This is a genomic window from Lutispora thermophila DSM 19022 (assembly GCF_900142105.1).
GTDB classification, from domain to species: Bacteria; Bacillota; Clostridia; order Lutisporales; family Lutisporaceae; genus Lutispora; species Lutispora thermophila.
In genome coordinates this window covers 57,672-115,342 of record NZ_FQZS01000006.1, presented here as the reverse complement: position 1 = coordinate 115,342, position 57,671 = coordinate 57,672, and the positions used below count along the sequence as shown (strand labels likewise).

Sequence of the window (57,671 nt, the reverse complement as noted above, 5' to 3'; positions counted from 1 at the left end):
CTTATCAATACTCATCATGCTTTCTTATGCAAAAGTCATGAAAAACTTTGGCATTATCCCACCCTTTATAATAATGAGATAATGCCAGACCATAAGCAATCCCTAATTCAGCACAATGGCATGAACCGCTTCAATCAAGTCAACCACATTGGAACGCTTGATAAGAGACACAGGCTTTCCATCAATCACTGCAAGACAATAGGTTCCATCATATCGATACAATTGGATCTGGATTTCAGGATAGTTTTTATTATCCAAATAGACCTTTAATCCGATTTCTTTTTTTTGCGTCGGCTGCTCATCAGTAAATTTGTCTGCTTTAAGATTTTCCAAAGCTTTCTTTAAATCAGTAGTTTCCAATTCTTCTCCCTGATAATAATAGGCGCGCTTATTGAGTCTTTTATCCGAGGTTATGGTATAATCAGCATCTTCCAATGAAATATCAATCTTATAAATATCTTCAAAATCTGCAGGAACGGCCTCTAGATACCTGAAACAATCATATGACGCTGCTGTAAGATTTTTATAATCATAAGATGTTATCTTATAAAGTATCTTAGACTCGCCAACCCTTGCATACGCCTTAATCTCTTCTTCATCGGAACTATCGCTTTCTTTATTATCAACTTTCTTGGCTGCTTTCCTTTCCTTGGGATCACGGCTGATATTCAGTACAAAGTTATTTGAAACTTCTTTTCCTTTATCATTCTTAGAAATATAGTTCACAGTTACTGTCAACTCAGGTTCATTCAAACCATATTTCTGCAGTTCTTCATCTGACGCCTTATATGTCATATAATCGTTTAGATTCAAATTGCTGATGTTTTTCAAATACTTTTTTACCCTAGTAGTATCAAGAGGCAAATCCCTTCCATCCTTCTTTGCTATAAAGACATCATCTTCACTATAGGAGATGGAGCTATCTTCCTCATATGCAATACTGTAAGCTTCAGCACCTTTAAACTGAATCTCTTTCACATCATCAAGCTTTGGGATTTCATCATGGTCGATCATATCGCTGAGGACTGCATCAAAATAGTCCAGTGGATCATTCTTTACCAGATAGACATTTCCATCTCCAATGGAGACATATCTTTGAGAATCCATTTCACTATAGTTTCCCAACTGAATTTCATAAGATTTTTCCTTAGTTGACAGATTAATGGTACAAGTGGGGTTATCAAGACCATATTGACCATAATCTTCTACATCTTCAATGATAAAGGATACTCCAAATTTCTCAAATTGCTTCAGCATATCATTGATTTTTTCTTCATCTACTGGGAATGCTTCATCTTCATCGTAAAGCCATTTTTCATCCTTATGGAATCCAAGGGCCTTTGATTTATATTTCCAAGATAAGGACTGCACAGAATCAGGAGATATCTCAAGAATGATTTTATCACTGTTTTTAATCTTTTCTTTATGATCTTCCAGTTTTATTACGCTGAATGTAGCAATACAACATACAGCCAAAATACCTAATAGCATATAAATTTTTTTAGATCGTTTCATTCTGCATCCTCCTTCTTCTGAGAATTACGAAAATGCCTACAGCTAGATACAGGAGAGGAAATACCACTATCATAACCACTTTTAACATAGAGGAAACTGAATCGCTGATGGTCAGATAGTTATAGTCCAGGGACTTGCTGCGTATTGCCATAGCCTCGCTTTCTCCTATCAGTAAAGACACTGCATTCATTCCCAAATCCACATTGGCACCGGACGAATAAGCATTATACATATCTTCCAGGAAGCTTGAGGATGCGAACCAGACAATCCTGCCATCATTGCTGCTTTCTATTGAAACTGCCACAGCAAAGGGGCCCTCTATGTCTCCTTCTTCCTTCTCATAGGTAGAAATATTATAACCTGCTATTTTGCTGTAAGCAGAATCGGAAGTGTTAAGGAGTGCAGTTACTTTTCCATAGCTGGATGTACCCTCTACAATTATGCCCTGAGAAATTGGCATGATTGGATAATATTTCTCTTGTATAAGAGAATCTGTAATTTCATTGCTTTCCATGTCCGGTAGCAGCACATAAGGTGCCTGGAAAGCGTAATGCTCTCTGTCTGCCTCCACCACAATACCTTCTACAGGTTCTACACCATAGTCTGACAGCAGACCATACAGATTTTCCAGAATACCATCCTCCGTAGGTCCTGACATCACCAATAGCTTTCCGCCATCCTTCACATAATCAGCCAGCATATCCCTTTCCATTTCAGAAATGTCGCTGGTTGGTGCATATATCATGATGACATCTGCATCATCAGGGATGTAATCCACCTTTAATAGTGATAATGTATTAAGCTCTATATTATCTTTTTCCAGTTGCTCCCTGAATGTGGACGGAAGCTGGGACTCCCCATGACCCTCCAGAAGATACAGCTGAGGCAGCTTTTCGCTGGTGACATAGTCTATGGCAGAGGTGATAGCACCTTCTCCATCAAAGGATTTCTTGGTGGAGTAGGAATACATATCAGCCTCCTGAAGATAAATGTCATCGTAGCTTATGTAGCGATTACGGTTACCGCTTTCCACAACCAGGCTGTTGTTCTTTACTGTTTCATTGGTATACTGCTTTGCAAATGTGGGGAAAACGTCAGGATTCTTTTTTACGATTTTAATATGGTCAGATAGGCTATCATATTTGCTCAGCAGATTTTCTATAACTTCGTCTTCCTTTCCGGACTGTACAATCCAATATATGGTCACATCCTCATCCAGTCTGTTTACCACCACTTTAGTATTGCTGGTAATGGAATAAAGCTTTGTGGCACTAATATCATATTTGGTCATTGTAGAAGGAAGAGCTGACACGAAAATATTCACCACAATCAAAATAGCTAATACAATGGCCGTCATGATCAAAGAATAGGATCCTCCACGAAAAGCAATTAGATTTGATTCTTTACGCAATGAATCTCTAAGGAGTCCTAATTTATTCATTAGTTATACCTCCTTTTTTCCAATGACTGCACAGATAGAAATAAGAAGAATACAATTATAGTGAGATAATATACGATGGCAGTCATATCGAAAACTCCGTTTACAATGACATTAAATCGTTCAAACAAGGACAATTTAGTCATGATCTTAGGAAGCAAACCTTCAAACTTAGTCATATCAATATAGTAGGTTATCATAGTGGCTGCAATGAGTATAAAACATATTCCATAAGCCAGATTGGAACTCTTTATCAAATGGTTAATGACAAATCCAAGTGCAATAATAATGATGCATATGGCTATAAGAGATCCATAAGCTGTAGAGGATACATACTCTGATAGTCTGACGCTATAATAATTAAGCAAAATTACAGCAATACCAATACCTGCTGCAAATCCCTGGTTTTCAGTAAGAGACGAAATGAATATTCCTATAGCAATCAAGGCTGCACCCATAATAAAGAAACCCAAAATGGAACCATAGGATGTCAGCAAATAAACATCACCAAACCTTGAAAAAATCAACGGATATATACAAATAATGCATAATGGAATTAAATAGGCAATCAGCAATGATAGATACTTTCCGATAATTACCTCAGTTGTGGTTATTGGAAGAGAATAAAGAAGCTGATCCGTCCTTTGCTTCTTTTCTTCTGCGATAACTCGCATGGTCAGAATGGGCACTATGACTACAAATGCAAAACTGCCAAAGCTCAGAACATATTCAAAATTGCTTACAGCTGCTTCCAAGTTATACAGCATGGATCCAATTCCTACGAAAGCTAACAAAAATGCACCAAACACATATGTCGTTATTGAATGAAAGTAAGTCCTCAATTCATGCTTTAACACCGCAATCATACATCAGACACCTCACTTTTTGTTGTTTCCATGACGGTCCCATTTTCTAAAATTTCGGTATCATCACTTTTTTCTGTAAGTTCAATGAAGATATCCTCCAAATTTGCCTTCTTCAAAGACATCTCCAACAGCGCCTTCCCTTTTGCTGCGAAGGCGAAGAAAATAGCACGGGAAATCTCATAGATATTGTCATGGTCTGTTCTTATATGAACTTCAATAATTTTAGTATCTTTTTCCTCCATGTTGGTATCAATAATATGGTCAATGCCAGCTAAAATTTCCTTAGTTTCCTCAGCAGTTGCATCGCTAGTAATGATAATCTCATTTGGTGCCAACAACCTTTTTTCCAGGTTCTCCGGTTTATCAAAGGCTATCAACTTTCCTTTTGCGATTATCAATACCTGATCACAGATTGCCTGTACTTCAGAAAGAATGTGAGAGCTAAAGATAACCGTGTGTGTCTGTCCCAGTTCCTTAACTAGATCACGAATTTCAATAATCTGGATAGGGTCCAGACCAACAGTTGGTTCATCGAGAATGATGACCTTCGGATTCCCGAGAAGGGCCTGCGCAATCCCGACTCTCTGCCTATAGCCCTTAGATAAAGATGAAATACGGCGATTTTTTACATCTTCAATCCTTGTCTGATGTATCACCTGCTCAATCTGTTTTTTTAGCTCTGCTCCACGCAATCCTTTGGCCTCGCCTACAAATCTCAAATATTCTAATGGCGTTTCATTCAAATACAATGGAGGCTGTTCCGGAAGATAACCGATGAGCTTCTTGGCTTTGTTAGGCTCTTCAAAAATATCATAGCCATCAATTCTAACATGTCCTTCTGTAGCTGACAGACAACCTGTCATGATGTTCATGGTTGTGGATTTTCCTGCACCGTTTGGTCCTAAGAAACCATAGACATGACCTTCATTGATTTCAAAAGTAAGATCATCCACAGCCGTAAAATCACCATAACGCTTTGTTAAATGTTCAACCGATATCATAATTAACCTCCTATCCTTGCTGTTTCTATACTAGCCATATTGATTATAATAATGAACACTGAAATGACGCTGAAAACATTTTCAAGAATATATCTGCAAGATATGGATTCCATATATAAGAAAGGCTTTTAACATAAAGTTTAATTTAAGGAAATTTATACTTTCATAAGCATTATAAAAGATGGATGAAGCCCATGTTTGTAGGTTCTTCATCCATCTTTAAACATCATTTATGAACATGGAAGTTCAACATGGAAATAGTTTATTCCGGTTCTGCTTTCTACCCAGATTTTGCCTCGATGCTGTGTCACTACAGTTTCAGCTATGGAAAGTCCTAATCCAAAGCTACATGTCCTGCTTCTTGCTTTATCAATGCGATAAAACCGCTTGAATATGTTTTTTGTTTCTTCAGGCGGGATACTGTCACCCTCATTTGCTACTACTAATAGACAACGGCCTCTTCCAAGTCTTTTTAATGTTACCCAGGTAGTTCCTGCCTCTTTGGAATATTTTTGAGCGTTATCCAACAGAACATCCAACACCTGACAAAGTTGATCCTTTGAGCCTTTTACTTTTATATTCTCATCTATCTTAGTTGTCAAATTCAGACCTCTCTCGAAAAATACCGGCTCAAATGGAAGAATAGCATCTGAAACCAGCTTGCTAAAATCTACTACTTCTGTATTCCTTATAAAATCATAATTGTCTGCCCTTGCAAGCTCCAACATTTGCTCAATCAAACCTCGCATTTGTCTAGACATAGTCAATATGCTGCCTAAGAATTTTTGCTTACTCTCTTCATCATATTCTGGACACTGGGCAAGCTCTGCATTAGTAATAATAACAGTCAGTGGTGTCTTCAACTCATGGGAGGCATCTGCCACAAACTGTCGCTGCTGTTTCCATGCCAACTCCACCGGTTTTACGGCCCATTTGGACAACTCAATGCTAATACCGAGAAATACTAGGAAACTGAGTGCTCCAATGATAAGACAAGACCTCATCATGTTATTCAGTGTTGCTCGTTCACTGGATATATCTGAAAATACAAGGAAATGGTTCAATGGCGTATCAACTCGATAATACCTCAAATTATATTCTTCTATTACTGCAAATGTTCTGGGAGATGTTATGGTTGCGTTTATGAGATAATCTAAGAATTCCCTGTCGGAAAGATCATAATATCCACCGCCGGTTTCCATCACTTCTCCGCGAGGCCCAAGTTGTATGGTAAAAAAAGGCAAACGTACATCTTCACCAAGCTCATTTGGAACTCCCAGTTGAAACGGTCGATTAGCAATGTTTTGCATCATATTGATGCTCTCTGCTTCAAGACTAACCCTTGTAAAATAAAAAACCAAACCTAAAATGACGCAGAGCATAATAGTCACAATGCTCATATTGATGATGACAAACTTAATTCGCAACTTTTTGATCATGTTCATTTACCTCCAAGTGGTATCCCAATCTTCGTATTGCCTCGATACGAATGTTGGAACCGATGCTTGCAAGTTTTTTTCTTAAAAAACCAATGTACACTTCCACGTGATTTTCTACTGCATCGGAATCATAGCCCCATACCTTTGCCAAAATCATCTCTTTTGAAATAATTCTTTCCCCAGATTGAAAAAGAAATCGCATGATATCGAATTCCTTGGCTGAAAGACGAACACGTTTTTCTCCACAAATCAGCATGGCAGAGGAAAGATCTAAGGATGTGTTTCCAAACGCAAGCTCATTTACCTGTCCACCTTGCCTGCGCAGTAATGCATTTATACAAGCTAAGAGTTCTCTTGTATCGAAAGGCTTCGTCAGGTAATAGTCTGCACCGGAATTCAAGCCAGCGATACGATCCTCCAATTCTGACTTTGCAGTCAACATCAAAATAGGCGTTCCTAAGCGCTTTGCACGTATCCTTCTGGCTACTTCATATCCATCTATTTTCGGTATCATTATGTCAAGAATCACTAAATCATAAATTCCCAACTGTGCATATTCTTCTCCGGATTCTCCGTCGTAGGCAATGTCAACCTCGAAACCTTTTTTCGTCAACAACGATTTAATAGAATCAGCAAGCAAGGCTTCGTCCTCGATGATCAGTACCTTCAAGAGATTCACCTCCAAAACTTCTATTCTATCATAATATTACATTACACTGAAATAAAGCTGAAAATCTTTTATACACAGTTGCCACAATAGTTATAACACTTATAACTATCAGACGCAACCTATGCATAAAATTAGGATATAGAAAAAACAAAGCAAGCACACCCAATTAAGTATACTTGCTTTGTTCGCTATTTCATCATTATTTAATCCATTATAACAATTCTATTTTCGATTTTTGACTTTTTAACATCAATGATCCTCTGGTTTTCTGAGCCTCGGAATTTCAAAAGTAAATTTCTTTTATCCTTTTCATACCTGCCATCCACCAGTATGTCGGTTTCATCAAGCAATTCATCCCAACCCTTATGTTTTGACGAATTCTCCAGAATATATTCATAGGTGTAACCGGTATAAGTCATTATATCAAGATTAAGCTTTTTTGCTTTCTGAGCGAGAATTGCAAAGGCCTCCGCCTGCTCAAAGGGTTCACCTCCGCTGAATGTGATACCGTCCAACAACGGATTTGCTTTTGCTTGTTCAAGTACTGAATCAACTGTTACCAATGTACCTCCATCAAAAGAGTGGGTTTCAGGGTTGTGACAACCAGGACATTTATGTTTACACCCCTGTGCAAAAACCACCATTCGTATTCCCGGTCCATCTACAATTGACTCTTTTATTATTCCTGCAATTCTTATATAAGTTTCCATAAAATCACCAATTTATATATAAAAATGCTTATTACAATACACATATATCATTAGTCTACCTACAGAAGGACATATGTCTGACTCTGTCATGTTCTTCAGCTCTCTTTGCATCATTAAATCTTTCTATTGTACCTACAAGGTATCCGGTAATACGTCTTATCCTTTCAAACTTTACATCTCCTTCTTCACGGCCGCAGAAGGGACATGTATTGCCGATAATTCCGGTAAATCCGCACATAGGATCTCTATCAACCGGATGATTTATAGATCCATATCCTATACCTGCTTCTTTCATAGCTCTGATAATTTTTTCAAAAGCTTTTAGATTTTGTGTCGGATCCCCATCCACTTCAACATATGTAATATGCCCAGCATTGGTCAACTCGTGATAGGGAGCTTCAATCCTTATCTTATCAAAAGCGCTTATTTCATAGTACACCGGAACATGAAAACTATTGGTGTAATATTTTCTGTCAGTAATACCTTCAATAGAACCAAACATTTCTCTGTCTATCTTGACAAATCTGCCTGAAAGACCTTCAGCGGGAGTTGCAATGAGAGTAAAGTTCATGTTGTATTTTTTACTGGCTTCATCCATACGTTTCCGCATGTGACCTATTATCTTCAAGCCTAGCTTCTGGGCTTCTTCAGATTCGCCATGATGTTTGCCAATTAAAGACTTTAGACATTCAGCTAGTCCGATAAAACCTGTTGTGAGGGTTCCATGCCTAAGAACTTCTCTTACCTCATCCTCCCAGCCAAGCTTATCAGAGTCTATCCATACTCCCTGACCCATAAGGAAAGGATAGTTCTTTACTTTCTTTCGAGCTTGTATCTCAAACCTCTCCAAAAGCTGATCGATTACCAAATCTATTTTTTTATCCAGTTCATCAAAGAACATGTTTATGTCTCCATTGCTTTTTAAAGCAAGCCTCGGCAAATTTATGGTTGTAAAGCTCAAATTTCCTCTTCCATTTACTATTTCTCTGGAAGGATCGTAAACATTGCCTATTACTCTTGTTCTGCATCCCATGTATGCTATTTCCGTTTCAGGCCGTCCCGGCTTATAGTATTTAAGGTTAAAAGGTGCATCCAAAAATGAAAAGTTAGGAAACAGTCTTTTAGCGCTTACTCTGCAGGCAAGCTTGAACATGTCATAGTTCGGATCCTCAGGATTATAATTTATCCCTTCTTTAACTTTAAAAATGTGTACAGGGAATATAGGTGTTTCTCCATTTCCTAGACCTGCTTCGGTAGCAAGAAGGAGATTTTTAATAACCATCCTGCCCTCCGGGGAGGTATCCGTGCCATAATTGATGGAGCTAAAAGGCACCTGAGCTCCTGCTCTGCTGTGCATTGTATTCAAATTGTGAATAAAAGCTTCCATAGCCTGGTATGTATTCCTGTCTGTTTCAGCCAGTGCCTTTTCAGCTGCAAAGTTCTGTGCCTTTTGGATAATAGAAGCATCGGATACAAATTCCATAAGGTGTCTTTTCTCTAGCTCAACATATGTTTCATTTGGAACTAACATTGGATAAACATTGTCTCCGTCTGCTATTCTTTTTGAAACAGTTTCAACCAGTGTGATGGCATTTTCATAGCCAGCTAATAATTCCAAAGCCTTCGCTAGATTCTGCTTATAAAGCCTTGCGTATGTTTTTGCCACACCTAAAGCCATTCCATAATCGAAATTGGGTATGCTTTGCCCTCCATGTTGATCATTTTGATTGGACTGTATAGCTATGCATGCCAAGGCAGAATAGCTGTGAATATCGTTTGGCTCTCTCAAATGCCCGTGTCCTGTGCTGAAACCGCCTTTGAAAAGTTTCACTACATCTATTTGGCAACAGGTGGTGGTGAGAGTAAGAAAATCCAAATCGTGTATGTGAATATCGCCATCTTTATGAGCTTTTGCATGTTCGGGCCTTAAAATAAACATTTCATAAAACTGTTTTGCACCTTCGGAACCATATTTTAGCATAGTTCCCATAGCCGTATCACCATCAATATTTGCATTTTCCCGTTTCAAATCATTATCCTTGGATTCTTTGAAGGTTAATTCTTCATATATCTTCATTAACCTAGTATTCATCTCTCTGATGCGTGTCCGTTCAGCTCTGTATAGTATGTATTCCTTGGCGGTTTTGGCATGTCCCTCTTCAATCAGAACTCTTTCAACAATATCCTGAATTTCTTCAACTCCTGGAACTTTTTTATCCGGATCTTTATGTAACTGTTCCACCACTTTTTCCGCCAAAGCCATAGCTGTTGCATAATCTTCCTCTCCAGCAGCTCTGGTGGCTTTGAATATGGCATTTGTTATTTTCTCAATATTGAAAGGTACTTCCCTTCCGTCTCTCTTCCTGATTTTTGTAATCATTTAACTTTGCACCTTCTTCTTAACTGAGTTTTATATGTTTTATAATAGATAAAACCTCCCGACAAAGGTCAAGAGGCCGTTGCATATAGAATACTTATGCTGATCCATCTACTCATATAAGCATCCCACACCCCCTCTATCGCTCGTAGAGTCTATGGTGTAACATTACAGGCAGGTCTTCTGACTCTGGTTCATCGACACCTCATTCCTTCCCGGAACTCATCCAGTGGATTTACCATGAGATGTCTCACCATCACAGCGGCGGGACCGTTCAGGAATTTCACCTGATTCCCTTTTAAACTGTTCTCAACAGTCACCTGCAATAACAATATTTAGTTATCTTGATACTACCATATACAACATATTGTGTCAACACTATATGTCCTTGCTATTCTCCGACCAATTACATCAAATCACTTTATATATTTGGCAAGTCTCCAACAAAGCCTGTTAATCCTTCAATATCTTCTCCAAAATAAATAAGGAACAAAGCTATATTATATCAAGCAATAAAACAGTAATCAAGCTTTGCTCCTTCCAAATCAAAGGTGATATTGCCAATCCTGATAAAGCTTATTAATAATATATCTTAGCATGTTCATCAGGATCTATTTAAAATTTTGTAAATCCTATCCATGTCCAGATTCTCTCTAAGTAAGCTGGCAAGTTTATTATACTGCTCCTCCTTGAACTCTTTAAAACTCTCAATAGGACCATCCACTTTTTCCAAGCCTTTTCTTTTCCTTAAATTGTTTATCAGTCCCATAGTAAAGTCCATATTGTCAAATATACCATGTATATATGTGCCTAGCACATCTCCGTTTCTTACTCCATCCACCTTTATATGGTTGTGACCAAATACAGAACAGATAGTTAGATATGGTGTACAATTTTCTAAAAACTCAGTAGTACCCATATGTATTTCATAACCTTCCACCATTATTCCATTAAGGCCTTCCAGAATTCCATCATTAGCATTTATTAAAGCCTTTATCTGTGTGGTTACTTTTTCCGGTTGAAAAACAGTTTTCATTTTTAAAAGACCTATACCTTTTATCTTTTCCAGACTGGATTCAGTATGGTAAGGATCTGCTATCTCCACTCCAAGCATCTGATATCCTCCGCAGATGCCATATATAACGGTACCGGAATCATGAAGCCTGTATATTTCCTTTTCTATACCAGATTTCCTTAAAAACAAAAGATCCTCAATAGTATTTTTCGAACCCGGAAGAATTAGCATATCAGGATTCCCAATATTAGCCACCCGATCAACATACCTGACCTTGGCTCCTTTTATGTTCTCCAAAGCATTGAAATCAGTAAAATTTGATATATGAGGTAGCTTTATGACAACTATATCTATTTCTTCACAATTTGTGACCTCTTTTTGGCTGAATCTTTCAGCAACACTGTCTTCATCTTCTATGTTCAATCTTGTATATGGGATGACTCCCAATACAGGAACTTTGATGATATCTTCCAGCATTTTTATGCCTGGCTCAAGTATTTTCACATCCCCTCTGAACTTGTTTATAATAACACCTTTTACTCTAGCTTTTTCACTCTCTGTCAAAAGCAGCATGGTTCCAGCCAGCGATGCAAAAACCCCTCCTCTGTCAATGTCACCTACAAGGATTACAGACGCATCAGCTATTTCTGCCATTCCCATATTTACTATATCCTTGTCTCTCAAATTTATTTCAGCGGGGCTTCCTGCCCCTTCAATGACTATGATATCATTTTTTTCAGCAAGTCTGTTATATACATCACGGACCATCTCTGCGAGCTGCGGTTTGAACTCATGATACTGGACAGCTGACATATTTCCATATACTTTTCCGCTGATGATTACCTGTGTCGTTTTATCTGTAGTAGGCTTCAGAAGTATGGGATTCATATCCACCGAAGGTTCAATACCAGCCGCTTCCGCCTGCACTACCTGAGCTCGTCCCATTTCCTTGCCTTCCTTCGTGATATATGAATTCAACGCCATATTCTGAGATTTGAATGGTACCACCTTATATCCATCCTGATGGAATATTCTGCACAAGCCGGCCACAATAAGACTTTTACCCACAGATGATGCCGTTCCTTGTACCATAATACATTTTGCTTTCATATTAAAATCAACCCCTTATCTCTTTTCTCCAAACCCCAGACAGCTTTTCACAAATCTTTCAGCAAAGCTTGGATTACTCCAGAAATGTAGATGGGGATAGCCTGCCAGCAGGTTATGCAATTTAAATCCACATTTCCAGATCCTTGTTTCACTGTTCCTTTTACTTTTTTTGATACTATAGCAGGTAGGGATATCCTCATTTACTTCAGTGATGGAATAATGAAATTCATGTCCTCTTATTTTCTCACCCTTTACTGCAAGAACATTATCTTCAACAATATCGATTTCAATATATCCGAATCTTTGTAATGACTTAGTCATCCTGCTTATGCCAGGGATTACTCCTGCCATGCTATATATTTCTCCGTTGCTGTTTATTATACCTTCTGATAGGTACATAAGTCCGCCACATTCGGCATAGGTAGGCAAGCCACTCATAATCCGGCTTCTGATGCTCTTCCTCATGCTTGTATTTTCCTCAAGCCGGGCTGCAAAAACTTCAGGGTAACCACCACCTAAATAGAGCCCGCTGATTCCATCAGGAAGCTGAATGTCATTTAGGGGGCTGAAATATACCAGTTCCGCTCCCAGCATTTCCAGCAAATCCAGGTTATCTCTGTAGTAAAAATTGAAGGCATTATCCCTGGCTACCGCAATTCTGACTACCGAAGAAAGAGGTTTTACAGAAAACCGCACATCATGCTCCAGTACTTCAGTTTTTTCTTTATCAAACATCACACCCTCAACAGCGATTTTTTGCAAGAGCTCCAAATCAACAGTCTTTTTCAATTCCTCAGAAAGCAGAGTGACCTTCTGCTTCAAATCTCCTATTTCATCTTCTGGAACCAGTCCAAGATGCCTGCTTGCTAAGCTTATCTCCGGCATATTTTTCAAATAACCGATTACAGTAATATCCAGATGATCTTCGATAGTATCCTTCAGTAACCTGAAGTGTGCTTCACTTTTTATGTTATTTATTATTACACCCCTTATCTTTACCCCTTCATCAAAATCCATGAACCCTTTAATGAGGGGAACTATGCTTAAGGACATACCTTCTCCATTTACCACAAGAATTACCGGTGCATCAATTATCTTGGCTACATGAGCAGTGCTTCCCACTCCATCATATCCGCCATAGCCGTCATACATCCCCATGACACCTTCTATAACAGCAATATCCGCATTGCTTATATTTCTTAAAAAAATGTGTGAGACAGTACTCTCATCCATCATCCAACTGTCAAGGTTTCTTGAGGCATTACCCGTGACAAAGGTATGAAACATGGGATCAATGTAGTCAGGTCCCACTTTAAAAGGTTGTACTGTTAATCCTTCAGCTGACAATGCACCCATTATTCCAATGGACACTGTTGTCTTGCCACAACCGCTGTTTGATCCAGCAATTACAATTTTAGGTATACTCATACTTATTATCTACTCCCATTGCTAATTCAAAATCTTATTCTATATACTATATTGTCCTCTGTTTTGTCACCACCTCCTCGATAACAGTCCATCCTGCTTCCATATGGGGATGCTTCCGCTTGATTTTATTAATTTCAGTTTCTTTTCTTTCAATTTCATGTACGAGATATAAAACTTTATTCATCTTTTAATCCTTTCACCACTGTCCTAGCATGTCAAATATGCTTTTCAACATATTCTATAGTCCCATCTATGGTGCTAACTATATAGCCGTATTGAATGTACGGCCTTTTTATCAAAATAACGTCAATACCTGCTTTTCTTGCGGCCTTAAGTTTATCCTCCACTCCACCGGCATTTCCGCTGTCTTTTGTCACCAATACACGGGCATCACAATATCTAATCATTTCATAATTCATTTCTTCAGAAAATGGGCCTTTCATGGCTATAATGTTTGATGCATTTAGACCTGCTGCCTCGCATTTTGCAAGTACTCCGCTTTCAGGTAAAACTCGAACAAAGAGCCTTCTCTTGTAATCCGGGATGTTTGCAGTGAAGACTTCCACATTGTTGCTGCCAATAGTCAGTAGAATGTTTCCTTCCATCAATGCCGCCTTCCGTGCTGCCTGCAAAAAATCATCAACATGGACTACTTTCTCTTTTTCCGAAGCAGCAATTCCATTACGTTCAAATCTCAAATAAGGTATCTTTGCCGCAATACAGGCTTTCATAGAGTTAACGGAAATCTCCTTTGCAAAGGGATGGGATGCATCGATAAGACATTTGACTTTTGATTTCACCAGCAAGTTGGCAATTTTCGCTTCCGACAATCTTCCCTCATGAACTTGAAGCTTAGGATGCCTCTCAAGAAGCTGGCTTCCATAACCTGTTGCTACAGTTGCAATCACACTTATATCCTTTTTTAAAAGCTTATTTATAATCTGCTTTGCATCGGATGTCCCTGCTATCACCATAGCATCCGCCATCTTATCCCTCTTTTCCTTTTGTTGTTACAATCTATACCCTCTAGGGGTTATCATCTTTCCTTTTTCAATATAAGTTTGTGAGTTTCCTATCAACACAACTGTAAACATATCAATTTCATTATTCAGCATATTCTCCAATGTGGCTATAACACTGGTCTGTCCAGTTCTTCCTACATTTTTCACAATGCCTACAGGAGTATTCGCATCTCTGTATTTCATGACGATATCCCTTGCTATGTTAATATAGCCACTGCGATTTTTGCTCTTTGGATTATACAGACAAATGACAAAGTCTCCTTGTGCAGCATATTCAATTCTTTTGCTTATCAACTCCCATGGAGTCATAAGATCGCTTAAACTTATTACAGCAAAGTCATGCATAATAGGTGCACCAAGAACAGCCGCTGCTGCTGACGCTGCGGTAATTCCCGGTATCACTTCCACATCTATATTGCTGCCTGATTTATTGACAACCTCCAGCATGATTCCTGCCATTCCATAAATTCCGCTGTCTCCACTGCTAACGAGCGCAACATTGTGTCCCTCCAAAGCCTTTTCCAGCACCAGCTTGCAGCGTTCAACTTCCCGTGTCATTCCCGACTTTATAAACTGCTTCCCCAAAAAATGTTCCTGTAACAGATCCAGATATGCGCTGTAGCCTACAACCAAATCAGCTACTTCTATTGCTTTTCTAGCCCTAGGGCTCATATCCTTCAGCCCCCCAGGACCCATTCCTATTACAAAAATCTTGCCCATAGTATCACCTCAAAGTTATTCATTCTTACATAATATTTCTTTAACATTTTAGATAAACTTCCAGCTCCTCCTCCGCCAACGCAAGAGTTATACCGTCATAAACAGTCTTTGGGTAAATCAATTTTGCATCAGTACCTGCAAGTACGGCACAAGCTTCGGCTACATTTCCGACACCGGTAGTTTTTCTTACAAAATCCGAACAAAAAAACTGATACTCTATTCTTTTTATCTCATCAACGGAAAAGGTCTTAAAGGGTATTCTCATTTCTTTAGAAAATTCATTAATACCTTTTTCCTCTGATTTCAAATTGATGGATGCAATACATCGGACTGACAGCAGGCTTTTACCGCTCTTTGTCATAAAATCCATTACTGCATTTTTTATTTCCTGCCGTGTTTTTCCTCTTTTACAGCCTATACCAATAATTAGATTTTTAGGCCTTAAATAAAGAATTTTTTCAGCAATGACAGGCGTTTCACGCTGGTTTGACAAAATAACTGCAGCTTCATACGAATGCTCCGGATCATAAAGTTCAATGTTATTCGGAAGCACTCCCTTTAGCTTGCAATGGCTTAATAGGCAGATCTTGCCCCCATTGACCAGTTCAGAGCTTATATATTTCAAGTTACCTATATTTTCAATAGCACAGTTGTTCATTAATGCCAACTCGTCAAAAGCAACAACTCTGTTAATATCTGTGGCAGTAGTTATTACCGGCGCAGCCCCTATAGCAGCAGCAACTTTTTCTGCCAACCTGTTGGCACCGCCGATATGACCTGAAATGAGACTGATAGCAAATCTCCCCAGTTCGTCTACCACCACTACAGCAGGGTCCAATTGCTTGCTCTTCAAATATGGAGCAATACTTCTGACAACTATTCCGCAGGCCATGATACAGATCAAAGCCTCATAATCATTGAACAGCTTTTCCATCACATTCTTAAAATCAGCAGCAAGAGGTTTTCTAGGAACAGGCGAACCATTTTCAACAACTTTGTCAAATGTGTCATTTTTTACAAAAACATCAGCCTTCATGGATCCACCAATTCTTTTTGCCAGTTCAATTCCTTTTTTCGTAATAGCTATGACAGCAGTTTTCATTCTCTCGCGCTCCTGAACTCATGGGAATAGCTTTTATCATACAGCTTTGAAAACTCATATTCATCTCCCAGAAAATTGCCCACAATAACAAGAGCCGTTTTCCTTATACCTTCCTCTTTAACTTTGTCTGCAATATCTGCAAGAGTAGCCCTGATTATCTTCTGCTCAGGCCAGCTGGCTTTATATACCACAGCCACAGGTGTTATATCCTCATATCCAGCTTTCAATTTGGATACCAATTCATCAATCATATCCACACTTAAAAATATGATCATAGTTGCTTTATGCATTGCAAGGGATTCAATGCTTTCTTCAGAAGGAACTTCTGTCCTTCCCTCCATACGGGTGAGTATAACCGTCTGTGTTACTCCAGGCAGCGTATACTCCTTCTTCAGCGCAGCAGCTGCTGCTAAAAAAGAACTTACACCGGGTATAACTTCATATTCAATGCCATACTTATCCAGTGCATCCATCTGTTCTCTGATGGCTCCATAAATTGACGGATCTCCGGTATGAACCCTGGCGATTTTTTCCCCTTCTTTAGTTCCCTTTATCATTACTTCAAGCACTTCATCCAGGGTCATGCCGGCACTATCATATATCTCCGCTGATGGTTTGCAGCATTTCAATAGCTCCTTATTTACCAGAGAACCTGCATATATTACAATATCCGCTTCTTCTATATGTTTTTTCCCTTTAACGGTTATCAATTCCGGATCTCCCGATCCTGCACCTATAAAATATACCATGGCTTATTTTACTCCTTTTCTTTTCACAATCATCGTAGTAAAGTAACTCAGTTCTTTTTCCATCGCCTTCTCAATATCATACTGGATTATCTCATCAGGAAATCCACATTTGCTGACTAAGACCGCTTTATCCATAAGCCCTATCTCCTTCAGTTTTTCTTTTATTTTAGGCAAATTCCTTGACACTTTCATCATTACCACATTGTCGCAGTTGTCAAGAATAGTCTCAATATTCTTACATTCATAGGCTGAAGGTATTACAGCGACAGATTCCCTGTTCTCAGCCAGGCTTATTCCCAGCTTTGCAGTTACAGCACAAAAGGATGTTATGCCGGGAACTATTTCCGTATCATATCCCTGATTTTTAATTTCTTTGTGAATGTACATATAAGTACTATAAACAGTAGGATCGCCAAGGGTTATAAAGGCAACGTCCTTCCCTTTGTCAAGCTTTTCTTTGATTTTAGAAATAGAATCTCTCCAGCCAGCTTTCACCACTTCTGAATCAAAACTCATGAAAAAAAGCAATTCGAGAATGGGTTTTTTTGTGTCAAGCACTTCTTCTGCAATTGACAGCGCTACACTGTCCTTATCTGAGGCTGTCTTTGGCATGGCTATATAATCTGCCTTCTCAAGTATTCTTTTTGCTTTTAATGTTACCAATTCCGGATCACCCGGACCTACTCCTACTCCATACAATTTTCCTGCCACAATCATTCTCCTTTTTCTGCAGTAATTATATAAATCGGATTTATAGCAGTCATTAAGTGTTTTCCTCCTGCTTCTCTGCCACGTGAAACAGATAGATTAATTATCTCAATATTAATGAATCCTCTGCTCTTTAACCCTCCAATTGCTTCACAAGTTGATTCTATTGTCACCGTGTTTAGTACCACCCGTACATTTGAGCATTCTCTATGGATCCAATCAAGAATTTCTCCCATATTGCCATCTGTTCCACCTATAAATACTCTGTTCGGTCTCGGAAGCTCCTCTAACGCTCCCGGAGCTTCCCCATTAACAATATTTATATTCCGAATACCAAATTTCTCAGCATTTTTCCCTATAAGCTTAATACCTTCACTATCCTTTTCTATTGCATAGACCTTCCCATATTTGCAGATCAAACCACACTCAATGGAAACAGAACCTGTCCCCGCACCAATGTCATATACTATGCTGTTATATTTTAACCTCAGCTTGGATATGGACACTGAGCGAACTTCCTCCTTTGTCATTGGCACATCACCTCTGACAAAAAAGTTATCCGGTATTCCCGGTGTTGAATATTCCCATTGGGGTGGACTGTCAACAATATCATCTTTGTGTTGTATGATCATAAGCGACAAATTATCAAAGGTCTTTTTACCTATCTCATCAGGAGTACCTACTTTTATCCTTTCATTTTCATATGAAAGGTTTTCGCCAACAGCTACCACAGCATTGCTTAATCCTAGCTCTATCATCTTACGGCATATTGCATCCGGTGACTGCTTCCCTCCGGTAAAAATTGCTGTTTTCTTGTTAGCCTTAATTATGTCATAGAGCTGCGATTGCTGCCTACCATGTACACTGGATATTACAATGTCATTCCAGTTTAACTGAAGCTTGCTGCACAAATATTGAAGGGAACTTACTCCAGGAATAACTTCCATCTCCACTTGCGGTATATTTTCCTTCAAGGATGACATAATACCATAAAGTGCCGGGTCTCCGCTGGCAAGCACAGCTATGCTCTTTTTTCCTATATTGCTGCTGATGTATCTGTATATCTCATCAAGATTATTCCCTATTACTAATGTTTCTTTGAATAAATGACTATAGGCTTCCAGGTTCCTCCTTCCTCCAATCAGCACATGGCATTTTTCAATTAATTCATTGGCAGCAGTGTGAACAAATTCTTTAGAACCTGGTCCCATTCCAATAACATAAAGCTTATTACCCATTCTTTCTCCCACCCTTATTTCATAGATTTTTAATTTCTGATTTTCATAAATCTACCGTACTCAAATTGCTATTTAAATTCATTAATCAATTCTTCTGCCACCTTGTCCATTGCCAGCAAATTATCTGAACCATCGAATATGACAGCACCAACTCTTATTTTGTTAAAGGTATAATCAGTACATCTTCTAGCCACATTTTCAACTATTCTTCTGTAAACACCTTGCAGTCCATTTTTATTGATAATATCCATTGCAGCTTCCGTTGTTTTACATTGGTATATGCTATTAACCAGCTGCTGTGAGGCACCTTCAAGGGCTGAATAGGCAGCCATTATCTCCATTCTTGCATCGGCCACCCTGCTGTGAGTATGAAAAATGCCCGCAGCAACTTTTACCAACTTGCCTGGATGACCTGAAATTATTAGTTTTTCAAATCCATATTCCACTGCCTTGTCAAGCATATATCCTGCAAAATTGCTTATCTTCACTATATAGTTGTTGTTTAAGGGCAACTTGCCCGTTGCAAAGTTTTCTCCATAATTGCCAAAGATGAAAACAACTTTCTTGCATCCCTTTGCAGCAAGCATGCTCAAATCCAGAGCCAGCGACTCCTTCCATGCTTCCTCAGACATAGGTACTACAATGCCGGAGGTACCCAGTATGGAAATACCTCCCTCTATGCCGAGCTTTGGGTTATAGGTTTTTTCAGCTACTTCATAACCTCCTGGGATACTGAACTTAATCTCAACCCCCATGCCTTGCGGCAGCACCTCTCCAACTTCTTTTTTAATCATCTTCATGGGAACTGGATTGATAGCCGGTTGCCCAACAGGCACCTTCAGTCCCGGCAGAGTTACCCTTCCTATTCCTTCTCCGGCGATTATGAAAATCCCTGGTGATTTACATAGTGTAGCTTTAGCAAAAATTTTCAAGCCCGTTGTTACATCAGGATCATCTCCACCATCCTTGATAATGGAGCATATGGCATAATTCTCTGCAATTTCTACATCATTAACTGTGAGCTTCAGCCTTATCCCGGCAGGAGTATCTATTTCAACGGTATCTAATACCTTTCTTGAAATGAGCATGTAAGCAGCGGCTTTTGCTGCAGCTGCAGCACAAGAACCGGTAGTATATCCCTTTCTGTATTTTTTTCCCGCGATAATTACATAATCAACCATAAAACCCTCTGAAATCAGTCTCTTCCCATCATATACAATATTGCATTTACTATTGCTGCTGCCACATTGCTGCCACCTTTTCTTCCTTCTGTTATAATGTATGGAACCTTAAGTTTTTTTATCATTTCTTTGGATTCAATCACATTTACAAATCCTACAGGTACTCCTATAACCAAAGCAGGATCTACAACTCCTTCACTTATAAGTTCGTATAGCCTTATTAGCGCCGTTGGTGCATTACCAATTACATAAATTCTAATGTTGGAATTCTTAGAAGCCTTTTCCATACACAAGGAGGCTCTGGTAATGTTTCTGGCTTTAGCTTCCGCAGCAACATCTTCATCATCCATGAAGCAATAGACCTGGCCACCATATTTTGCAAGATTCTTCTTGTTAATTCCCGCTAAAGCCATTTTTGTATCTGTCACCAGGCTGCCTCCTCCCCTGATGGCATTAAATGCACTTTCAACTGCATCATCGCTGATATTGATTAAATCTGCATACTCAAAATCCGCAGTCGTGTGTATGACTCTCTTAATTATTGGTTCATGTTCCTTGCTAAATTCCCTGTCTCCCAGAATCCCTGCCAAAATTTCAAAGCTTTTTTCCTCAATATCACCAGGTTTTATTATTTCAATACCCTCCAGCATATTTTTATCACTCCTGTTTTTCTTTTTTCACATACGGCATGGAAGCATATCCATGCAACTTAAGCTTCATCTCTTCAAATATCTTGCCTTCCAATCTTTTAATGCAATCCGGGCCTCAGATATTGTGTTTATAGAATCATCCAGATCAAAATCATCTTTGTATTTTAATATTTCCATCAAATGCCCTATCCTCGGCAACCTGAGATTTATGTCCCTTATTGTTTCCTTCTGGGTAAAAACTTGTTTGGGTGTTCCTTCCAAAACCATCATTCCATGATACATAACAAAAACATAATCACAATAAAGAGGGACAATATCTATATCGTGAGTGGATATGACAACTGTAATACCAAGGGTTGTTTGTATCTGCCGTAGCATCTTCATAAGTTCGCTTACCCCTATGGGATCAAGTCCTGCCGTAGGCTCATCCAGAACAAGCACCTCAGGTTCCATAGCTAAGACACCGGCTATAGCCACACGCTTTTTCTGACCAAAGCTTAAACTATGTGTCGGTTTATCTCTAAGATGAGTTATTCCTATTTGTTCCATTGCGTTATCAACTCTTCTGCGACATTCCTTTTCAGGCAGTTTCATATTAACCACTCCAAAGGAAATATCCTGAAACACGCTAGCTGAAAACAACTGGTTGTCAGGGTCCTGAAAAACCATTCCAATCTTCCTACGCAGCTCTTTCAGCCCCTTTCGGGAATAATCAATAGGCTTTCCATTAAATAAAACCTGGCCTGAAGAAGGCCTATATATGCCGTTAAAATTCAAAAACATTGTAGATTTTCCAGCTCCGTTAGCACCAAGAACAGCAGTGCATTTTCCTTTTTTTATTCCAATACTGATGCCCTTTAGCGCAACAGCCCCGTCAGCATATATATAATGCAGATCCTTAGTCTCAAGTATATTTTCATTCATCAAGATAGACCTCCAGTGATTGATTTCAATGCAATTACAAATAAAACCAGCAGAGCGTTAACAGCAACGGCCATGATATACCAACCCCAATGACTTTCATAGGCTTCCTCAAGCACATTAATCTCACCTTCATAACCTCGTGCCTCCAAGGCAGTATATAAAGCCTTTGATTGCTTGTATGACTTTATAAACAGCATTGAAGCCATGATCGCCAAAGAGCGGTAGGAGCTGCATAGGCTCGAATAACCTAGCCGACAGTTCTGAGCATTATATATTGTGTCAGCTGTTTCCATAAGAGAAAAAATAAACCTATACACAAGTTCCATAAGCTCTACAAAAACCTTTGGCATTCCTAGTCTGCGAAATGCTGCCAGCAAGTCAACCATGGGAGTGTTGAGGGATAGAAAATAGAGGCATGACACTGCCCCTAAAGCTCTGAGAAAAAGCTTCAGCGATTTCACAAGGCTTGCATCTGAAAAACCTATCCATTTGCCTGCAAATGGAATTGCCCATAGCAGCATCTCCTGATTCTCACATATATTCACAGCGATAGTGAACACTCCAACAAGAAGAAAAATCATCGGCACCAGCAATAACCTAAGAAAAAAGGGGAAGGGGGTACCGCCTTTTAAGACAGTCATACCTCCCATTATGAAAATCACTGCAATAGATATGATAATTTTCTCAGCCCAGATGCAAACACTCAAAGTCATCATGGCAAAAACAAGCTTCTGCATCGGGTCCCTACGCCTTAGCCTTGAGTTGTAGGCATATTTATCTATAGAAATCATGCTAGTTCTCTTTTTTGCCCTTTTCTACGGCCTTTAAAATAGCCCAGTCCATAACCAATTATGCCTGCACCGATGGCAGCTTGCAGTGCAAAAAGCAGGCTCTCAATCTCACCGCTTGCCGGTTCATAGATGGGAGAAAACCAGGGCTCATACTCGGATGCAATTTCTGTTATTGCCTCTTCTGCCAAGCCATCTGCTCCGCCGAATTCGGCATCTTTGGCAATAAACAGAGGTATAACAGCCAAAGCTACTACTATAAGTATTAGCAGCAGATTTACATTAACATTTCTTTTTACTAAATTCTTCTTTATATCCGTCTGCATCCTTTAAGCCTCCTTTGTTAAAATATTTAAGCTTTCCAATTCATCCTTGGCATGGGCAGAAAGTGCATTAAATATAAGCACTGTCAATATTCCTTCGCTAATAGCAAGAGGAATTTGTGTCACAGCAAATATACCCATAAACTTGGCAAGAGATGCTCCGAAGCCGCCAACCTCAGCGGGAAAAGCAAGTGCAAGTTGTATGGACGTAACCACATATGTCAGCAAATCGCCAAGCATTGCTGCCAGAAACACTGCTAGCCATTGGGGTCCATTGGCTTTCTTTACCAGCTTGTAGGTCGCAAATGCAGCAACAGGCCCAATCACCGCCATCGAGAATGTATTTGCTCCAAGGGTTGTCAATCCACCATGAGCTAAAAGCATTGCCTGAAACAAAAGCACTATCAAACCAATTACAGACATGACAGTTGGTCCGAAAAGTATAGCTCCAAACCCCACTCCTGTTGGATGTGAGCAACTTCCTGTAACAGAAGGTATTTTGAGTGCAGAAAGCACGAATGAAAATCCTCCTGCCATTGCAAGAATTAATTTAACTGAAGGATTTTCTCGGACTATTTCTTTAATTGAAAACAGTCCCATGATAATAAAAGGTATACATAATGCTCCCCATGAAATCGCCCATATTGGCGGCAAGAATCCTTCCATTATGTGCATAGCTGAAACCGTCTTTGGCATAAGTACAATCATAAGCGCAAGACCCAAAGCCAATTGTTGTTTTTTAGGCAAAACACTCACTCCTTACATGATTATTTTCCAAATAAAAAACCTCTCAACAAAACTGTCAAGAGGTAATGTATACCTGGAATAATAATATGCAGGCAAACATACATAACACCCCCCTATCGCTCGTAGAGTACATGGTGTAATAAAACAGGCAGGTCTTCTGGCTCAAGCGTCATCGCCTTTGCAGCCTTCCCAGTTTCCCAGTGGCATATTGCAAAGACTCTTCTTACACAGCGGCGGGACCGCGTGGGATTCTAACCCACTTCCCTTTTCACTGTCATATGATCCATAATCATACAACAGAACCTGTTTTAGATATTCACTTTTAATATTCACTATAATTCTTTAACTATATATTGTCAAGTTATTATGAAATTAGGTAAATTTGTAAATAAATATCTACATCAGCGAATTACTATTTTTCTTCTGCATCATCAAAATCTCTCAGTCAAGTGTTTGTTTACTATCATTCACTTTTAGAAGCAAAATTCATTAAAGGCTTTCAATCTTTCATTTTAAACCCCAGTGCATTTTCTGTTATTTTACCATCAAATGTCTAAATGCGTTTGCTGGCAAATCATATTAGTTCATTGACCTATCTACGTGTTTCTATTTCGGCTATAAACTTTACAGGGTTTATTATTTTATTTCCGTTTTGGTCAATGTATGCAGTTCTAAAGAGTAAATCAATTATTTCTTGATTAGACAATGCCGGATCTACCTGCCAACCAAGAGCTAGCACACCGGCAGCATATGGAATTCCCCAGCTTAATCCACCTTGCCCTGTATATTGATATGATTCAACACCAGCATTGTATTGTTCAGCGGTTGTTCTGAAAGATGTGGGAACGAATATTGCATTGTCTTCTTTACCACCATAAGGATGTTCTGGAAATCCGGTCTTAAAGAGAGTAATATCATCAGGTGAATCGAAATCATAATACCCAGGCACTATAATACCGGTATCATACCCATCTCTGCAATCAAGAACAAGAATCCCATCCTTTTGAGCTTCCGCCACTGCTTCGTCCCATTGCTCTTGATTCTTTGAAAATGGTGAACCACTACCGGAAGGCGCTGCTGAAACTGAAACAACTCGTATTTTATCATCCTTAGGCAACTCTTTATTTACCTCAATAATCCAGCGCAATGCTTTAGCAAAGTAAGCACTATCTCCATTCCAAGAAGGAGCAGCCGCAAAATAAACCTCTACATCCGGCGCTACACCGCAGCTTTTACCAGCCAGAATGCTTACCACTGCAGGTCCATGCATGGAGCCTGAATTGGCTTCTTGATTGGTTCCTACATCCTTATATTTTACAATTCTATCAGCATACTCAGAGTGATATGGCTGTGCTAAATTCTGATCTATAATGGCAACCTTTATACCTTTACCTGTAATACCCCTTTCATGGAGCGTACGAATCCCAAGTCCTGGATTCTTTCCCTTCTCCAAAACTTCAACGGCAACTTTCTCACCGCCAGGAAAAACCGTATCAGTATTGAACCAAAAAGTTTTTATATCTTCAAGATTATAATTACCTTCTTGCGGAGTTTCTGATTCTACAAAAGGAAGCTTACGCACATCACTGTAAGGTGCAATAAATGTGTTTTTTCCGTTTGCTTCTATAGAAGCATAGGAAGAATCCAGACCTTGTTTATTACCAATTTCTTTTGTTTTGCTATCACAACCTGAAACCAAAATTAATACAATCAAAAGCATTAACCCAATATGTTTTTTCAACTTAATTTCCCCCTCATCAATAATGCATTAAATCCCAATAGCTTTTCATTAAGCATAAAATCAATACAGGATTTTTATAGCTCAACACCTATATTTTTACATATATGATTAATAAAAGCAACACCATTTACATAATAGCCTTCCATATAAAATTGATTCAAAATCAAGCTTCTTATCATTTCTGCATCATTTCATATCTTATAAAAGTTGTTCACACAATGACTACAATAGTTATATAACCAAATGAAATTATTTGAGACCATGAACTCCATCTATCATCTTATATCTCAACTATGTAAATTTATGTAATTTTGAATAATATGTATATTCTTTACCTAAAAATTGCATAATTATTTTCTGTTCAGTATATTTTTCTTACTCCTTTATCCTTTAAAGTCATCTATACTGCTTATTTGCTGTGCTTATCTATTTGCTTATTCTATTGTCGAATGCATATATATAAATATAATCTATTGGACTTGATATATCTGTGTTTATATAATATGTATGGCTTAATGGGAGGTGGAAATAATGCTTGATATGAAAAATGCCTTGGACAAGCTCAACATATCTCTAGACTTAAACAGAAAAGTAGTAGGTGTCAGATTTCTCTATACCAAAAAGGAGTTCCTAGAAGCTGATGCAAAAGAAGCAAGAACCAAAATTCCTTATTGTGTCATGGTCAAAATAGCTACTCATGGCTTTGGACTAAAGGCTACTCTAGAAACATCTGGTTGCGGAGGAGCAACAAGGGCATTGGGTCTTGAAAAACCAAAGCCTGAATTCGAATCAGGATGTGAATATCATAGTTTTGGATTATATAAGGATTTAACAATAGCCAAGAATGTAGTAGACAATATAACATTATGTAAACATGAAATTTATGGAGTTATGGTAAAACCTCTTGAAGCTTTTAACGAAAATCCTGATGTGGTAATTATAGTTACTGATGCTTACAATGGAATGCGCATTGTACAAGGTTATACTTACAGCTATGGCACAAAAACAGATTTCAAGTTGACCGGCAATCAGGCAGTATGTTCGGAGTGTACGGCATATCCTTATGAAAAGGATTCCATCAATATATCAATGTTCTGTTCAGGAACACGTTATCTAGCAGGCTGGGAAACAACGGAAATGGCTGTTGGATTGTCCTACAGCAAGTTTTTGGGAACAGCTGAAGGTGTCTTCCGAACAATAAACGGAGCCGAGGGAAACTCTGCTAAGAAACATATAAAGAAAAAGCTTGAAATGACTAATTTAAGTAATCCTGGTATATATGAAAATGATGCATATTATATCAGATTGTCAAACCGAGATGATAACTGATAATTTGCATTGTATTAGGGTGCAAATATGAAAAAAGATAAAATATTTATCAATGTTATAAGAGCGGCAATAGTGGCAGGTTTTCTTATTCTATGGGAGATTGCAGCGGTCAACAACTGGGTGAGTATTTACTATACCAGTAAGCCAAGTGAAATAATTTTGGATTTGATCAACTTTACTACAAGTGGAGAACTAATGAAGCATGCAAGCATAACATTAAAAGAAGCACTAACAGGACTTTTTTACGGAAGTATTATTGGAATATCTGCCGGACTGATTTTCGGACAATTCTCCACAATCGGAAAGATCTTTACACCAATAATTACTGCCATCCATGGAATACCTCAGCTTACTCTCGCGCCTGTATACATACTCTGGTTCGGCATAGGTTTTGCATCAAAGGTTTTCCTAGCAGGACTCATGACATTCTTTAGCGTATTCTTTTCTACATATAATGCAATTTTGACTATGGAGCAAAATCTCATCGAATCAGCCAGCCTTCTAGGAGCGAAAAAGTATCAGATTTTGCTTCATGTAGTTTTGCCAACCTGTACACCATGGATAATAGCAGGTGTACGCACTGGTCTAGGAGCCAGCCTTGTTGGTGCAATTGTTGGTGAGTATATGGGAGCTTCAGCTGGCTTTGGTTGGATGGTAGCATATGCAACCTCATATTTCAATATAAAGAGGGTAATGTCCTGTATTGTTATTCTGCTTCTCGTTGGAATTGTGATGAATGCTGGACTTGATAGAATAGAAAAAATCTTATTGAGATGGCGCACCCAGACATCACTTTCCATAGAAACCAAAAATGAATCAAAATGTTAATATGGAGGAGATTTTAAACATGAGCAAAAAATTAGTATCAATATTGATAATATTAAGCATAGCATTGATGGGATTAACAGGTTGCAGCAATACTACACCAAGCGTAACCGATAACGATATTAGTTCAACTACACCTGAAAGCAAGGAACTTCACAAAGTTGTAGTATCTGAGTTTAGAGGACTAAACTGGATGTCAGCTTATGTAGCTGATTTACTTGGTTACTTTGAAGAAGAGGGGCTTGATGTAGAGTTTGCCATATATAAAGATGGTCCTATAGCATTTCAGGGAATGCATGCAGGAGATTCGGACTTCTGTCTTCTTTCTGCCGAACCCGTACTACGTGCTTATGATGAGGGAATGGAATCTTATCTAATTCTTACAAATACTAAAAACAGAACTTATGCATTTGCCACCAGACCAGACATAAAGGAAATGAAAGACTTAAAGGGAAAAACAGTCTTTGCCGGAATGCCTGGCTCTGCTCCTTACTCTTTTGTCCTTTCACTATTGAAGGAAGCTGGACTATCTGAAAATGATGTAAGTTTTATAAACCTGGAGTATGGAGCTGCTATAGTAGCACTTGCACAGGGTCAGGCAGATGGTATTTTCTTCGATATATATAACAAAAAAACCCTAGTTGATGCTGTTCCTGGAGTAAACATATTAGTAGATGCTACAATTCCAGAAACCCACAAGAAGCTATATGGAACAGAACTATGTGAAACAACAATAGTTACATGCACCAAAAAGTTTGCTGATGAGAATCCTGAAATAGTCCAGAAGTTTACAAATGCATCAGTTAGAGCTTTAAAATGGATCAATGAGCATAATGAAGAAGAAATAGCTCAACTGGTTTTACCTATGTTCGAAGGAATGACTAAAGAAGAACTGGTGCAAAATCTTGAGACAATAAAAACCTCCTTCTCTTCAACAGGCGAAATACACCCAGAAGGTTATCAAACAGTAGAAAATTTCTGCTATGAACAAGGTTTGATTAAGAAGAGAATAGGTTATGATAGTATTGTTGCAAGCCAGTTTGTAAAGAAAGCTTTAGAAACTATAAAGTAATATAGATAAACATACCGCGCGGCATTTTGCATGCTGCGCGGTTGACTATTAGAACCTATGGAGGATAATATGGCATATATCGAAATTCATAATGTTGAAAAATATTACGGAAAGCAACATGTTTTAAAAAATCTCAGCCTTTCCGTGGAAAAGGGGAAATTTGTAACTTTACTTGGTGCATCTGGATGCGGTAAAAGTACTTTGCTGAGAATACTAGCAGGTCTTACAAGTATTGATAGCGGAGCTATATACCTTGGAGAAGAGGATATAACGCACCTTAGCCCCAACAAACGTAATATAGGCATGATATTTCAACAATATAGTTTATTCCCTACCATGACCGTTTATGATAATGTAGCTTTTGGATTAAAGATGAGAAAGATGAATAAGGCCCAAATACGCAGCATGGTTTCTGAAGCTATCAAAATGGTAAACCTGGAAGGAAGCGAAAAGAAATATCCTTCTCAATTGTCAGGCGGAGAACAACAAAGAGTTGCACTAGCTAGGTGCATTGTGACCAGACCTAAGGTACTTCTTCTTGATGAACCATTCAGTGCAATAGATGCAAAGCTGAGAAAATCTCTTCAGTCTAAGATTAAAGAAATCCATAAAGAGCTTGGAATGACATCTATTTTTGTAACTCATGATCAGGATGAAGCTATGGTAATGTCTGATTATATATACCTTCTTAACAGCGGGGTCATCGAACAAGAAGGCACTCCTATTGAGCTATACTCTAAACCTAGAACCATCTTTGCAGCAGAGTTTATAGGTGATTATAATATAATTGATGGAAATTTTTTATCAAATATCACAGGTAAAAATTTTACCTGCAAAAAAATAGCATTTCGGCCTGAACTGGTAAAAATATGTAAGCAACCTCTTTATCAACATGTAGATAGCATATATTTTAGTGGCGTCATAATAGATATTGTGCTACAAGGAAATATTGTTAGATATCATGTAATGGTAGATAAAACAAAAATAAAAGTGGACATTCTCTCAAGTCAGGAATGCTTGTATAATATAGGAGATAATGTATATCTATCACTGCAAATGAGCAATATAATTCAATATGCTGAGTAAGAAAGGCTTCCTTTGGAAACATATATAACAATCAAGGAAGCCTTTCTTGAAATGCCTTAACGGAAAGTATAAATTGAAAATTTATACTTTCCTATCATTATAAATAAAGACGTCACAGTTGACGTCCTTATTTACTTCCATGGTTCACCTGATATGAAATATCTTACCCATTATATCAAGGCTTTTAATTATTAATATCTACTTTCAAATCCATTTATATCTTGAACTTTCCGATAAAGCTTCTTAATTCCTGTGCTATAGCAGCCAAACTCTCTCCTGCTTTTGCAATCTCATCAATGGTAGCGGCCTGCTCTTCCATGGCAGCAGAAGCCTCCTGAGTGCCTGCCGCATTCTCCTCAGAAATCGATGCCAGATTCTGAGTCAATTCTACAACTTTGCTCTTATTGGTTGTCATAAGTTGTGCAGAATGATTAAGTTTATCTATCTTGTCCTTTATTACGTCTATAGCTTCTGCAATGCCTTCAAATTTGTCTTCTGTCATTTCCACGCTCATGGTTTGTTCTGCTACAATCTCCTTTGTCTGCTGCATTATATCTACAGCACTCTGGGATTTATCCTTCAGTTCATTGATTACGGTTTTTATATCTTTTGCAAATTTATTTGATTGCTCTGCTAGCTTTCGTATCTCATCTGCAACTACTGCAAAGCCTCTTCCCACATCACCGGCTCTTGCAGCTTCTATGGCAGCATTTAAGGATAATAGATTTGTCTGAGCCGCTATGGCTTCAATCATTGAACTTGCATTATCTATTTCTTCCGTGCTTTTATTGTTGCTCATAATGATCTGATGGATGTTATTAGCAGCCTCATTGTTTTTCTGTGTTTTATCGATCAGATCTTTTAAAATGGAGAATCCTTCTTCTTTTTGCTTTTCAATCTCATCTGCAGCTATATTCAATTCCTTAAGATATTGGAAATTCTCTTCCAATAATTTACCCATTTCTTCTACATTTTCAGCAGTCAATTCTGTGTCCTTTGCTTGATCTCCGGCTCCCTTCGCAATTTCAGCTATTGTTGCTGCTATTTCTTCCGATGCAGTTGCTGCCTGTGAAGAATTAGCAGTTAACTCTTCCGATGAAGCTGCTACCTGTTCTGCTGCTTCTGATGTATTGGATATAAAAGCAACAATGTTATCTCTCATAGCTTTTAATGCTCTAATCATATTTCCAACTTCATCTTTTTTATTTATATACTTACCTGCATCTGATTCATTTTGATCTGAAAAATCCAAATTGGCAAATTCCTGCACTTTCTTAGTTACTGCTATTATGGGCTTGGTTATACTTTCTGAAACATAACTTGAAATTACGAAAGCTGCTATTAATATGACAACAGCCGAAATACCAACGGTGTTTATTATTTTCCTGGCTCCTGACTCCAATTCATCCTTTGAAATAAATGAGGCCAGAATCCAGTCAGTTCCCTCAACTTTAAACGAACTTACTATATATTCTTCATTGTCAATATTTACAGTGAAAGATGATGATTCTTCGGTTAGGAGCTTATCTAATCCATCAATATTAACCTCATCAATTCTTTTAAAATTATTATTCTCATTATTGCCATCTGCCATGATCAAGCCATTCTTGTGAACAATCATGGAATAACCTGTCTTACCTGTCTTCATTCCATTTAATATATTACTAATTACAGATTGTTGAACATCAATTCCAATTACTCCTATTAAATTGCCATTCTCATCAGTAAAGGTACGGGAATTACTTGCAATTAGCTTTTCTTTAAAGGCATATGGCCCTGTCCTTATTATTTCCCCGTTCTTTTCCATTGCCTGAATGTACCAAGGCCTTTCGGGAGGATTGAATCCTGCTGTCATGGTCTCCTCTGGCCACTGTATATATCCCCCATGTTTAGTTCCTATGTATACATAACTTGTGCCCTCATGACTATCCCCATATTGCTTAAAAATCTCATAGATTTCCTGCTCTATTCCTCCGTTGATAGATGGATGCATTAGCGTTTCTTCGGTAGTATCCTTGTATGTGGTGATGCTACTGTCAGCTTTCCGTATTACTGGATTGGTAGCTAACATATTAATATTTTCATCAATTTGATCATAGAAAATATTGATAGCTTGGGATACAATATTCATTTGTTCTATGGAATTGCTATAATAGTCATCATAAGATTTCGTATTAATGATATAAATTGCAATACTGCTCAAAGAAAATAAAGTTATCAAGACTACAACCATTGTTGAAGCCAATATTTTTCCTTTTATTCCGGTAAATCTTTTTCCCATAGAATCATTTCCTTTCTTAAATTAATAGTTTTATTATCCATGCTTAAGACCTATATTATTACTCCTTGTCCAATAGTACTTTTTTTACTTTCTTTAATACATGTCCCACAGCTAGTCTTTTTACACTCACCTCAAATCATAATAATGTTTATTTATAAGATATTCTATCACTACAAACGACATTTTTCTACATTATTTTACCATATTCAGCACTGTTTTATTATCACTGATTTTAGTATCAAAATGGCAATGAAAATCTGGAAATTTATAATAGCAAAGCAATCGGGACAAGTTTTTACTACATGTGAAAAATCAAAGAATAGAAATAGATGAGATTTTCATAAACATAAATAATGTAATAAACATTATTAACAAAGTGATAAGAATTTTGTCGAAATATATAAAGACTCTTAGAAAGCCCCTCAAAACTTCTTATCATCTTTACAGCCATGAAATGAGATATAGATTGTTATTGATCAATTTGAAATGATCAAGCATATGAAAGTGCAGTTGAAACATTTATTGAATGGTCTCAAGAAGCATTGAGAATCATAGTTTCAACGATATTGTTTCGATATGACATTCATTATCCAGAAAATCCAATTTATCATTAAAATTTTTATCGTTTATATCGTATATTTTTTACAATGCTTTAAAACTTTCTATAACGGGTAAATCCCATCACAACGTTGAGCGTTGTCCCCAAATAACGCCTATGTTTTTTACGTGTTCAACCCTGTTTCTCCATGGCGTAATTTTGTTTACATATACTTCCCCACAGGATGGCTTCAAAATTCCAATCATTAATTTTATCAATGTTGATTTTCCTGCTCCATTAAATCCTATAATTGCATATTGATCAAAATCAGGTATTGTTCAATCAATATTGTTTAATGCTAATATCTTATTTTTCTTAAAAGAAAAAAAAGCCATTTGTTTTCTTCATTTTATAGAAATAGGAAAGATTGTTTATCTCAATCATTATACTCCTCCTTTAGTTATTAATGCTATTGTAGCACCTCATGAAATATAAAAATATATGTCTTGATATATATATGCATGTAATTCCTACAACCAGTGGCATTACTGCAAAATAATAATTTAAATCATTAATTGCTTTTAAAAACAATATATGCTTCATGGGTATATGTACCGTACATCTAATTGCTATGAAATACATAAACATATATCTATAATCTTATTTAAATAATCAATGGGGTAAAACCCAATTTTTGAAGTAGAATCAATAAAAACATCAGAGAAGAAATTCTTTTCGATTGTAACAAAACATATGGAGGCATAAACCAACAACAATGCAATAAACAGCAATAGAGTTCCTGTAAAGGATGATAAACAAATAACATCATTATTTTTATGCTCACAATTAATTCATTTCTTATTATGCACTAAGCTCAAAACTAATACTAATAAATATTGCGCTAATCCGGCAAGCCTTCATAGATAAAATTGGCTACCAAAGATCTGTAGTATTATAGAATGAGGCCTTATGTAAAATACATCTAAATCCCCTGTTAGAATTAATTTTTGAAAATTATCAAATGCTCTTCCTATCATTCTGGAGCTATTGTATGCTAATCCAACTATTCCATATAACACACCTAAGTGATATATGTTCCAGTTATCAATAGAATTAAACCTTTTAAACAACACGCTTATGCCTACAAAAGGTATCAACGTATAAACAAACCTAATCATCATTTAAGACCAAAAATCAACGGTATATGAAAGTTGTGATTTAATGTCATAACTTACATATAAAAAATAAATGGAAAACTTTTCTTTCTATTTATTTAAGAATTTCATATTACACTCCTTTAACCGCTAAAGTAATCACAATGTACAGGCACTTTTTTAAATAAAGATTTACCTAACAAATAAAATGGAAAGCACCAAATTACTTGCATAGATATAACATGTAAAAAACTCTCTAAATTCAAATAAACTTTTATCGGTGCATCAACTAGCAGTGCAAAGAGAGACCATTTTAACATTTTTGTCAAATAATCCGGCCATAAAATCAGTGGGACCAAAGTACCCGATAAAAGGGCGCTGAACCCTCTGAAGTAAAGCCTTGATGCCACTATAATTTAATGTCACAAAGATTATGCAAAAAAAAAACACATTTGCTATTAGAACTGAAAGTACTATGCTTAACAAGAATGAAACCATGAATTGAATTATTCGACCTGAGCTATTGAAAATTAATATGTTGCACATAAAACCAATTACAAAGATATGTAATACTTGAATACAGTATATTAATGAGTTACCCATTTCTTGTAAAAAAGTTTGATGGAACAAATCCATTGGGCGTATAAAATACTTAACTACTTTTCCATTTTTAACGTTTTCAGCGAATTCAGGCACTCTGGCTACTTCTAAGCAATTATATATGGCTGTTGAGAAAATAACATATATGATTGCTTGACTCCATAATTCTTCATTATAAGCGTACTTATATCAAAAGACATGAATGATTGATATTTGAATTAATATGGATAAAAACAGAAAAAACAGATTTAACAAAAAACTAGTCTTGTATTGGGAAATCTTTTTTAATTCTACCAATGACAAATAGATCTTACTCACCAAGTTATCAACCTACTTTTTAAGTTTCTAATTAAGCAAAAATGTACATAAAATGGAATTAATATTACACTTTATGTACATTCCCAATTGACTTTCAAGATTTTTGTGTGCATTTATAACTTTAACCTATATGTATCAAAAACGTCAATAATTTCTTTGGTGATATTTTGTAATTTTTATAATATCCTGTATCATATCGCTTATACATAACATTCTCTGCAATAATCTTTTTTAGCTGTTATCCTCACAATCAATTCAATAATACTCTCAGAAGCAAAATAACCTCTTTCCTTTTCATTTATATATGCACAACATCATTTTGATTAATCGTAAATCTCTGATTTTCCGTCTTAATAAAAATAGTTTCTTTTTTTCTTACTTCTGCTTTCAACTTCCATTGCTACACACATAAAAACTCTGCATATTTCATTCTTTTCTCCCAAAACTCTGGCGATAACAATTCCATTTATTGTCTCCATGTATATATTAATAAATACCGGATTATATTTCTTTTCTGATTCAACCATATTGGAATAAACGCCTTTGAAATGGACCAATATTGAAAATATATTCAATCCAAGCAAAAGAAAAAGAAGCTCTGAAATTTTCATAAGAGCTTCTTTTCATTATTTTATATTATTGAATCTCTCCAAGCTTCTAGCATCATCTTGCTTCACATGCTTTTGCTTCATCATATCTTTAATCAGCCTTTTTTAACAAAGAAAGTAATTAATTATTATCTTTGATAAGACTTATTTATACTAATTTACAAGATGCAAATGCTTGCTGTAGATCATCTATCAAATCCTCTGCCTCTTCCAAACCTATGCTAAAACGGAAGAAGCCTTCACGAAAAATTTGAGGATAGTAAGGCAGCTTATCGCTTTCTTTATCATAGTAAACAATCAAACTTTCGATATCACCTAAAGATACTGCATGAGTAACCAGTTTTAACTCATTTAGAAATTGCAGGTGCACCCTTTCATCTCCTCTAATATCAAAGGCTATCATACCGGAATACTGACCTTTCATCAACTCCTTCGCTAGATTATTTTGGGGATGACTTTTTAAGCCTGGATACCAAACAAATCTAACTGCAGGACTTTTCTCTAAAAATTCAGCTACCGCCAAAGCAGTACGGCTATGTTGGGCCATCCGCATAGGGAGCGTTGCCAATCCCCTGGCAATCAGCCATGCATTGAAAGGACTCAGAACTCCTCCGAAATTCACCATGGCAATTTCCTTTACCTGTGATATCAGCTCTTTTTTACCAAGTACGCATCCTCCAAGCGAATCGCCATGTCCATTGATATACTTTGTCATACTATGAATTTCTAAATCTGCTCCCAATTGTAGAGGAAAAATGCTTATGGGGCCTGCAAAGGTAGCATCCACAGAAAGCAAAGCACCAGCAGAATGTGCCAATGATGCAATTGCACGTATATCGCTTATTTCTGTAGTTGGATTTCCAGGTGTTTCTATATGAATCAAACGTGTGTTGGGACGAATCGCAGCACATACAGCCTCCGTATCAGTTGAATCCAAAAAAGTAACCTCTATGTTGTACTTTTCTGGCAAGTACTTATCCAGCAGCAATTTTGTTGCACTATAACATACTTTGGAAACAATCACATGATCACCTGTATTCAAAAATGATACAAACACAGCAGCAAGAGCAGCAACACCACTTGCAAATATTGCACAGTCTTCTGCACCAGTCAAGGCACAGAGTTTGTCTTGTAAAACCATTTGGTTAACATTGCGATTTCTAGAATAAATGTAACTCTCCGTTCCACTCCAATCCACAGGAGTGCCATCTGTATGAATGCGATAATTGGAAGTCATATAAATTGGCTCATTAATGGCTCCAAATATATCGTCTTTTCGATTGCCTCCATGTACAGCAATGGTTTGCATTCTCATGAATCGATTCATTTAATGTTCACTCCTTTTTCATCATATTGTAGAAAAATAGTTTTTCTCTTTAGAAGCATCTTAACACGATAATATCAATCTGTAAAACAAATGATTTTTATTATTTCAATCACTATTTTTGATTGATTTAGCAATCAGAGTATTGTATCATGTAATCAAAATATATCTGGAGGTTAATATGGAAATTCGGAATCTAAATACCTTTCTAAAAGTAGCTGCTCTTCAAAACTTTACACAAGCAGCTCGGGAATTAGGATATTCACAGTCAAATGTGAGCGCACAAATTCAACAACTGGAGTTGGAAATAGGTGCTCCATTGTTTAACAGAATCGGTCGTAGTGTCTCACTTACTCAATACGGAGAAGAGTTATTGCCCTATGCGCGTCAAATCGTATCCACCGCATTACACATGGAAAACTTCTTAAAATCTGAAGAATCCCTTGGTGGTACTGTACGAATAGGTGTAGTAGAGTCTATTTTCAACTTATTCATGGAAGACACAATTATTAATTACCACAAACGTTTTCCCCGTGTAAAAGTTGAATTAACGGTAGATGCTACAGCAACATTGAAAAGCAAATTGCAATGTGGCCTGTTGGATGCAGCTTGTCTCATTGATGATCCATTACCGAAAACAGAATGGCATTGCTGGCATAAAGTCGACGTCCCTATTGTGGTTGTGGCAAACCCATTACATCCACTTTCCCGTCTAGACAAAATAAACCTTGAAGATTTATCCGGATATGATTTCATTTTGATGGAGGAGTCTGCACCCTACAGCATAAATTTTCAACATATTATGGCAGCTCATCACATCGAACTTCATACATTTTTAAAGATGCAAAGCGCGGATATGGCACGAAGGATGGTTGAAAAAGATATGTTCCTGTCTGTTCTTCCCTATTATACTGTGCGGACTTCTGTGGAGCATGGAAAAATTCATATTCTGAACATTCCAGAAACAAATCAGACACAATCTGTACAAATGGTTCTCCATATCAACAAGATTATGACGCCTCAAATAGAAGGATTTATGGAGGAATTGCGAGATGTTCTTCATAAAATAATTGATGCAGAGTAAAATGCGTTGTTTTCTTAAATAGGCTATTTTTATGACTCCATATTGTAAACTTATTGATTGTATATAGTTGACAATATTATCTTTTTCATATATACTTCCTTATGTGTTGAAGACTTATTCAATAAAATGAATCATGTATTCAAAATTATTCTCAAAGCAAATATTTGTTTCTACTTCAATACTTATCAGGAGGATATAAATATGAAGAGATTAGCAAAAGAAATCATAGCTGGAAGACGTTTACAAAGAGATGAAGATTTCAATATCTTTTTAACTGCAGAGTTGAATGAATTATTGGAAGGCGCAAATATGATTCGGAAGGAATTATGCGGAAACAAGGTAGACCTTTGTGCCATAATCAATGGCCGAAGCGGTAATTGCAGCGAAAATTGCAAATTCTGTGCTCAATCAGTTTACCATCATACAGGAATAGACAAGCATGAGTTTTTAGATCCTGAAGTGATCTTGGAGGATTGTAAGAAAAATGAGGCTAACGGTGTACATCGTTATTCTATCGTAACTTCCGGCAGAGCCCTGCTGGGTAAAGATTTTGATAAAGCCATAGAGTCATATAGGAAAATGAAAGATGAATGTAACATAGAGCTTTGCGCTTCACATGGTCTTATTGGAGAAGAAGAGTTTGCTCGTTTAAAAGATGCAGGTGTATCCATGTACCATGCAAATATTGAAACCTCAAAAAGATATTTTCCTAATGTTTGCACTACTCATACATATGAGGATAAAACAAATACAATAATGCTTGCTAAAAAGGCAGGCCTTAGGGTTTGTTCCGGCTGCATCATTGGAATGGGAGAGACTTGGTATGACCGAATCGATATGGCTTTAAGCCTATCTGAACTACAGGTAGATTCTATTCCAATAAATGTTTTAATGCCCATCAAAGGAACCTGTTATGAAAGTTTGGAGCCCCTTTCAGAGGATGACATTCTAAGGACAATCGCCATCTTTCGATACATAAATCCTAATGCATATATTCGCATGGCAGCAGGCAGAATCTATTTCAAGGACGGTGGTGCCAAAACCTTCCTGTCCGGTGTAAATGCCACAATAACCGGTGACATGTTGACCACAGTAGGTAATAATACCATACAGGACAAGAAAATGTTGACTGACCTTGGCTTTGATATTTCAAGATAACAATCAACATTTTACCCTTATCCTCCATGGTTCACTGCGATACTTTATATAAGGTACTCCATTATCTATTGGAACTGTGACAATTCAAAATTTCCATATGCTTTTGTTTTTTTATTTTCATGGATGTCAGCAATAAGATTTGACCCACATTGGCCACATGTATATCAAAAAAACTAGGTTTATGTCATGCTCTCTTTAGGTATTGGGTATCGGTTTATTTAAGTGGATATAACTTTAACTTTTCTAATCTATGTATGTTTTTCTCTAAATCTTCTTTCATAAAGGCTTTGCCATGGGATGGATATATAATTGCAGGATTATGATTGATGATTACTTGCCATGATTTCCTATAATCTTCTAATCTTCCAGCCCATATGCCTATTCTATGGATGCTTGGGAAAACATTCATTGCAGCATCACCTCAAAACAACGAGCCAACTTTTAATATCAGTCCGATAGAATCTTTCGTATGTCCAGGTAAATATAGGACAGTGCCATATAACTGTTCTGCAACAATAGGCTTTGTGTTTTCCTCTAATATAATATATCTTTCATGCCTGTCAACGATTAGGAACCCATGTTCCCCCTTCCCAAGCAATTTCAAAATTCTGCAAAATGTCAAAGCCATATAGCTTGTACATCCACTGTCAAATGAATTCTGTCCTTTTCGCAATCTATCTACAGCCAGAGGATGCAATATGACCTTTGCATCAGAGTTATCCAAAATCTCATTTAAAAACCGTCATGATCATTATAGGCATGTGTTAGTAGAATATATGAAATATCTCTTATCTGAATATTATGTTCTCTCAATTTTCTACTGAAACTTTTAAATGCTCCGGATAACCAGTGTCTATCAATAAATATCCATTATCAAGCCTTATAATGTAGTTGTTGCATACCTTATTGCCAACATTAATAATCTCCAAACAATCAACCCCTTCAGTTTTTCTTTAATAACTTTATGTATTAAATCCACAGACATTTAATTTCTCTCAATTACAGTATAATCATCTAACCAATCTTGTCATCAATGTTATGATACATTTTCAGTATAATTTAATAAATTCTATTTTTAAAATCAAACCTTAACATTCCATACAAATCCCTCATAGATTGATTCTTTGTATATCTGAATCAAGGTTTCGAAATTGTGTGTTACTATATACAATAAGTTTAACCAGTGCTACTGCCTTTGTTTTATTTACTTTTCTGTATATGATTTACAAAACATACATAAAGGATATGCTTTATATGTACTTTTCATAATGACAGTCAGAAAGATTGCTTGACATTATGATGCATTTTGGTCATTTTTAGGTTATACTGAAGGATGAACATAAACCTATTGACAAATACAGAAAGGATACAGGATTATGAGAAGTAAAGTTTTGTTGGTAGATGATGAAAAGGATATTGTTGATCTTCTGGAAGAAGTTCTAAAGAAGGATGGAAATTATGAAATCCAGAAGGCATATACTGGAGAACAAGCTTTAAAAATATGCCATGACTTCCAACCGGAAGTGATTGTGTTGGATGTTATGCTTCCAGATATGGACGGTCTGGAAATATGCAAAAAAATTAGGGAGTATTCTTACTGCTCTATTCTATTTCTTTCTTCCAGAAGTGATGATATCGACAAAATCCTTGGACTATCCAGTGGGGGTGATGACTATATTACAAAACCCTTCAGTCCGAGAGAAGTAGTTTACCGTATAAAAGCCCAGCTTAGGCGGCAGCATTATAATCAGACAAAAGCAGATAATCAATCTCTCTCTTTACAAGTAGGGCCTTTGAAGATACATAAGGAAAGTTGCCGTGTATTTAAAAATGGAAAAGAGATTGAATTGACCGGTAGAGAGTTTTTACTTTTGAGTTATTTGGCAGAAAATGTAAACAAAATCATTAGCAAAGAGCAATTATATGAACAGGTTTGGGGTGAATACAGCTGCATTTGCGACAATGCAATTATGGTACATATAAGACATATTCGGGAAAAAATAGAAGATGATCCCTCAAACCCAAAACAACTCATAACTATTAAGGGGCTTGGATATAAATTGAGAAAGGATATCGATTAGATGAAGAAGTCCGGTTATCGAACAAGTTTTCATATATACATAATTTTTTGCCTTTCTTTACTGGTAATCTTCATCCTTGCCTCTTGTTTCTTTTTCTCGCTTTTTTCTGTGCAAAAAGGCGACGGATCTACCGTAGTCAATAACTGGGTTATTGATTTTACAGAAAACTTTAAAAGTCAAATTGTCTTCATCAACAATGAACCCCTTATCACTCAAACAGCTATGACACAGTTGCAAGAAGAAAGGATTGGTCTTCAGATACTAAATGAACAAGGACAAGAGCTGTATAGCTACCAAAAACCAACGCAAGCAAAAATAAGCTATTCTAATATAGATTTTTTAAAACTGTATCATTTTGGGTATCTGGAAAATAGAGAAACCACAGCTTTTATTGGGACTTTATCTAATAACGGTACATTATATTCCTATATCTTATATTTTCCATTTAAAATAGCAAAAGTGACAATGTATCTAAATGGAGAAAATTTTACCTACGGAAAAACCATTTTTCTTATTTGCATGAGCACAACCCTTATTTTAATCATTATCTCAGGATTATTGTACGGCTTCTGGATAACACGAAACATCAGCAAGCTTACAGATTCAATCAAGGAAATTCCAAATAGAACTTACCTTCCTCTTCATAAAAAAGGTGCTTTTGCTGATATATACGAAAGTATAAATGCGTTATATGAAGAAATTAAGAATGCTGACCAACTTTGCAAGGAAACAGAACGGCTACGAGAGGAATGGATTGCAAACATAACCCATGATCTGAAAACTCCCCTCTCCCCAATCCGAGGATATGCAGAAATTCTATCAGAGGACGGCTCTGTAAGCATAGAACAGAGAAAACGCTATTCACAAATAATCCTGAAAAATGTTGAATATACTGAAAAGCTTCTAAACGATTTAAAATTAACTTATCAATTAGAAAGTGGCATGATTCCCTTTAATCCGTCCAACGGAAACATTGTGCGCTTTCTAAGGGAAACAATTATTGATATTCTAAATACACCAGAATATGAAAACCGTATCATTCATTTTGAAAGTGATTATGGAGAAATTATCTGCTCTTTTGATTCTACTCTACTTATGCGAGCTTTCAAAAACCTAATTATCAATGCTTTTGTTCATGGAAACCAGAATACGGAAGTTACGCTACAAGTAAAAAAGTCAGACAGCAGCTTAACAATCATTGTTTCAGATAATGGAAATGGAATGTCCAAGGAGGAAACAGCAAAGTTATTTAATCGTTATTATCGAGGGACAAATACAGATCAAAAAACAGAGGGTACCGGCTTAGGCCTTGCGATTGCTAAAGGCATTATAGAAACCCATGGTGGTACTATTTCCGTATCAAGCACCTTGGGATACGGTACTACATTTGAAATACTTCTCCCTGCTATTAAGATTGATTAAGCTTGATTAAGGTTAATTAAGTTTCTCTAAAAGATTGATTAAGGTTGACAGAGTATCATGTAACCATGATAGCTGTCAACCTTTTCTTACATAAGGAGGTGAAAAAAGCAAAGCATGCTCGAAAATATTTAATACAGTATGCGTTAACCAACCCTTTGAGCTACATGTTGTTCCAGGAGTTAAGCTCATCTGTTATACAGTAAGAAAACAAAGAAATACACTAACAAACCATAACTGAAAGTGGGTGTTTATTTTGACAATTATTCTGAAATACATTCTTACAAACTTAAAAGAACACAAGCTGCGTACTTCCGTCATGTTATTATCCATTTTATTATCAACCATCCTGCTGTTTGTCTCTCTATCCATTGGAGCTTCCTATGAAAGCGCTCAAAAAAAGATGGCTCGTGGTATGACAGGAAGTGCCACCATTTCCGTAACAACCAAAGATAGCGCTACAGGAATCAGTTTAGATGATATTCCTGATTTGCCAGAGATAGGTGTAAAAGTTGGCATAATAACAGGCTCTGCTATTTACCACAAAGAAGGATATTATGAATCCATGGATCTTATTGCAGCGGAAATAAAAGCACTTAATCAGATCAATAAACTACGTTTGGTAAACGGAGAAGAAATCACCGATTTTTCAGGTAATCAAGTAATCCTACCAGATAGATTTACATCAAAGTTTAGCATTGAAAAGGGTGATTTAATTACCTTACAGGTGAAAGGCATGCCTGTTACATTTGAAGTAGGAGAAATAGCTGCATATGATACAATCTTCCTGCGCCAAACAAGAGGTACAACTGCCCTTTTTCCCCTTGACACACTGAGAAAACTTGTAAGCCAGACAGATGGGTATAATGAAATATTGATAGAACCTGCAAAAGGAGTTACAACAGCAGAATTAAAAAACGCCTTACAAAACAATATGCCAAACCACATATATGATATATCAGAAATCGTAAATGAGGCACAAATTGCGGCAGATGCCCGGCAAAAATCCATGCCATTTTTCCTTATCAGCTTTTTTGCTCTTACAATTAGCGTTTTTATTATCTACAGCAGTTACAAAGTCGTAACCTTAGATAGACTTCCCATTATTGGCACTTTTCGCAGTATTGGAGCTACAGAAAAAGAAGTTACAAAGGTTTTTCTATTTGAAAGCTTGATTTATGGACTTTTAGGCGGTCTGTTTGGCATTCCTATAGGTATGCTTATATTGAAGTTCATTTTACGTGGAATAGGAAAAACACTATCTAATGGCATTGAAATTCCGGTTATCATCTCTCCTTTAAGTATTATTCTTCCTTTTGCTGTAGCCATGGTAGTCTCAATATCAAGCTCATGGCTGCCTATAAGGCGAGCAAGCCGCTTACCAATCAAGGATATAGTTCTTGGTAGGGTTGATGAAAAGCATGTCTCGAATAAGGCTACTATACTTATTGGGATTGTGCTGTTTATCATATCCATTATTCTACCAAGAATCGCACCAAAGAGTATGCTATATCCGGCAGGTGGTTTTTCATTACTTGGACTGATTACAGCTGCAATTCTTAACATTCCTCTTATCACCAACCTGATTTCATCTGGAATGGAGCGGTTATATGAAGTTATTTTTAAAGGCGAAGGCAAATTGTCTGCCAGAAATATACGTGATAATAAAAATGTAACACAAAACATAGCATTGCTATTTATCAGTTTATCTGCAGTTATCGTTATAAGCGTTGTTGGCAATTTTGTTACCACGTACATCATCGATGTGTTTCATGGTGCAGAATTAGATGGTTTGGCTAACGGCGACATGGATCAGAGTTTTGTAGAGAAAGTACGAAATATGGATGGTATTAAAAAAATACTTCCCATTTATATAATGGAAAATTCTGTTCAAGCAAATAGAAACAACCTCATCAGATTGGAAGCAACAGACAATCTGGACTGGTATAGCTCCATGTTTGCACTTAATTATTCTAATGGCCTGTTGGAACAAGCCTTTTATGAATTTCATCATGAGAGAAACATTCTGTTGAGTGAAAACTGCATGGATCGGACTGGAATTTCTGTAAATGATATAATTTCCCTTTCCTACAATGGGATGGAGTATAGATATAGGGTTATTGGCAGTTTCAAATCGAGAGCTACTGATGCGGAAGCTGTCATCCCATCTTATTATGCTACACAGGATTTTGGTATGCAAACATATAAACTTCTCGCATATACCGCTGTGGACCCTGAGGCAATTATAATCCAGATACGAGACTTATTTGGAGAAACCCCAAATTGGAGCCGGACAGTAAAGGAATTTACAACAGATGCACTTGCTACAGTAGAAGCCTTTTTACAGCCCATGCATAGTATGACATGGCTTATTCTGCTATTAGCAACTGTAGGTGTAATTAACAATCTCTTGATTAATTATATCCAAAAGCGCCGTTCAATTGCCATGTATAAATCAGTAGGGCTTAGTAACCGACAGAATATTCAAATTACTTTACTTGAAGGGTTTTCCTCTGGTTTGATTGGTGCAGTTATTGCAGTTTTTGTTTCCTATTTGGAAATACAAACAATTTTTCTAGTAGCTGGCCCCAAAATTACGATGGTGCCGGAACTTAAACACTCCACTTTTATTTTAGCGGGAATTGCCGGAATTGTTATAAATCTAATAGGATCTGTGGCTCCTATTCTTAAAAGCCACCAGATGAAATTAGTAGAAGAAATCAAGTTTGAATAGCAAATAGGAGGATCAGAATTATGAAAACATTAAACTCACAAGTTGCAATAGAAGGTAAAAACATCGTTAAATATTTTCCTTCAGGCGAAACTAATACAAAAGTATTACAGGGAATCTCCCTTAAAATCATGCAGGGAGAATTTATCTCGATTATGGGACCATCTGGTTCCGGCAAAAGTACATTGCTATATATTTTAAGCGGGCTTGATTCGCCTACAAGTGGCTCCGTCTATATAAACGGAACTGACATTTCTCACTTTCAGGATGAGAAAATGAGCCGTATGAGAAGACAGCAGGTTGGATTTGTATTCCAATTTTATAACCTAATACCTAACCTTAATGTTGAAGAAAATATAATGCTTCCCCTTTTACTGGATGGAAAGAAGATCCGGGATTATAGGAAGCAACTGGATCATATTTTACAAATGGTCGGGCTTTTAAACAGGAGAAAACATACGCCTAGACAATTATCTGGAGGACAACAACAACGAGTAGCTATTGCACGCGCTTTAATCACCAACCCACAAATCCTTTTTGCAGATGAACCAACCGGAAATCTTGACAGCAAAACCGGCTTAGAGATTATTAACCTGCTAAAGACCATAAACCATGAATATGGTCAAACCATCATCATGGTAACCCATTCTCCAGAAGCTGCAAAAAGCAGTAACAGGATTATCATAATACAAGATGGGCTAATTATTGACAATGAATCGGGCGCATCTTATCTTCAATCATCTAATATCTACTCTCCTCCAATGTCCTCTGGCATGTTTTATGGCCATGAGCAGCACCAGGCATAATCAAGTTAGAAATCTCTTGTTATTATATCGTTTAGTGTTATGCATTCCTCAAATTACAATCAGGGATTGCACGCCAAACTCCAGCTTGCAATCCCATATACTTTATCAACCTATTACCTGATAGGTCAATCTAACATATGAATTTTCAAGAATTTTTAAGTCTTTCAGCTTTAAAACTCCAAGTTTATTAAGTTGGTCATGAGTGTTGATTGCCTCCCCGTCTATTAATGTAGGAGTATCTTTTCCCCCAACTAGAAGAGGTGCAATTACAATATCTACATAATCAAAGAGTTTTTTTCGTAAAAACTCACAATTCATCGTTCCTCCCGATTGTATCGTAAGCCGCTCAACCTGATACTTTTCTTTCAATATTTCCAAAAGCCCTGTCAAATCAAACCTATCTTGCTTTATTAATTTAAGATTATCTCTCTGCATATTTATAGCAGGATGTTCGGTATTATGTGTTACTATATAGAGGGAATTTACCCATTTACATATATAGTCTATCCCATTTTGTGTCAAGTGAGGTTTATTATCTATAATTACAAAATTGCATGAAATCTTCTTTTGTACATCAGTTTTATGGTTAACCCCTATTTTCTCCATAACACGCCCGGTGTTTAGAGACCACAAATCTGTTGTTTTTTCTATTTCGTAATATTGATAAACTCCTTCTTTTACTCCTGGAATTGTAGGCCAGTCTTTATCTGCATCAAGTACATCATTTGCTCCACTTGATATTTTTCCATCCACAGACATAAGCATAAACAAAGTAGTAGTCGGTCTTTTCATCTCCATTTTATCCCTTTCCCATAATCATGATGAAATGCTTCAAACCATTAAGCTTTTATATCAGTAAACAGCTTTCTAAACTCTTTCTACAGGTATCCAAATTTCACAATAATAGTCATCGGGATTATCACAGGGTGGAGTATACATTTCAATGTTATAGTTTCCTGCAAGCTTATATTCTTTACAACTTGGCAACCATTCACTCCAAATTTTTGTATTGATATCTTGCAATGATTTTGGTAATTCTCCTCTACATGGGAATACTGCCCATGTTCCTGCAGGAAACACCCTGGTTTCATAGCCATCAGGAATCTCATTCCATGGCAAATAGTTGTCTGCTATCATATAATCCATTCTTATTCCATCACTATCCATACAGATTCCGTACATTCCGCATACAATCCTATCTTCGTTCTCATTATGCTCCTGCCAGAACTTTGGAATTTCATCGTAAGAAGTATCAATGTTGAAGTTTCTTATTTTACCCATAACAGTAAACTGGGCCTTTTCTACGATCTTATACTCTAGCATTGTACCACCCTCCAATGTTAATTTAATTCTTATCGGTGCTAAGGATTTTAGCTTTGCACCCTTTAATTTAGCTGCTGAAGGAGAAACACCATGAAATTTGGTGAACGCACGGGTAAAGCTGTCAGGAGAATCATAACCATATTTTATAGCAACATCAATTACCTTAACATCAGATTTGGAAAGTTCTTCTGCTGCTATACTAAGCCTACGGCACCTGATATACTCTCCTACTGTGAAACCGCACAGTACATTGAAAATTCTTTGAAAATGAAATGCTGAAACGCATGCTTTTTCAGCAATATCCTTGATATTCAGTTCCTCCGTAAGATTCTCCTCAATATATTCAATTGCATTCTGAATGCCTTCTATCCATCCAATCATACTATAATCTCCTTTCAGCTGTGGTTTCATTATAACTTTAACCTGAGAGCAATACCCGACTTATAATGCCATTTACTGCAAGTACCATTATAAAGGCCAGTTTATATAATTGGTATTCTTTTATCAACTGTATGTCTAAGGAGACATCTCATAGAAATGACATCTTTCTATTATAGATAAGAAAGGAGTGATATCCTCTTTACCTATAGCCATTTTGCCAAGATAATCCTCAGCTAATGTCCGTCTTATAGCCTGTATTGCATCAATATTATCCATATCATCTGGAAGGCTAGAATAGCCTACTAAATAATAGGTACGAGCTATATCATATTCCTTAGGCCCACGACAAATATTCATAAAATCTATAATTTTAATGCCTCCATCATTGTTAATCATAATGTTGCCTGGATGGAAGTCTCCATGGCACAAGGCATTACCGTCCGGTAAGTCATCAAGAGCTTTCAGAATAACCATATCTCTGTCCTTGATTATACTTCTGATAAAGTCCTTGTATGATTGAAGGCTGCTGCATTCATGCTCAAGTATTTCTTTGTGAGTATTCACCAAGGTCAAGATCACCATGTTATAACTAGAAGGATCCGTAAAATAGTCAATCAAGTTCCTTCCCTTGACCTTTTCGTATATTAATCCATGCCTGTTATCTATGTATATCTGCCCATAGCACATTGGTACCGAAATTTTCATGTTATTCAAAAGCTTTGCATTATTAAATTCAACATTAACACTTTCCAAAGGATACCCTGGATAAAAAAGTTTGCATACCTTGTCCTCACAATATTCGAATACTTCAGCCGTATTTCCTTTAGCTATTAGTTTCATCATTTTCTTTACTCCATGCTTCTTTCATATTAAATCAATTTCTTGACATCTAATATATAGTTTCATCTATGTAGGCTTCTTCATGTTTTAGTTAAGAAATCAAACTGGAACTTATCTGACAGCTTTGATAGTGTGTGTCGCTCCCCAGCGATTTAATATTTCAACGGAAGAGAAACCTGCAGACAAAAGGCATTCGATTTCATGATCTACACTAAGGGGAGTGTCATAATGATAGAACTCATTGTCTTCAATACCTTGTTCTTCTTTAAGGCGAAGCAGTTCCTTTCTGTGAAATGCTTCTTCTTCATTAGATAAAGAGAAGTAATCCGTAAGAATAAAATATCCTTTAGTCTTTAGAGATTTTCGCAGTTTTTCATATAGTGACATCTTTTCCGTCGCAGTGAAATGGTGCAACGATTCCACAGATACGGCCCCATCAAATTGGCAGGTTCCAAATGGTACATCAAAATATGAACCTAGAATCAGAGTCAATTCCTTATCATAAAACTTTTCTTTCAATCTGTTAAGCATACCAGGGGCCAAATCAATTCCAGTGACCTTTGCAGATGGATTAATCTGAAAATACCACTCTAATTCCAAGCCAGTTCCACAGCCAAGATCAATAATCCGACACCCCGGGCGAAGGGGAAGGCACTCAGCGGTATACTTATAAAATTCACGTGCCGAATCTATACAGTTCAACTGATGTTCATCGTAGATGTCCAGTCGGTTATCAAAGAACTCTCCCATTTTTTCAAGCATAGTATCACCTTCGCAAATACAAATTTACTATTTTGGAACCTATTTTTTCTACTATGATGACTACTTCTATTATCCATCGAAAAGCCTCACATAAATTATACTATAATTCTCATATAAATTAACTTGTTATAATTGTATATATAATTTTCTTTTTGTGCTTCAGAGTAAGTAAAATAGATATTACCAAGAGAATAACAATTATAAAAAGCTAGGCAGTGAGGTCATAAGCAAAACATTCATGATTCAATGGCCTAGCTTGTTTACACATTGATTTAATTGAAAATACATTTGGCAAAAACTTTCCTACCTTTGCTCTTGAACATGAAAAAAACATATCAAATAAATTACTTTACAGTATATCTGTTTGTAAATTAAAAATTAAATATAAACCAATACTTTCTCTGGTGTAAAATTTTGTAATAATGCTCTAACTTCATTTCTAGCGTCTAAAAACTCTCTGAATTTAATATCCGATAATTTGGGATTTCCATAGACCCTCCAACCATTTACCTTTGTTAACTTTAGAGAGGGGTGTCCCATAAATCCTATAATATCTTTTAAAGGATAACCTAAAAATACTCCTATTTCATCTGGAATATAACCAGTCTCCATCTTCTCTATCAAACACAATAGATAGTCGTTTAGATTATAATCCTTTGGATATCCAAGTTCCTCTAGAAATCTTCTATTTCTTTTATCCCTTAAACAATCATCTAAAGTTTTGGGGTTATAAAATAATACTTTTATACTGGTATCTCTATAATTAAATATTTTATATCGTATCTTTTTGCATTTCCCTATATGACTTTCTATTTTGCTAAGCTTACTTGCCCACTGAGAATCATGTTTTGGCAGACTAATTAACTCAGCTGGCTTTGAGCCTAATAGAACAGGTCCTAATGTCTCAACTATCTGACTCAAGAACTTATCGTCAGTTTTGTCCCGAAACACACATCTGTACTTTTGGTCAACCATTTTCTCCCCCTCCATCTTACTGTCATATGTTTTATGTAATTGATAATGATTATCATTTTCATATATAAATATTACCATATCTTCACGGCACTGTAAATGCTTTTATATTTATTTAGGAATAAATTGCTACAACGATCTATGATATCTATTTTGGCTTCAAATGTTTCTATCAAAATTTCTGCCTTCATAACCTGGTCTATTGTTCAAATTGTCAATATAAAACAAAAGCTGCAATAATAGCAGTTAATTATAATAAATACTTTCTCATATTTATCTACTTTGCGTAACTAAAATAGTAATAATATATGACGTAATAATACGTGAAATATAGGCACTGCTTATCTCTGTTTCAATGAACATTGAAAAGGCAAACTCATAAATTAATCGAAAACAATTATCACCTTTCATTGTGTTTTGAGTTATTTATTATAAAAAATATATGAATTATTTTTTATGAACCATTTTTCTCTTTTGGTTTTATTACAATATTAATCCTGATATTGTTAAATATATTACAATTTTCTTCTTGAAAATATAAAAATATTGTTACTGAATTGTGATCGTTTCACCATAGATATACAAATTTATAAGCAATTGTTGCATGATATTTCAAGAAAGTTTACGGACGGATGAGAATTCAAGAGGTCTTTATGCCTAGTAAACTAGGAAAGATTTAATCAAAACTATACTTTAAGCTGAAATGTATAATATTATAGAATTAAAGCATGTAAAAATATGTTTAAAATTAGCTTTTATTTGGGGGTATATAATGAGTTACCATACATATTGTAAAAAAGTTCACAAAGTTAATTTATTTTTGACCTTCTTTCTTATTACTTTAATTTTGACTCCTCTTATATATCTGCGAGGATTTCTTGCCAGCAAAACTTATATCATGTTTGGTTTAGTGGTTGCAGCACTTGCAATACTAAACTTTTTTATTCCTATATCAGATAAGGTAAAGGGTCTGTTGTTTGCATTGCTTCCTGCCACCGCTATTTCTTCATTATTTATTATTGATAATTTTGCTTTAAACAAGCATTATATCTTATTCTTTACAACTATAATGATCGCACTTTATTTTAATAAGCAATTGATAATGATTTTTGGTGCATTCATTAATATTTATATCTTTGCATTATATTTTTTAAGACCTACCAACTTTTTAGGTGCTGAACATAATATACCTTTGTTCCTTACAGTTTATTCCGTAATTTGCGGTACCTTAGCTGCTTTATACTTTTTATCCGATGCAGGCAATAAGCTCATCCTGAATGCTACAAGTAAGAACAGGAGGCACAAAAGCTTGTTCAACAATTAACAACCTTGCTTCAATCAATAGATAATAGTGCATTAAAACTAAATAACAACACGGAAGATGTAAAAATAAATATGGAGAAAATCAATAAAGATAGTCAATCAATCTTGGAGTCAGTAGAACAAATGGCCATAGCCAAAAGCAGCGAGGCAGAGAATATAGTCCATATAAATAATGTGGTTCAGCATTCCTTAGAGAATATGGAAAAAACCGCTGAAGTATCACAAGAGGTGGCAACTGAGTCCCAGCAAATGAACCAAGAAATGCAAGAAAACTGGAATAAAGTTAATCAGGTTGCTATGTATATGAACACTTTAAACGACTCAGTCCAAACCACAACATCAACTGTAGATGAATTGCAAGAAAATATTCAGAAGGTAAATTCATTGTTGCTCAGCATAGAAGATATTGCCGGTCAGACCAATTTGCTAGCCTTAAATGCAGCCATTGAAGCAGCCAGAGCAGGTGAACAGGGAAAAGGTTTTGCTGTTGTGGCTGAAGAAGTTCGTAAGCTAGCTCAACAAAGCAGTGAGATAGCTTCCCTTATTAAGGATGTTACACATGGAATATTCGAAAAATCAAAGGCTGCACAGGAGAAATCTCATGAAGGAAAGCAGGCTGTCGAAGATGGAAAACTTCTTCTGCAAGAAATTACCCAGTCCTTTACTGCTATGAAAGAATCCTTTGCTATGATCAGTATGCAGCTAAAAAATAACATGGATACCATAGGGCAAACTACTGAAGGATTACAAAAGCTCAGTGAGAAGATTGAAATGGCAGTAAGCGTTACAGAAGAAAACACAGCAACTACGGAAGAAATTGTTTCAACCATTTCTGCACAGAACGAATTTATTGATATAATTTCACAATCTACATTGCAGTTGAAAAACTTAAGTCAGGAATTATTGAAATTATGCAAGTACCAGGGAGAAGATCTCTTAAGAGTTAATCAAAAATAGAATTACCATAACCATTTTAATAAAGCAAAAGGCTACCCTTTTGCTTTATTTTTATCCTTTTATACCCATACTTTCGAAAATTATTTATTTCACTTTTCAATTCTTCCTCATCAATCCTAGGAGATATCTACCTAACAACTTGGCTTCCTCTGATTTAAACTCAGATTTTTAGTAAAAAAAGCCCTTGATACGTATTCTAAGAGACATATCAAGGGTTAAATATGATGATGTTTTGATGGTTATTTAATGTACAGATTTAGTTCTGCATACCTTAGTTCAAATATAGCACTGATTAATATTTGAATTAATTAGTTTTTCTCACACCGTTTTCATCCACTTCATAGCCATCTACTTTGGTACTGACTGCAAGAGAACCATCATCATTGAAGTAATACCATTTGCCTTCAATCTCAAGCCACTTACCAGCCACCATGCTGCCACTAGAAGTAAAGTAATACTTTACATTTCCTTCCCTGAACCATCCAGTAACAGGCTTTCCGCTTTCACCGATGTATTGCCATCCGCCTATAGTATTCTGGCTCCAGCCTCGTGGTGCACCCTTGTCGATAACAAGCTCTATAAATCTACGCAGTATGGTTGAAGACTCTCCACGAGTTGCATCACCCTGAGGATCGAACATATTGTTATCCTTGCCTTGCATGATGCCAGCCTGCTGAATGGCTTTTACAGCATTCTTTGCGTAGTCAGCTATCTTCTCATTATCGGAGAAAGTAACTATTGCTAAAGAAATCGGTAGTTCATAGCCTGTAGCTTTGGCATAGTTTTGCATCATTACAGCCATGTCCTGACGGCTGATCTTCTGCTTAGGGCCAAACATGTTATTTCCTATGCCCTTTACAACTTGATTTTCTGCCGCCCATTCAATGTACGGCATAGCTGGGTCACTATCTTTAACATCAGTAAATCTTGATGTCTTATAATCGCTTACATCCACACCGTATAGTTTGCCCAGTGCCATCAGGAAGTCAGCACGTGTAATGAAGTCATTTGGTGCAAAGGTACCAGCACTTATTCCTGTTATCAGACCACGGCTAGCGACAAAATCAATATTGTCCTTGGCCCAATGATTTGCTGTATCGGTAAACGCCGGAGCCGAAGCCATATAGCCTACACCATAAGTTGACAGTCTATTTCTTTGGAAAGTCAATCTTCTGTTTTCATATTTGGAGTTGTTAAGCAATTGGGGTCTACCATTTTTGTCCACATATACACCATATAGGTTATTGGTATTTTCACCTAGCACAGGTTTATATGGTATACCCAGGGTAACCGTGCCATTGCCGAAGTTTGTAACATATTGTGTATTTCCATTCTTCTGATATGCCACAGTTATATCAAACACCGGTCTATTACCTATAAGCTTCTTCGCCTCGTGAGACAACTTTTTCTGCACCTTGGCTGAAACTGTAACCGTACCAGTTGATTGCTTGTCAATCTCAGCAATAGCTTCACTGTCAAGGGTTATATCAAACACAGAGGAACCGATTTTAACATACTTCACGCCGGCTTCTTTCAATAAGTCTATAACCCCGGCATCCAAGCTGACACTCAAGTTATCCCATGTGCCGCTGCCGGTAACTGTGAATTCTACCGCAATGCCTTCTGCTTCCTTACCGGATTGCTTAGCAGCATTTTGAGCTGCCTTTATGGCGTCCTTAACCATTTGCTCGGTAACCTTTGCGGAGAGAACACCATCTTTAGCTGTGCCGGTTATGCTCATTTTTTCTACTGTTGGCATATTGGACTGTTTATCAGTAGTTATCTTTGATGTATTTGTGCTTGTATCTGTACTTGAAGAGTTTCCCCTATCTCCTCTATCACTGTCATCTTTGCTATTGTTAGGAATATCATTATTGGTTTTTTCACCACGAACAACCTGCGCTGCCGTAGCAGTGAATAAACCAGCCGCATTTCTTGCTATCAATGGTATCGACGTGCTTTGGTTCTCACCCACTTCGGGATAAAGATTACCACTAATTGCGAATTTCCCGTTTTGGTCGGCAACCACTTCATTTACATCCATTATTGCTCCAGAAACATAATTATCAACATTTACCACTGTTCCGCTTTCCGTATGTCCCGTTATTGTGAATCTACCGTTATAGTAATCCGCCTTGAAAACAGGATTATCCAACGAAATAGTTGGTGGTGTATCCGCCAATCTTAGCCCGATATAATCCACCGTAGTATCACCTTCTTCATCTGTAGCAGTGACCTTGAGATTGAGGGCTCCTGCAACAAAATCATCAGGAGTACTGAAGGTTAATGAAAAAGCTGGAGTATCAGTTTTTCCTATAACACTATTATCATCCATTCTGGTTACAACAATATTTGCCGCCACATCAGAGTATATTGAAATATCTTTCTTACCGCTGATATAGATAAGCTTCATTCCATCACCAGAAAGAGACGGGCTATAGGTAAGTACCGGGAATGTGGCTTTTGGAAGCAGCTTAGCTTCGCTCAAGGTTTCTGCACTTTCTATTGCTGAGCTATCGTTTTTTCCATCATTGTCACTGTCTATAAGATATTTGAAGGCTGTAATACCTACTTTGTATTTCTTATCTGCTTCTAAATGATTATCCTTATCACCTACTGTAATAGCCATATCCAATGAATAGAATCCACCATGACCTGTTTTCAGTTGAGAAGCTTCAAGCTGATAGCCCATACCGGTAGAAACATACTTCCCATTTTCCTCCTGATATAAAGTGATGATATAACCGTCCACATCTTCACCAGCAGGAGCCTTCCACTTAGCACGCATTACTTCGTTACCTATGGATTCCAATCTCACGTCCTGAGGCTTATCTGGTTGTTCGGTGTTTGTGTAATGTACTGTATTGTTAAATTCATAGGTATCTGTTCTCACATATGAAAACTCATCAGCGTCTATGTTCCCGTTACCGTTAAAATCATCCTCAATCTTCTCAAACAGATTTACGGTAACATAATAATCTCCTGTTGGAGCAACATTACCTGACAGATTTAGGGTTTCATCGATACTGCCATCGAACTTAACTTCACTCTGGCTCAATATATAATCGGTACCGCCCTTTTCAACTCCAAGATAGGTGCGGATGATATATTCGGTACCGTCAGCTCGATCCTTAACATTGCCTGTCAATTGGTCACCACTAAGTTTCATATTGTATAAGGATGCATATGGGCTTGCATAGATGCAGGCTATGTCAAAGTTCATGATGGAGTTGATATCATAGCTGCCCTTTTCAGGAAGCTTAAATAACACATAATTGTTATTCACAAAGGCAATCGGTTCATTGTCATCTTCATCTATGAAATTACCATTTTTATCTACGACTTTACCATCTTCATTAATTTTAACACGCACAAGACTAATGTCTGAACCGTCTTTTTTCACATTCAAAGTTTCAAGCAAATCCTCTGCTGTTCCATCCTGTGGTCTTATGAAGAACGACAAGTATTTAGTGTCAGGAGCACTCTCTTTAATTTCCACAGTATAGCTATTATCGCCCTTTGCATTAATAGTCACACCTTTGTCTTCAGCATCGTTTTGCACAACAGAGGTAAGACTTATTGTAGGCGTTTCACCGTATACAGCATCTGTAACAGTAATATGGCCATTACTTTCACCATACACTGCATCTGGAACCGTGAAAGCATCGCTTAGTGCAGTGCTTGCAGTGAGCAGCATCATATTATCACCAAAGACTGCGATGCCTACCTGCTTACCGGTTTCTTCATTCAGAAGAGGAGCTTTACTTGACATTCTTAAGTTTTTAGGTCTGGGATCAAATGGGTCAAACTCAGACCACGGCCAATCTCCTATTTCGAAACCAACATCTCTTTCATGGAATATATAGTAAACTCTAAATGGCATTCCAAACCAACCAGTATAAGCAACACCACCGTAAAGGGATGCATTTCTGATTGCAGACTTAGCCACATCACCCAGCCTTGAAGTTAAATCCTTATAATTCGAAATGTTTTTTAAGTGTGAAACATCAATTACAGTTTGACCGCCCAATACATAGTCAAACTGACTACCGAGAATTGTTATGCCACCTATTACCTTCCACTTGTCTGGTGTCTGCAACTTTCCGTAGAGCTTGCCTTGGCTATCCACAATAACATAAATTTTTGACGGAGAAGAATAACTGTCTAATCCAACATACGCGAAAGCATTGACCTCTCCTCCTGCCTTTATGACAGCATTTTCACCCTTCGGAACTCCTATGTCTACTAACAATCCGCCGCCAATCTTTAGACCTTTGTATTGAACGTTATTATACTTTCGTATTTCTCCAGCAATCTCACCATACAAGCTAAGTTCTTTTATGACTTCCTGTTCCAGTATGGACCCCGGTGCTATAGTTACTTTAAAGTATCCTGGACCTACTGTGGTTGTAGCCTTCCCTTCGAATATTTCTAACACTGATGCCTTAGCAGAAAGGGATAATCTCATAGGAGGAATAGCGAAAAAGTCACCTTTGATAGTATCCGCAAGACCGCTAAAGCCGCCACCAACACCGTTTAGTTCAGCTACTACCACCGGTGGCACAAGGGGGATACCCTGCTCTGAAGCTTGGAAAAAGTAGAGTGTATCAGGGAAGAGCATTCCGTTTTGTATGCGCTTAAGCTCAACCTCAGCCTCTGCTTCAAACATATCATATACATTTATCTCCATTGTAAATCTGTAACGCTCTTCGCCAGGGAATGTGTTGATTTCACCTTCTACTTTTGCGGTTTCCATTCCAAGCAATTCACTCATGTCAACTTTACCGGAGGCCTCAAATCCAATAATTCCGAAGGTACCGTCTTTTTTGTTACCTGCACCTAAACGATTCAAATTAATTTCTGCAAGATCGTACATAGGTGTCTTCATGCTCAACTCTCCGCCGAAAGTTAAATTACCGTTTTCTTCGGCAGTGACACTGTCTATAACACTTACAGCACCTGGTATATCAAGATGTAAGATTGACAGGTTATTGTCAGGATCAATTTCAATTTTCAACTTACCTTCGTCAAAGCTGAATTTAAGACTCGTATCCTTTGATCCGTTTTTCGGTTGATAGAACTTAAATGTTGGTGCAGACAGACTGACACCAGTGGCCTTTATTTTTCCGTCCTTTGTTATTACTATTCCTGCTTCTTTATCATTTATTGGCCATGATGCCGTAATTGCAGGAGCCAGCAGCAAGGAATTACCTTTAGTTCTATAGTCACCGTTTTCA

49 protein-coding genes and 2 riboswitches (1 of these 51 only partly in view) are annotated in these 57,671 nt (G+C 37.0%); of the genes, 12 read left to right on the top strand and 37 right to left on the bottom strand.

The window, feature by feature from the left end:
• Nucleotides 1-102 precede the first annotated feature (102 nt).
• The 24 genes from BUB48_RS04965 to BUB48_RS04855 form a co-directional block, all read right to left on the bottom strand.
• On the bottom strand, nucleotides 103-1,515 hold the full coding sequence (locus BUB48_RS04965) for a DUF4340 domain-containing protein (RefSeq protein ID WP_073025144.1): 1,413 nt from the start codon (nucleotides 1,513-1,515) through the stop codon (nucleotides 103-105).
• The gene (locus BUB48_RS04960; RefSeq protein ID WP_073025143.1) at nucleotides 1,502-2,956 is read right to left on the bottom strand and encodes a GldG family protein; all 1,455 of its coding nucleotides are present in this window, start codon (nucleotides 2,954-2,956) and stop codon (nucleotides 1,502-1,504) included. Before BUB48_RS04960 ends, BUB48_RS04965 begins: the two co-directional genes overlap by 14 nt.
• The gene (locus tag BUB48_RS04955) at nucleotides 2,956-3,819 is read right to left on the bottom strand and encodes an ABC transporter permease (RefSeq protein WP_073025142.1); all 864 of its coding nucleotides are present in this window, start codon (nucleotides 3,817-3,819) and stop codon (nucleotides 2,956-2,958) included. Before BUB48_RS04955 ends, BUB48_RS04960 begins: the two co-directional genes overlap by 1 nt.
• On the bottom strand, nucleotides 3,816-4,820 hold the full coding sequence (locus BUB48_RS04950) for an ABC transporter ATP-binding protein (RefSeq protein ID WP_073025141.1): 1,005 nt from the start codon (nucleotides 4,818-4,820) through the stop codon (nucleotides 3,816-3,818). Before BUB48_RS04950 ends, BUB48_RS04955 begins: the two co-directional genes overlap by 4 nt.
• A 230-nt stretch (nucleotides 4,821-5,050) precedes the next feature.
• Nucleotides 5,051-6,259 (bottom strand): sensor histidine kinase, encoded by a 1,209-nt coding sequence (locus BUB48_RS04945; RefSeq protein ID WP_073025140.1) that lies wholly within the window; start codon nucleotides 6,257-6,259, stop codon nucleotides 5,051-5,053.
• A complete protein-coding gene (locus tag BUB48_RS04940; protein ID WP_073025139.1) occupies nucleotides 6,237-6,929 on the bottom strand; it encodes a response regulator transcription factor in 693 nt (230 codons plus the stop codon). Before BUB48_RS04940 ends, BUB48_RS04945 begins: the two co-directional genes overlap by 23 nt.
• Nucleotides 6,930-7,132: 203 nt before the next feature.
• Nucleotides 7,133-7,639 (bottom strand): anaerobic ribonucleoside-triphosphate reductase activating protein, encoded by a 507-nt coding sequence (nrdG, locus tag BUB48_RS04935; protein WP_073025138.1) that lies wholly within the window; start codon nucleotides 7,637-7,639, stop codon nucleotides 7,133-7,135.
• A gap of 55 nt (nucleotides 7,640-7,694) precedes the next feature.
• Nucleotides 7,695-10,019, bottom strand: coding sequence for an anaerobic ribonucleoside triphosphate reductase (locus tag BUB48_RS04930; protein WP_073025137.1), 2,325 nt, complete (start codon nucleotides 10,017-10,019; stop codon nucleotides 7,695-7,697).
• Between the two features lie 153 nt (nucleotides 10,020-10,172).
• Nucleotides 10,173-10,355, bottom strand: a riboswitch (cobalamin riboswitch).
• A 265-nt stretch (nucleotides 10,356-10,620) separates the two neighbouring features.
• Nucleotides 10,621-12,141 carry a cobyric acid synthase gene (locus BUB48_RS04925; protein ID WP_073025136.1) on the bottom strand — a complete coding sequence of 507 codons (1,521 nt, stop codon included), beginning with the start codon at nucleotides 12,139-12,141 and terminating at the stop codon, nucleotides 10,621-10,623.
• Nucleotides 12,142-12,156: 15 nt separating this feature from the next.
• Nucleotides 12,157-13,569 carry a cobyrinate a,c-diamide synthase gene (locus tag BUB48_RS04920; RefSeq protein ID WP_073025135.1) on the bottom strand — a complete coding sequence of 471 codons (1,413 nt, stop codon included), beginning with the start codon at nucleotides 13,567-13,569 and terminating at the stop codon, nucleotides 12,157-12,159.
• A gap of 46 nt (nucleotides 13,570-13,615) precedes the next feature.
• Complete coding sequence (locus tag BUB48_RS17995; RefSeq protein WP_175548365.1) at nucleotides 13,616-13,753, bottom strand: hypothetical protein; 138 nt, start codon at nucleotides 13,751-13,753, stop codon at nucleotides 13,616-13,618.
• A 31-nt stretch (nucleotides 13,754-13,784) separates the two neighbouring features.
• Nucleotides 13,785-14,555: a cobalt-precorrin-6A reductase gene (locus BUB48_RS04915; RefSeq protein WP_073025134.1), complete on the bottom strand. Its 771-nt coding sequence runs from the start codon at nucleotides 14,553-14,555 to the stop codon at nucleotides 13,785-13,787.
• 24 nt (nucleotides 14,556-14,579) lie between these two features.
• Nucleotides 14,580-15,311 carry a precorrin-3B C(17)-methyltransferase gene (gene cobJ / locus BUB48_RS04910; RefSeq protein WP_073025133.1) on the bottom strand — a complete coding sequence of 244 codons (732 nt, stop codon included), beginning with the start codon at nucleotides 15,309-15,311 and terminating at the stop codon, nucleotides 14,580-14,582.
• A gap of 40 nt (nucleotides 15,312-15,351) precedes the next feature.
• A complete protein-coding gene (gene cbiG / locus BUB48_RS04905) occupies nucleotides 15,352-16,413 on the bottom strand; it encodes a cobalt-precorrin 5A hydrolase (protein ID WP_073025132.1) in 1,062 nt (353 codons plus the stop codon).
• Nucleotides 16,410-17,162, bottom strand: coding sequence for a precorrin-4 C(11)-methyltransferase (gene cobM / locus BUB48_RS04900; protein ID WP_073025131.1), 753 nt, complete (start codon nucleotides 17,160-17,162; stop codon nucleotides 16,410-16,412). The genes cbiG and cobM overlap by 4 nt, the downstream gene beginning before the upstream one ends.
• 3 nt (nucleotides 17,163-17,165) lie before the next feature.
• Complete coding sequence (gene cobI / locus BUB48_RS04895) at nucleotides 17,166-17,879, bottom strand: precorrin-2 C(20)-methyltransferase (RefSeq protein WP_242944168.1); 714 nt, start codon at nucleotides 17,877-17,879, stop codon at nucleotides 17,166-17,168.
• Nucleotides 17,876-19,108, bottom strand: coding sequence for a bifunctional cobalt-precorrin-7 (C(5))-methyltransferase/cobalt-precorrin-6B (C(15))-methyltransferase (locus BUB48_RS04890; RefSeq protein WP_073025129.1), 1,233 nt, complete (start codon nucleotides 19,106-19,108; stop codon nucleotides 17,876-17,878). The genes cobI and BUB48_RS04890 overlap by 4 nt, the downstream gene beginning before the upstream one ends.
• Before the next feature lie 68 nt (nucleotides 19,109-19,176).
• Nucleotides 19,177-20,289: a cobalt-precorrin-5B (C(1))-methyltransferase CbiD gene (gene cbiD, locus BUB48_RS04885; protein WP_073025128.1), complete on the bottom strand. Its 1,113-nt coding sequence runs from the start codon at nucleotides 20,287-20,289 to the stop codon at nucleotides 19,177-19,179.
• A gap of 14 nt (nucleotides 20,290-20,303) precedes the next feature.
• Complete coding sequence (locus tag BUB48_RS04880) at nucleotides 20,304-20,939, bottom strand: precorrin-8X methylmutase (RefSeq protein ID WP_073025127.1); 636 nt, start codon at nucleotides 20,937-20,939, stop codon at nucleotides 20,304-20,306.
• Between the two features lie 66 nt (nucleotides 20,940-21,005).
• Nucleotides 21,006-21,863 (bottom strand): ATP-binding cassette domain-containing protein, encoded by an 858-nt coding sequence (locus tag BUB48_RS04875; protein WP_073025126.1) that lies wholly within the window; start codon nucleotides 21,861-21,863, stop codon nucleotides 21,006-21,008.
• The gene (gene cbiQ / locus BUB48_RS04870) at nucleotides 21,863-22,654 is read right to left on the bottom strand and encodes a cobalt ECF transporter T component CbiQ (protein ID WP_073025125.1); all 792 of its coding nucleotides are present in this window, start codon (nucleotides 22,652-22,654) and stop codon (nucleotides 21,863-21,865) included. Before cbiQ ends, BUB48_RS04875 begins: the two co-directional genes overlap by 1 nt.
• Nucleotides 22,651-22,977: an energy-coupling factor ABC transporter substrate-binding protein gene (locus BUB48_RS04865; RefSeq protein WP_073025124.1), complete on the bottom strand. Its 327-nt coding sequence runs from the start codon at nucleotides 22,975-22,977 to the stop codon at nucleotides 22,651-22,653. Before BUB48_RS04865 ends, cbiQ begins: the two co-directional genes overlap by 4 nt.
• Nucleotides 22,978-22,980: 3 nt before the next feature.
• A complete protein-coding gene (locus BUB48_RS04860; protein ID WP_073025123.1) occupies nucleotides 22,981-23,721 on the bottom strand; it encodes an energy-coupling factor ABC transporter permease in 741 nt (246 codons plus the stop codon).
• Nucleotides 23,722-23,851: 130 nt separating this feature from the next.
• A riboswitch (cobalamin riboswitch) is annotated at nucleotides 23,852-24,043 on the bottom strand.
• 270 nt (nucleotides 24,044-24,313) lie between these two features.
• Nucleotides 24,314-25,462 (bottom strand): S8 family serine peptidase, encoded by a 1,149-nt coding sequence (locus BUB48_RS04855; RefSeq protein WP_073025122.1) that lies wholly within the window; start codon nucleotides 25,460-25,462, stop codon nucleotides 24,314-24,316.
• 531 nt (nucleotides 25,463-25,993) lie between these two features.
• Between BUB48_RS04855 and BUB48_RS04850 the strand changes: the two genes are divergently transcribed.
• The 4 genes from BUB48_RS04850 to BUB48_RS04835 all read left to right on the top strand — a co-directional run bounded on the left by BUB48_RS04850 (nucleotide 25,994) and on the right by BUB48_RS04835 (nucleotide 29,774).
• Nucleotides 25,994-26,791 (top strand): DUF169 domain-containing protein, encoded by a 798-nt coding sequence (locus BUB48_RS04850; RefSeq protein WP_073025121.1) that lies wholly within the window; start codon nucleotides 25,994-25,996, stop codon nucleotides 26,789-26,791.
• A 27-nt stretch (nucleotides 26,792-26,818) separates the two neighbouring features.
• Entirely contained in the window at nucleotides 26,819-27,619 is an 801-nt protein-coding gene (locus BUB48_RS04845; protein ID WP_073025120.1) for an ABC transporter permease, read from the top strand.
• 19 nt (nucleotides 27,620-27,638) lie between these two features.
• The gene (locus BUB48_RS04840; protein WP_073025119.1) at nucleotides 27,639-28,688 is read left to right on the top strand and encodes an ABC transporter substrate-binding protein; all 1,050 of its coding nucleotides are present in this window, start codon (nucleotides 27,639-27,641) and stop codon (nucleotides 28,686-28,688) included.
• Nucleotides 28,689-28,757: 69 nt separating this feature from the next.
• A complete protein-coding gene (locus tag BUB48_RS04835; protein WP_073025118.1) occupies nucleotides 28,758-29,774 on the top strand; it encodes an ABC transporter ATP-binding protein in 1,017 nt (338 codons plus the stop codon).
• A 214-nt stretch (nucleotides 29,775-29,988) separates the two neighbouring features.
• Here the strand turns inward: BUB48_RS04835 and BUB48_RS04830 are convergent, their stop codons facing one another.
• The 5 genes from BUB48_RS04830 to BUB48_RS04805 form a co-directional block, all read right to left on the bottom strand.
• Entirely contained in the window at nucleotides 29,989-32,055 is a 2,067-nt protein-coding gene (locus tag BUB48_RS04830) for a methyl-accepting chemotaxis protein (RefSeq protein WP_073025117.1), read from the bottom strand.
• 681 nt (nucleotides 32,056-32,736) lie between these two features.
• On the bottom strand, nucleotides 32,737-32,928 hold the full coding sequence (locus tag BUB48_RS19075; protein ID WP_084524378.1) for an ATP-binding cassette domain-containing protein: 192 nt from the start codon (nucleotides 32,926-32,928) through the stop codon (nucleotides 32,737-32,739).
• A 582-nt stretch (nucleotides 32,929-33,510) separates the two neighbouring features.
• Nucleotides 33,511-33,771: an ABC-2 family transporter protein gene (locus BUB48_RS19070; RefSeq protein ID WP_408631038.1), complete on the bottom strand. Its 261-nt coding sequence runs from the start codon at nucleotides 33,769-33,771 to the stop codon at nucleotides 33,511-33,513.
• Nucleotides 33,772-35,015: 1,244 nt separating this feature from the next.
• On the bottom strand, nucleotides 35,016-35,276 hold the full coding sequence (locus BUB48_RS04810) for a hypothetical protein (RefSeq protein ID WP_073025114.1): 261 nt from the start codon (nucleotides 35,274-35,276) through the stop codon (nucleotides 35,016-35,018).
• A gap of 145 nt (nucleotides 35,277-35,421) precedes the next feature.
• Nucleotides 35,422-36,600 (bottom strand): trans-sulfuration enzyme family protein, encoded by a 1,179-nt coding sequence (locus tag BUB48_RS04805; protein ID WP_073025113.1) that lies wholly within the window; start codon nucleotides 36,598-36,600, stop codon nucleotides 35,422-35,424.
• 178 nt (nucleotides 36,601-36,778) lie between these two features.
• Between BUB48_RS04805 and BUB48_RS04800 the strand changes: the two genes are divergently transcribed.
• Both BUB48_RS04800 and bioB read left to right on the top strand, forming a co-directional pair.
• A complete protein-coding gene (locus BUB48_RS04800; protein ID WP_073025112.1) occupies nucleotides 36,779-37,681 on the top strand; it encodes a LysR family transcriptional regulator in 903 nt (300 codons plus the stop codon).
• Between the two features lie 201 nt (nucleotides 37,682-37,882).
• On the top strand, nucleotides 37,883-38,839 hold the full coding sequence (gene bioB / locus BUB48_RS04795; RefSeq protein WP_073025111.1) for a biotin synthase BioB: 957 nt from the start codon (nucleotides 37,883-37,885) through the stop codon (nucleotides 38,837-38,839).
• 214 nt (nucleotides 38,840-39,053) lie between these two features.
• Here bioB and BUB48_RS18475 read toward each other — a convergent pair whose 3' ends face one another.
• A complete protein-coding gene (locus tag BUB48_RS18475; RefSeq protein ID WP_242944167.1) occupies nucleotides 39,054-39,248 on the bottom strand; it encodes an MBL fold metallo-hydrolase in 195 nt (64 codons plus the stop codon).
• A 12-nt stretch (nucleotides 39,249-39,260) separates the two neighbouring features.
• Complete coding sequence (locus BUB48_RS18470) at nucleotides 39,261-39,563, bottom strand: hypothetical protein (protein ID WP_242944166.1); 303 nt, start codon at nucleotides 39,561-39,563, stop codon at nucleotides 39,261-39,263.
• Nucleotides 39,564-40,215: 652 nt separating this feature from the next.
• Here BUB48_RS18470 and BUB48_RS04785 point away from each other — a divergent pair.
• From BUB48_RS04785 to BUB48_RS04770, 4 genes are all read left to right on the top strand, one after another.
• Nucleotides 40,216-40,920 carry a response regulator transcription factor gene (locus BUB48_RS04785; protein WP_073025110.1) on the top strand — a complete coding sequence of 235 codons (705 nt, stop codon included), beginning with the start codon at nucleotides 40,216-40,218 and terminating at the stop codon, nucleotides 40,918-40,920.
• Entirely contained in the window at nucleotides 40,921-42,342 is a 1,422-nt protein-coding gene (locus BUB48_RS04780; RefSeq protein ID WP_073025109.1) for a HAMP domain-containing sensor histidine kinase, read from the top strand.
• A 253-nt stretch (nucleotides 42,343-42,595) separates the two neighbouring features.
• Nucleotides 42,596-45,073 (top strand): ABC transporter permease, encoded by a 2,478-nt coding sequence (locus BUB48_RS04775; protein ID WP_175548364.1) that lies wholly within the window; start codon nucleotides 42,596-42,598, stop codon nucleotides 45,071-45,073.
• A gap of 20 nt (nucleotides 45,074-45,093) precedes the next feature.
• The gene (locus BUB48_RS04770) at nucleotides 45,094-45,876 is read left to right on the top strand and encodes an ABC transporter ATP-binding protein (RefSeq protein ID WP_084524376.1); all 783 of its coding nucleotides are present in this window, start codon (nucleotides 45,094-45,096) and stop codon (nucleotides 45,874-45,876) included.
• 105 nt (nucleotides 45,877-45,981) lie between these two features.
• Here the strand turns inward: BUB48_RS04770 and BUB48_RS04765 are convergent, their stop codons facing one another.
• The 5 genes from BUB48_RS04765 to BUB48_RS04745 form a co-directional block, all read right to left on the bottom strand.
• The gene (locus BUB48_RS04765) at nucleotides 45,982-46,668 is read right to left on the bottom strand and encodes a dihydrofolate reductase family protein (RefSeq protein WP_073025260.1); all 687 of its coding nucleotides are present in this window, start codon (nucleotides 46,666-46,668) and stop codon (nucleotides 45,982-45,984) included.
• Nucleotides 46,669-46,743: 75 nt separating this feature from the next.
• Entirely contained in the window at nucleotides 46,744-47,577 is an 834-nt protein-coding gene (locus tag BUB48_RS04760; protein WP_073025259.1) for an AraC family transcriptional regulator, read from the bottom strand.
• Nucleotides 47,578-47,715: 138 nt separating this feature from the next.
• Entirely contained in the window at nucleotides 47,716-48,423 is a 708-nt protein-coding gene (locus BUB48_RS04755) for a phosphotransferase (RefSeq protein ID WP_073025108.1), read from the bottom strand.
• A 108-nt stretch (nucleotides 48,424-48,531) separates the two neighbouring features.
• The gene (locus BUB48_RS04750; RefSeq protein ID WP_073025107.1) at nucleotides 48,532-49,182 is read right to left on the bottom strand and encodes a class I SAM-dependent methyltransferase; all 651 of its coding nucleotides are present in this window, start codon (nucleotides 49,180-49,182) and stop codon (nucleotides 48,532-48,534) included.
• 378 nt (nucleotides 49,183-49,560) lie between these two features.
• Nucleotides 49,561-50,157: a DUF3793 family protein gene (locus BUB48_RS04745; RefSeq protein WP_073025106.1), complete on the bottom strand. Its 597-nt coding sequence runs from the start codon at nucleotides 50,155-50,157 to the stop codon at nucleotides 49,561-49,563.
• 769 nt (nucleotides 50,158-50,926) lie between these two features.
• Here BUB48_RS04745 and BUB48_RS17525 point away from each other — a divergent pair.
• Together BUB48_RS17525 and BUB48_RS17520 are read left to right on the top strand one after the other, a co-directional pair.
• Nucleotides 50,927-51,478, top strand: a complete 552-nt coding sequence (locus BUB48_RS17525) for a hypothetical protein (protein WP_084524374.1) — start codon at nucleotides 50,927-50,929, stop codon at nucleotides 51,476-51,478.
• A 71-nt stretch (nucleotides 51,479-51,549) separates the two neighbouring features.
• Complete coding sequence (locus tag BUB48_RS17520) at nucleotides 51,550-52,434, top strand: methyl-accepting chemotaxis protein (protein ID WP_139249912.1); 885 nt, start codon at nucleotides 51,550-51,552, stop codon at nucleotides 52,432-52,434.
• Between the two features lie 304 nt (nucleotides 52,435-52,738).
• Here the strand turns inward: BUB48_RS17520 and BUB48_RS04735 are convergent, their stop codons facing one another.
• Nucleotides 52,739-57,671: the 3' portion of an S-layer homology domain-containing protein gene (locus BUB48_RS04735; RefSeq protein ID WP_073025105.1), read on the bottom strand. Its footprint extends 59 nt past the window's final position; the window shows 4,933 of its 4,992 coding nt (coding positions 60-4,992); its start codon lies off the right edge, out of view — the gene reads right to left on this strand; the stop codon is at nucleotides 52,739-52,741.

Coding starts and splice junctions, on each gene's coding strand:
- BUB48_RS04965 (WP_073025144.1), bottom strand. CDS start 1,515: ATGAAACGATCTAAAAAAATTTATATGCTATTAGGTATTTTGGCTGTA.
- BUB48_RS04960 (WP_073025143.1), bottom strand. CDS start 2,956: ATGAATAAATTAGGACTCCTTAGAGATTCATTGCGTAAAGAATCAAAT.
- BUB48_RS04955 (WP_073025142.1), bottom strand. CDS start 3,819: ATGATTGCGGTGTTAAAGCATGAATTGAGGACTTACTTTCATTCAATA.
- BUB48_RS04950 (WP_073025141.1), bottom strand. CDS start 4,820: ATGATATCGGTTGAACATTTAACAAAGCGTTATGGTGATTTTACGGCT.
- BUB48_RS04945 (WP_073025140.1), bottom strand. CDS start 6,259: ATGATCAAAAAGTTGCGAATTAAGTTTGTCATCATCAATATGAGCATT.
- nrdG (WP_073025138.1), bottom strand. CDS start 7,639: ATGGAAACTTATATAAGAATTGCAGGAATAATAAAAGAGTCAATTGTA.
- BUB48_RS04930 (WP_073025137.1), bottom strand. CDS start 10,019: ATGATTACAAAAATCAGGAAGAGAGACGGAAGGGAAGTACCTTTCAAT.
- BUB48_RS04925 (WP_073025136.1), bottom strand. CDS start 12,141: ATGAAAGCAAAATGTATTATGGTACAAGGAACGGCATCATCTGTGGGT.
- BUB48_RS04920 (WP_073025135.1), bottom strand. CDS start 13,569: ATGAGTATACCTAAAATTGTAATTGCTGGATCAAACAGCGGTTGTGGC.
- BUB48_RS17995 (WP_175548365.1), bottom strand. CDS start 13,753: ATGAATAAAGTTTTATATCTCGTACATGAAATTGAAAGAAAAGAAACT.
- BUB48_RS04915 (WP_073025134.1), bottom strand. CDS start 14,555: ATGGCGGATGCTATGGTGATAGCAGGGACATCCGATGCAAAGCAGATT.
- cobJ (WP_073025133.1), bottom strand. CDS start 15,311: ATGGGCAAGATTTTTGTAATAGGAATGGGTCCTGGGGGGCTGAAGGAT.
- cbiG (WP_073025132.1), bottom strand. CDS start 16,413: ATGAAAACTGCTGTCATAGCTATTACGAAAAAAGGAATTGAACTGGCA.
- cobM (WP_073025131.1), bottom strand. CDS start 17,162: ATGGTATATTTTATAGGTGCAGGATCGGGAGATCCGGAATTGATAACC.
- cobI (WP_242944168.1), bottom strand. CDS start 17,879: ATGATTGTGGCAGGAAAATTGTATGGAGTAGGAGTAGGTCCGGGTGAT.
- BUB48_RS04890 (WP_073025129.1), bottom strand. CDS start 19,108: ATGGGTAATAAGCTTTATGTTATTGGAATGGGACCAGGTTCTAAAGAA.
- cbiD (WP_073025128.1), bottom strand. CDS start 20,289: ATGGTTGATTATGTAATTATCGCGGGAAAAAAATACAGAAAGGGATAT.
- BUB48_RS04880 (WP_073025127.1), bottom strand. CDS start 20,939: ATGCTGGAGGGTATTGAAATAATAAAACCTGGTGATATTGAGGAAAAA.
- BUB48_RS04875 (WP_073025126.1), bottom strand. CDS start 21,863: ATGAATGAAAATATACTTGAGACTAAGGATCTGCATTATATATATGCT.
- cbiQ (WP_073025125.1), bottom strand. CDS start 22,654: ATGATTTCTATAGATAAATATGCCTACAACTCAAGGCTAAGGCGTAGG.
- BUB48_RS04865 (WP_073025124.1), bottom strand. CDS start 22,977: ATGCAGACGGATATAAAGAAGAATTTAGTAAAAAGAAATGTTAATGTA.
- BUB48_RS04850 (WP_073025121.1), top strand. CDS start 25,994: ATGCTTGATATGAAAAATGCCTTGGACAAGCTCAACATATCTCTAGAC.
- BUB48_RS04845 (WP_073025120.1), top strand. CDS start 26,819: ATGAAAAAAGATAAAATATTTATCAATGTTATAAGAGCGGCAATAGTG.
- BUB48_RS04840 (WP_073025119.1), top strand. CDS start 27,639: ATGAGCAAAAAATTAGTATCAATATTGATAATATTAAGCATAGCATTG.
- BUB48_RS04835 (WP_073025118.1), top strand. CDS start 28,758: ATGGCATATATCGAAATTCATAATGTTGAAAAATATTACGGAAAGCAA.
- BUB48_RS04830 (WP_073025117.1), bottom strand. CDS start 32,055: ATGGGAAAAAGATTTACCGGAATAAAAGGAAAAATATTGGCTTCAACA.
- BUB48_RS19070 (WP_408631038.1), bottom strand. CDS start 33,771: ATGATTAGGTTTGTTTATACGTTGATACCTTTTGTAGGCATAAGCGTG.
- BUB48_RS04810 (WP_073025114.1), bottom strand. CDS start 35,276: ATGAAAATTTCAGAGCTTCTTTTTCTTTTGCTTGGATTGAATATATTT.
- BUB48_RS04805 (WP_073025113.1), bottom strand. CDS start 36,600: ATGAATCGATTCATGAGAATGCAAACCATTGCTGTACATGGAGGCAAT.
- BUB48_RS04800 (WP_073025112.1), top strand. CDS start 36,779: ATGGAAATTCGGAATCTAAATACCTTTCTAAAAGTAGCTGCTCTTCAA.
- bioB (WP_073025111.1), top strand. CDS start 37,883: ATGAAGAGATTAGCAAAAGAAATCATAGCTGGAAGACGTTTACAAAGA.
- BUB48_RS18475 (WP_242944167.1), bottom strand. CDS start 39,248: ATGAATGTTTTCCCAAGCATCCATAGAATAGGCATATGGGCTGGAAGA.
- BUB48_RS04785 (WP_073025110.1), top strand. CDS start 40,216: ATGAGAAGTAAAGTTTTGTTGGTAGATGATGAAAAGGATATTGTTGAT.
- BUB48_RS04780 (WP_073025109.1), top strand. CDS start 40,921: ATGAAGAAGTCCGGTTATCGAACAAGTTTTCATATATACATAATTTTT.
- BUB48_RS04770 (WP_084524376.1), top strand. CDS start 45,094: ATGAAAACATTAAACTCACAAGTTGCAATAGAAGGTAAAAACATCGTT.
- BUB48_RS04765 (WP_073025260.1), bottom strand. CDS start 46,668: ATGAAAAGACCGACTACTACTTTGTTTATGCTTATGTCTGTGGATGGA.
- BUB48_RS04755 (WP_073025108.1), bottom strand. CDS start 48,423: ATGATGAAACTAATAGCTAAAGGAAATACGGCTGAAGTATTCGAATAT.
- BUB48_RS04750 (WP_073025107.1), bottom strand. CDS start 49,182: ATGCTTGAAAAAATGGGAGAGTTCTTTGATAACCGACTGGACATCTAC.
- BUB48_RS04745 (WP_073025106.1), bottom strand. CDS start 50,157: ATGGTTGACCAAAAGTACAGATGTGTGTTTCGGGACAAAACTGACGAT.
- BUB48_RS17525 (WP_084524374.1), top strand. CDS start 50,927: ATGAGTTACCATACATATTGTAAAAAAGTTCACAAAGTTAATTTATTT.
- BUB48_RS17520 (WP_139249912.1), top strand. CDS start 51,550: ATGGAGAAAATCAATAAAGATAGTCAATCAATCTTGGAGTCAGTAGAA.